The 57671-nt window shown below is 51.1% G+C and carries 47 protein-coding genes and 1 other annotated feature (1 of these 48 cut by a window edge); of the genes, 32 read left to right on the top strand and 15 right to left on the bottom strand.

Going from position 1 to position 57671, the window contains the following annotated elements; all coding sequences use genetic code 11:
* Positions 1-97: 97 nt before the first annotated feature.
* From AC2CGQ_RS11815 to AC2CGQ_RS11765, 11 genes are all read left to right on the top strand, one after another.
* Positions 98-1231: a polysaccharide export protein gene (locus AC2CGQ_RS11815; RefSeq protein ID WP_025302165.1), complete on the top strand. Its 1134-nt coding sequence runs from the start codon at positions 98-100 to the stop codon at positions 1229-1231.
* Positions 1232-1246: 15 nt separating this feature from the next.
* A complete protein-coding gene (locus AC2CGQ_RS11810) occupies positions 1247-1681 on the top strand; it encodes an arsenate reductase/protein-tyrosine-phosphatase family protein (protein WP_044032106.1) in 435 nt (144 codons plus the stop codon).
* A 12-nt stretch (positions 1682-1693) separates the two neighbouring features.
* Positions 1694-3868 (top strand): tyrosine-protein kinase Wzc, encoded by a 2175-nt coding sequence (wzc, locus tag AC2CGQ_RS11805; RefSeq protein WP_033633703.1) that lies wholly within the window; start codon positions 1694-1696, stop codon positions 3866-3868.
* 226 nt (positions 3869-4094) lie between these two features.
* Positions 4095-5207, top strand: coding sequence for a glycosyltransferase family 4 protein (locus tag AC2CGQ_RS11800; RefSeq protein ID WP_228392563.1), 1113 nt, complete (start codon positions 4095-4097; stop codon positions 5205-5207).
* 1 nt (position 5208) lies between these two features.
* Entirely contained in the window at positions 5209-6537 is a 1329-nt protein-coding gene (locus AC2CGQ_RS11795; protein WP_060559043.1) for a hypothetical protein, read from the top strand.
* A gap of 5 nt (positions 6538-6542) precedes the next feature.
* Complete coding sequence (locus tag AC2CGQ_RS11790; RefSeq protein WP_074469399.1) at positions 6543-7604, top strand: glycosyltransferase family 4 protein; 1062 nt, start codon at positions 6543-6545, stop codon at positions 7602-7604.
* On the top strand, positions 7604-8689 hold the full coding sequence (locus AC2CGQ_RS11785; RefSeq protein ID WP_033633511.1) for a glycosyltransferase: 1086 nt from the start codon (positions 7604-7606) through the stop codon (positions 8687-8689). The genes AC2CGQ_RS11790 and AC2CGQ_RS11785 overlap by 1 nt, the downstream gene beginning before the upstream one ends.
* Positions 8690-8794: 105 nt before the next feature.
* Positions 8795-10228 (top strand): undecaprenyl-phosphate galactose phosphotransferase WbaP, encoded by a 1434-nt coding sequence (gene wbaP / locus AC2CGQ_RS11780; protein WP_033633510.1) that lies wholly within the window; start codon positions 8795-8797, stop codon positions 10226-10228.
* A gap of 32 nt (positions 10229-10260) precedes the next feature.
* Positions 10261-11391 carry a glycosyltransferase family 4 protein gene (locus AC2CGQ_RS11775; protein WP_060559049.1) on the top strand — a complete coding sequence of 377 codons (1131 nt, stop codon included), beginning with the start codon at positions 10261-10263 and terminating at the stop codon, positions 11389-11391.
* A 1-nt stretch (position 11392) separates the two neighbouring features.
* Entirely contained in the window at positions 11393-11977 is a 585-nt protein-coding gene (locus AC2CGQ_RS11770; RefSeq protein ID WP_033633509.1) for a phosphoribosyltransferase, read from the top strand.
* Positions 11974-12576: a haloacid dehalogenase-like hydrolase gene (locus tag AC2CGQ_RS11765; protein ID WP_060559056.1), complete on the top strand. Its 603-nt coding sequence runs from the start codon at positions 11974-11976 to the stop codon at positions 12574-12576. The genes AC2CGQ_RS11770 and AC2CGQ_RS11765 overlap by 4 nt, the downstream gene beginning before the upstream one ends.
* A gap of 120 nt (positions 12577-12696) precedes the next feature.
* Here AC2CGQ_RS11765 and AC2CGQ_RS11760 read toward each other — a convergent pair whose 3' ends face one another.
* Entirely contained in the window at positions 12697-13998 is a 1302-nt protein-coding gene (locus AC2CGQ_RS11760) for a cellulase family glycosylhydrolase (RefSeq protein WP_079007606.1), read from the bottom strand.
* 365 nt (positions 13999-14363) lie between these two features.
* On the opposite strand from AC2CGQ_RS11760, the gene AC2CGQ_RS11755 reads away from it, so the two are divergent.
* The 16 genes from AC2CGQ_RS11755 (at position 14364) to gndA (ending at position 40879) form a co-directional block, all read left to right on the top strand.
* The gene (locus tag AC2CGQ_RS11755) at positions 14364-17372 is read left to right on the top strand and encodes a beta strand repeat-containing protein (protein ID WP_099981710.1); all 3009 of its coding nucleotides are present in this window, start codon (positions 14364-14366) and stop codon (positions 17370-17372) included.
* Positions 17373-17763: 391 nt separating this feature from the next.
* Complete coding sequence (locus tag AC2CGQ_RS11750; protein WP_484593676.1) at positions 17764-19536, top strand: type I secretion system permease/ATPase; 1773 nt, start codon at positions 17764-17766, stop codon at positions 19534-19536.
* 52 nt (positions 19537-19588) lie between these two features.
* Positions 19589-20920 (top strand): HlyD family type I secretion periplasmic adaptor subunit, encoded by a 1332-nt coding sequence (locus tag AC2CGQ_RS11745; protein ID WP_004938859.1) that lies wholly within the window; start codon positions 19589-19591, stop codon positions 20918-20920.
* 2 nt (positions 20921-20922) lie between these two features.
* Positions 20923-22299, top strand: coding sequence for a TolC family outer membrane protein (locus AC2CGQ_RS11740; RefSeq protein ID WP_033633507.1), 1377 nt, complete (start codon positions 20923-20925; stop codon positions 22297-22299).
* A gap of 274 nt (positions 22300-22573) precedes the next feature.
* The gene (locus tag AC2CGQ_RS11735) at positions 22574-23998 is read left to right on the top strand and encodes a mannose-1-phosphate guanylyltransferase/mannose-6-phosphate isomerase (protein WP_139792490.1); all 1425 of its coding nucleotides are present in this window, start codon (positions 22574-22576) and stop codon (positions 23996-23998) included.
* 12 nt (positions 23999-24010) lie between these two features.
* Positions 24011-25384, top strand: a complete 1374-nt coding sequence (gene cpsG / locus AC2CGQ_RS11730) for a phosphomannomutase CpsG (RefSeq protein WP_033633505.1) — start codon at positions 24011-24013, stop codon at positions 25382-25384.
* Between the two features lie 143 nt (positions 25385-25527).
* Positions 25528-26544 carry a UDP-glucose 4-epimerase GalE gene (gene galE, locus AC2CGQ_RS11725; protein WP_015377241.1) on the top strand — a complete coding sequence of 339 codons (1017 nt, stop codon included), beginning with the start codon at positions 25528-25530 and terminating at the stop codon, positions 26542-26544.
* 609 nt (positions 26545-27153) lie between these two features.
* A complete protein-coding gene (locus AC2CGQ_RS11720) occupies positions 27154-28566 on the top strand; it encodes a mannose-1-phosphate guanylyltransferase/mannose-6-phosphate isomerase (RefSeq protein ID WP_015377242.1) in 1413 nt (470 codons plus the stop codon).
* Between the two features lie 14 nt (positions 28567-28580).
* Complete coding sequence (gene cpsG / locus AC2CGQ_RS11715; RefSeq protein ID WP_166444989.1) at positions 28581-29954, top strand: phosphomannomutase CpsG; 1374 nt, start codon at positions 28581-28583, stop codon at positions 29952-29954.
* Positions 29955-29965: 11 nt separating this feature from the next.
* The gene (locus tag AC2CGQ_RS11710; RefSeq protein ID WP_033633692.1) at positions 29966-30751 is read left to right on the top strand and encodes an ABC transporter permease; all 786 of its coding nucleotides are present in this window, start codon (positions 29966-29968) and stop codon (positions 30749-30751) included.
* Entirely contained in the window at positions 30751-31968 is a 1218-nt protein-coding gene (locus AC2CGQ_RS11705; RefSeq protein ID WP_015377245.1) for an ABC transporter ATP-binding protein, read from the top strand. The genes AC2CGQ_RS11710 and AC2CGQ_RS11705 overlap by 1 nt, the downstream gene beginning before the upstream one ends.
* Entirely contained in the window at positions 31965-33302 is a 1338-nt protein-coding gene (locus AC2CGQ_RS11700; RefSeq protein ID WP_085336421.1) for a class I SAM-dependent methyltransferase, read from the top strand. The genes AC2CGQ_RS11705 and AC2CGQ_RS11700 overlap by 4 nt, the downstream gene beginning before the upstream one ends.
* Entirely contained in the window at positions 33302-36943 is a 3642-nt protein-coding gene (locus AC2CGQ_RS11695; protein WP_015377247.1) for a glycosyltransferase, read from the top strand. Before AC2CGQ_RS11700 ends, AC2CGQ_RS11695 begins: the two co-directional genes overlap by 1 nt.
* Before the next feature lie 104 nt (positions 36944-37047).
* Positions 37048-38193 carry a glycosyltransferase family 4 protein gene (locus AC2CGQ_RS11690; protein ID WP_071826104.1) on the top strand — a complete coding sequence of 382 codons (1146 nt, stop codon included), beginning with the start codon at positions 37048-37050 and terminating at the stop codon, positions 38191-38193.
* Positions 38186-39316, top strand: a complete 1131-nt coding sequence (locus AC2CGQ_RS11685) for a glycosyltransferase family 4 protein (protein WP_021504313.1) — start codon at positions 38186-38188, stop codon at positions 39314-39316. Before AC2CGQ_RS11690 ends, AC2CGQ_RS11685 begins: the two co-directional genes overlap by 8 nt.
* Before the next feature lie 156 nt (positions 39317-39472).
* Complete coding sequence (gene gndA / locus AC2CGQ_RS11680) at positions 39473-40879, top strand: NADP-dependent phosphogluconate dehydrogenase (protein WP_004938815.1); 1407 nt, start codon at positions 39473-39475, stop codon at positions 40877-40879.
* A 74-nt stretch (positions 40880-40953) separates the two neighbouring features.
* Here the strand turns inward: gndA and hisIE are convergent, their stop codons facing one another.
* The 9 genes from hisIE to hisL form a co-directional block, all read right to left on the bottom strand.
* Complete coding sequence (gene hisIE, locus AC2CGQ_RS11675) at positions 40954-41574, bottom strand: bifunctional phosphoribosyl-AMP cyclohydrolase/phosphoribosyl-ATP diphosphatase HisIE (protein WP_166444990.1); 621 nt, start codon at positions 41572-41574, stop codon at positions 40954-40956.
* Positions 41568-42344, bottom strand: coding sequence for an imidazole glycerol phosphate synthase subunit HisF (hisF, locus tag AC2CGQ_RS11670; RefSeq protein WP_033633500.1), 777 nt, complete (start codon positions 42342-42344; stop codon positions 41568-41570). The genes hisIE and hisF overlap by 7 nt, the downstream gene beginning before the upstream one ends.
* Complete coding sequence (gene hisA / locus AC2CGQ_RS11665; protein WP_060559073.1) at positions 42326-43063, bottom strand: 1-(5-phosphoribosyl)-5-[(5-phosphoribosylamino)methylideneamino]imidazole-4-carboxamide isomerase; 738 nt, start codon at positions 43061-43063, stop codon at positions 42326-42328. The genes hisF and hisA overlap by 19 nt, the downstream gene beginning before the upstream one ends.
* A 5-nt stretch (positions 43064-43068) precedes the next feature.
* Positions 43069-43659, bottom strand: coding sequence for an imidazole glycerol phosphate synthase subunit HisH (gene hisH / locus AC2CGQ_RS11660; RefSeq protein WP_004938803.1), 591 nt, complete (start codon positions 43657-43659; stop codon positions 43069-43071).
* Positions 43659-44726 (bottom strand): bifunctional histidinol-phosphatase/imidazoleglycerol-phosphate dehydratase HisB, encoded by a 1068-nt coding sequence (hisB, locus tag AC2CGQ_RS11655; RefSeq protein ID WP_015377254.1) that lies wholly within the window; start codon positions 44724-44726, stop codon positions 43659-43661. The genes hisH and hisB overlap by 1 nt, the downstream gene beginning before the upstream one ends.
* On the bottom strand, positions 44723-45811 hold the full coding sequence (hisC, locus tag AC2CGQ_RS11650) for a histidinol-phosphate transaminase (protein WP_015377255.1): 1089 nt from the start codon (positions 45809-45811) through the stop codon (positions 44723-44725). The genes hisB and hisC overlap by 4 nt, the downstream gene beginning before the upstream one ends.
* Positions 45808-47115, bottom strand: a complete 1308-nt coding sequence (gene hisD / locus AC2CGQ_RS11645; RefSeq protein ID WP_004938796.1) for a histidinol dehydrogenase — start codon at positions 47113-47115, stop codon at positions 45808-45810. The genes hisC and hisD overlap by 4 nt, the downstream gene beginning before the upstream one ends.
* A gap of 4 nt (positions 47116-47119) precedes the next feature.
* Positions 47120-48019, bottom strand: coding sequence for an ATP phosphoribosyltransferase (hisG, locus tag AC2CGQ_RS11640; protein ID WP_015377256.1), 900 nt, complete (start codon positions 48017-48019; stop codon positions 47120-47122).
* Positions 48020-48090: 71 nt separating this feature from the next.
* Positions 48091-48217, bottom strand: a sequence feature (His leader region).
* Positions 48193-48240 (bottom strand): his operon leader peptide, encoded by a 48-nt coding sequence (gene hisL, locus AC2CGQ_RS11635; protein WP_100396937.1) that lies wholly within the window; start codon positions 48238-48240, stop codon positions 48193-48195. It overlaps the preceding feature by 25 nt.
* Positions 48241-48469: 229 nt before the next feature.
* Between hisL and AC2CGQ_RS11630 the strand changes: the two genes are divergently transcribed.
* Positions 48470-49294, top strand: coding sequence for an SDR family oxidoreductase (locus tag AC2CGQ_RS11630; RefSeq protein ID WP_015377257.1), 825 nt, complete (start codon positions 48470-48472; stop codon positions 49292-49294).
* 6 nt (positions 49295-49300) lie between these two features.
* On the opposite strand, the gene AC2CGQ_RS11625 is transcribed toward AC2CGQ_RS11630, so the two are convergent.
* Positions 49301-50215: a LysR family transcriptional regulator gene (locus AC2CGQ_RS11625; protein WP_049187404.1), complete on the bottom strand. Its 915-nt coding sequence runs from the start codon at positions 50213-50215 to the stop codon at positions 49301-49303.
* 248 nt (positions 50216-50463) lie between these two features.
* On the opposite strand from AC2CGQ_RS11625, the gene speB reads away from it, so the two are divergent.
* The 3 genes from speB (at position 50464) to AC2CGQ_RS11610 (ending at position 53779) form a co-directional block, all read left to right on the top strand.
* Complete coding sequence (gene speB, locus AC2CGQ_RS11620) at positions 50464-51396, top strand: agmatinase (protein WP_015377259.1); 933 nt, start codon at positions 50464-50466, stop codon at positions 51394-51396.
* A gap of 77 nt (positions 51397-51473) precedes the next feature.
* Positions 51474-52859, top strand: coding sequence for a sodium:solute symporter family protein (locus AC2CGQ_RS11615; RefSeq protein WP_044031580.1), 1386 nt, complete (start codon positions 51474-51476; stop codon positions 52857-52859).
* 110 nt (positions 52860-52969) lie between these two features.
* Complete coding sequence (locus AC2CGQ_RS11610) at positions 52970-53779, top strand: nitrilase family protein (protein ID WP_076740415.1); 810 nt, start codon at positions 52970-52972, stop codon at positions 53777-53779.
* A 74-nt stretch (positions 53780-53853) separates the two neighbouring features.
* Here AC2CGQ_RS11610 and AC2CGQ_RS11605 read toward each other — a convergent pair whose 3' ends face one another.
* Together AC2CGQ_RS11605 and AC2CGQ_RS11600 are read right to left on the bottom strand one after the other, a co-directional pair.
* Positions 53854-54837 (bottom strand): magnesium and cobalt transport protein CorA, encoded by a 984-nt coding sequence (locus AC2CGQ_RS11605; protein ID WP_015377262.1) that lies wholly within the window; start codon positions 54835-54837, stop codon positions 53854-53856.
* A 19-nt stretch (positions 54838-54856) separates the two neighbouring features.
* Positions 54857-55276 carry a GNAT family N-acetyltransferase gene (locus tag AC2CGQ_RS11600; RefSeq protein WP_172574596.1) on the bottom strand — a complete coding sequence of 140 codons (420 nt, stop codon included), beginning with the start codon at positions 55274-55276 and terminating at the stop codon, positions 54857-54859.
* Between the two features lie 131 nt (positions 55277-55407).
* Here AC2CGQ_RS11600 and AC2CGQ_RS11595 point away from each other — a divergent pair, with 131 nt between their 5' ends.
* Positions 55408-56508: a PQQ-dependent sugar dehydrogenase gene (locus tag AC2CGQ_RS11595; protein ID WP_075684361.1), complete on the top strand. Its 1101-nt coding sequence runs from the start codon at positions 55408-55410 to the stop codon at positions 56506-56508.
* A 13-nt stretch (positions 56509-56521) separates the two neighbouring features.
* Here AC2CGQ_RS11595 and AC2CGQ_RS11590 read toward each other — a convergent pair whose 3' ends face one another.
* A complete protein-coding gene (locus tag AC2CGQ_RS11590; RefSeq protein WP_099982695.1) occupies positions 56522-57142 on the bottom strand; it encodes a glutathione S-transferase family protein in 621 nt (206 codons plus the stop codon).
* An 89-nt stretch (positions 57143-57231) separates the two neighbouring features.
* Positions 57232-57671: the 3' portion of an HAD family hydrolase gene (locus AC2CGQ_RS11585; protein WP_004938759.1), read on the bottom strand. 217 nt of this gene lie beyond the right edge of the window; only the last 440 of its 657 coding nucleotides appear in the window; the start codon falls outside the window, past its right edge; its stop codon occupies positions 57232-57234.

Below are 57671 nucleotides of genomic sequence, written 5' to 3'. Positions count from 1 at the left end.
ATCGACAAATTCTTTTCCGAGTACAACGGCCTGTGCCAGGGTTGGCCGGGAGGGCTCAGTACAGCAAACTTTTTACTTTGATAGTGATGATAATTCGATGGCAAATAAACAGTGGAAACTGATACCGCTCTTGGTATCGATCAGTGTAATCAGCGGTTGTACAATCGTGCCTGGTTCTCACCTTTCAACTAGTGGGAAAGAGGTTGTAAAACAGCAAGATAGTGATTTCGATATCGACAATCTGGTTAATGTCTATCCAATGACGCCTGGTTTGGTTGAGAAAATGAGACCTAAACCCGTTGTCGCGCAACCAAACTCGTCCTTAGAGCGTGAATTGCAAAATTACGAATACCGGATTGGTATCGGCGACGTGTTAATGGTGACTGTCTGGGATCACCCTGAACTGACTACACCGGCGGGGCAATATCGCAGTGCCAGCGATACGGGTAACTGGGTGAATTCGGACGGTACAATTTTTTATCCGTATATCGGTAAGATAAAAGTTGCCGGTAAAACGATGAGCCAAGTCAGAAATGAGATCGCAGGACGATTGGCGCAATACATCGAAAGCCCACAGGTTGATGTGAGTATCGCCGCTTTCCGCTCTCAAAAAGCGTATGTGACGGGGGAAGTAGCAAAGTCGGGACAGCAACCGATCACGAACGTTCCCCTTACTGTGATGGATGCAATCAATGCGGCTGGCGGGCTTTCAGAAAATGCAGACTGGCGTAATGTCATTCTGACACATAATGGAAAAGAACAGCGAATCTCTTTGCAAGCCTTGATGCAAAGGGGGGATTTGACGCAAAACCACCTACTTTATCCGGGCGACATCCTCTACATTCCCCGTAATGACGATTTAAAAGTTTTCGTTATGGGGGAAGTGAAAAAACAGACTACGTTGAAAATGGATCGCAGCGGTATGACACTAACGGAAGCATTAGGTAATGCTGAAGGAATGGATCAGAACTTTGCCGATGCGACGGGGGTGTTTGTCATTAGACCATTACGTGGTATGGAAGGTAAAAAGCTGGCCAATATCTACCAACTTAATGCGTCTGATGCTACTGCGATGGTAATGGGGACTGAGTTTCACCTTCAGCCATATGACATTGTATACGTAACTACCGTACCGATTGCTCGTTGGAACCGCGTCGTCAGCCAATTGTTACCGACTATCGTTGGTTTCAACAACCTGACCGAAGGTACACAGCGTATTCATAATTGGTAGTTAAGGTAAAAGATGATGTTTGATTCTATTCTGGTCGTTTGCGTCGGCAACATATGCCGTTCTCCTACAGGAGAACGGCTGTTGAAGGAAAAACTGCCACATAAGAAAATTGCCTCTGCCGGGATTTCTGCCTTGGTTGGCAAGCCTGCTGATGCTCAGGCTGCAGAAGTGGCTAGAAAGCATGATTTATCATTGGATAATCACCAAGCACAACAGCTGACAGCTGCATTGTGCCGTGAATATGATCTGATATTAGTCATGGAAAAGGGACATGTTGATGCTGTCTGCAGGCTAGCCCCTGAAGTCAGAGGCAAAACAATGCTATTTGCCCATTGGCTGGGTCAACAAGATATCCCAGATCCTTATCGCAAAAGTTCTGAGGCTTTTGAATTCGTCTATAGCCTACTAGCTGAAGGTGCTCAGAAGTGGGCGCTAGCATTAAATCGCTAAACAGAGATTACAATGATTGATAAAAACCGAACGAGTTCCTTGGCAAGTAAGGAAAATGACGAGATCGATTTTGGACGGCTGTTAGGGACGCTAGTCGATCACAAATGGTTAATTGTTAGCATTACATCATTATTTGCCGTCATCGGCATTATATATAGTCTTTTTGCGACACCTATATACCAGGCTGATGCAACTGTTCAGGTCGAGCAAAACGAAGGTAATATGCTGGTAAGTAACCTGTCCCAAATGTTGCCTAACTCTTTGCCAGCATCATCTACAGAGATTGAACTGATTTCCTCTCGCATGATCGTGGGGAAAACTGTCGAAGATCTCCATTTAGATACTGTCGTCACTCAGAAATATTTTCCGATTTTTGGCCGCGGTTGGGCAAGGCTCATGGGTAATAAACCGGGGCAGGTTGCCTTATCCAGGCTCACTGTAGCTGAGCCTCTAGTCGAGAGTGCTATAGAGCTGGAAGTTATTGATGATCAAAACTACGTCGTTACCGTAGATAAAGATAAAATCTTTCAAGGCAAAGTTGGGCGCTTGGAGAATGCAAGCGGCGTTTCTATGTTGGTTAGCGAAATCTCAGCGAAGCCAGGAACAGTGTTTAATGTCAAAAAGCTCACAACGCTGGCAGCAACGGTACAACTTCTTGACGATCTTACAGTAGAAGACAAAGGTAAGGACACGGGGGTTCTTTCACTCACCCTGATGGGGGATGATCCTGTTCTAATCAAAAGAATTATTGAAAGTATCAGCAATAATTACTTGATCCAAAATGTTGAGCGAAAATCAGAAGAAGCGGCCAAAAGCCTTGCTTTTTTGAAGGAACAATTACCGCAGGTTCGCGATTCTTTAAATACGGCTGAAGACAAATTAAACAGTTTCCGCCAAGCGAACGATTCTGTTGATCTGTCTTTGGAAGCAAAGTCTGTTCTTGATACTATTGTCGGGGTTGAGGCTCAGCTTAATGAGTTGACTTTCAAAGAGTCTGAAATTTCGAAATTATACACAAAAGAGCACCCTGCTTATCGTGCTTTATTGGAAAAAAGAGCAACCCTGCAAAAGGAAAAAGATAAGTTAAACCAGCGAGTCAGTAAGATGCCGCAAACACAGCAGGAGATCTTGCGCTTAACTCGTGATGTTGATGCTGGTAAAGAAATTTACATGCAGTTGCTCAACCGTCAACAAGAGCTTTCGATAACGAAAGCGAGCACCGTGGGTAATGTCAGAATCATTGATACCGCTGTCACTCAACCGAAACCGGTTAAGCCGAAGAAGACGTTAATCGTTATCATCTTTACGTTGCTTGGCGGGATCGCTTCCGTTGCCGTAGTACTGCTGAAAAGCGTTCTGCATCGAGGTATTGAAAGCCCAGAACAGCTGGAAGACCAAGGCATCAACGTTTATGCAAGTATTCCGTTGTCTGAGTGGCAACAGAAAAAAGACATAGAGACGTTGATGCGCGGCAATAAAAAAACCAACACGCGTTCAAAAACGTTGTTGGCCGTTGGGAACCCTGCGGATTTGGCGATCGAGGCAGTACGAAGCTTAAGAACCAGTTTGCATTTCGCTATGCTCGAAGCTAAAAATAATGTTCTGATGGTCTGTGGTGCAAGCCCAAATATTGGTAAAACTTTCGTCAGCATCAACTTGGCCGCGGTCATTGCTCAGGCTGGGCAACGTGTTTTAGTCATTGATGCTGATATGCGTAAGGGCTATTCACACTCATTGTTGAATACCGATTGGCATAATGGTTTATCTGATATCTTATCTGCTCAGACCACGATGGCTAACAGTGTCCGCAAAACAGAAATTGAAAACCTGGATTTTATTCCGCGTGGACAGATACCGCCAAATCCTTCAGAGTTGCTCATGGGGGCACGCTTCAATGAGCTGATTGATTGGGCGAGTAAGAATTATGATATCGTGATGATTGATACGCCACCTATTCTAGCAGTTACTGATGCCGCTATTATAGGGCACAGGGCGGGGACTAGTCTGATGATCGCACGTTTCGCATCTAACACGGTCAAAGAAATAGAGGTGAGTATTCGTCGCTTTAATCAAAATGGCATCGATGTTAAAGGCGTTATTCTGAATGCTGTTGAGAAACGGGCCAGCAGCTACTATGGTGATTATGGCTACTATCAATATGAGTATCGTTCAAACGATAAAGCATAGTTGTTAGCAACACATCAGTGCCATACCGGGAAACCGGTATGGCATATGTTCATATATTTGCTATTTGTAATAAGAAAAATGGATGTAATCGGCAAATATATGCATTTATAAATACATTCGATTTGTTTTTTTAAATTTGTCTTCATTTTGAATGATTTTTGATTACCATTCAGACGACAGTCAAATGTTTATATAGAATATTTAAGGTGTATAAGAAATGAAGATAATGATGATCAATACACTTTATCATCCTTATAAGGTTGGAGGCGCAGAGGTATCTGTGCAGTTATTAGCTGAAAAACTCGCTAATATGGGGCATACAGTAAGTGTTGTTACATTGCATAACAAATCCGAACGAGAATGTAAAACCATTAATAATGTAATGGTCACTTATTTGCCTCTCAGTAATGTCTATTGGCCATATGGCGGAGAGAATGTGTCGCCATGGAAGAAAATAGTATGGCATGCAAAAGATCAGTACAATTTCTCAATGAAGCATGCGGTGAAAGAGGAAATAAAAAACTTTCTTCCAGACGTTGTGCATACTAATAACCTGGGCGGTTTTTCAATTTCTGCGTGGGATGCGGTGAAAGAGTGTAAGGTGAAACTGGTTCATACCGCGAGAGATTACTATCTCTTTCATCCTAACTCGACCTTGTTCAAACATGGCAAGGTGATGAGTACGTCAGAATTGAGTGTGAGGTTTTTCTCATTTTTTAAAAAGTGGAAGAGCAAAGCCGTTTTCAGTTTTGTTGGAATCAGTCGTTATATTTCTGATTTGCATACTACAAACGGATTTTTTAATGAAGATAGATGTTCGGTTATCTATAATCCGATAGAACCGCTTCGCTTTGAAGATAGAGAAAGTTCAACTTTTAGAGTCGGATTTATAGGTCGCCTTACTAGCGATAAAGGATTCGATGAATACTGTCGCCTTGCAGATGAATATAAGAATAGGGCAGATGTCAAGTTTTATGCGGCAGGTAGGTTTAATGGCGATGAAGGTAATGCCATGAAAATTTTGGCGGAAAAGTCAAATGTTGAACTGCTTGGTTTTATTGCGGTAGAAGAATTTATGGCAAATGTTGATGCAGTTATACTGCCAACAAAATGGAATGAACCATTTGGGCGTTCAGTTGCGGAGTGTGCGCTTTCTGGGAAGATTGTCTATACTAATTTCATGGGGGGAATTTCAGAAATAGCTGCCATGAGTAGTAATGTTAGGCCGCTAAACTCTTTCAAAGTTGAAGATACACGCACGCACAAAGAACGCAGCGTCGTGGAGAGTTTTGATATTGATAATATCGCGAAACGATATGTAGAGGTTTACAATAACTAAAATGAACACATCAACCTCAAAGATATTTATATTTTTTATTCTGACGTACCTGGCATTAGCTTCATTAAATGGGCTGGTTACAATTTTTGCTTATAATACTACTCGTTTGATCTTACTCTATAAAGATTTCTTCTCGATAGTATTTCCGTTGTTGATGATTTTCTTTTTTGTTGCAAATGGATATAAGGCAGGTAGGCAGTTCACCACATTGATGCTAACGCTTTTAGCGATTTGTTTTTTTATCCTTTCATATATTTTGGCGACCTTACTCTTTTCAAAATTTGATATGACAAGGATTGCTATACAGTTTCGAGTTGAACTCTTCGCAATTTCGGCAATATTGATCGCAGCGTTAGCGAGTATGTTTAGCACTGAAGAGAAAAAAAACATAGTATCTGTTTTTATTAAGTTTTATATTATTTTTTGTTCGATTAATGCGTTAGCCACTATTGCTGAGTTCTTCTCGGCAGAGCTTATTTTCCAGGTTCTGGGGTTCAATCCTGGCCCGATGTTAACCGCGTTTGGTAAAGACAATGGCCTTGTTTTACGCACTACAGATGGTTATTTAAGAGCTCTGGGTTTATTGACAACACCTTTCAGCCTCAGTGAATATCTTTTCTTTGGCCTCGCTCTTGCCTCATTTGTTTCAGTCAAGCGAAGAGCGCTATTTACATTCTTAATGATCGCAGGCATTCTTTGCTCTACATCAAAAACAGCTTTCGTGATGATGGTAATTTATGTTCTTTATATGATTATTAATAGACTTGTCTCGAATCAGAGAGCGTTGAGATTCATTACTTGGATTACTGTTGTTGTTTCCATTGTTTTTTTCCTTTCCGTTACTAACACATTTATATATGAAGTGTTTTCTTCAAAGGAAAATACATACGCCGAAAACAGTATTTTCTTGCGTATTCTTTATATTGAGCAAGTGTTAGATTCAGCCTACTCTATTTACTTTGGCTCTGGTTATGCTGTGAACGGTAGTGGTATGGTTGGGGTTGAAGATAATACAACGGCGATTCCGCTAGACAGTTTGTACATTTACCTTCTCTCAAATTATGGATTTGTTGGCGTACTGGTATTTGTTTTCGGTGCTTTTTTACTGTTGGTTAGTTTGTATAAGAAGACATCTACCGTATTACCACACGGTGTCTATTTGTACTGGTTGATATCGTTGCTAACAAACTTTGCCTATAATAATCCATTTACCAACTATCCTGGTTATATATTCCCGATAATAATAACTGCGCTTTTAGTTTCACTTAAACCGGAAGAATACTCCGATGAGGAGGGCAGTGCTAATCCAGTTTATACAAAAGTGAGTTAACGATTGTGATCTATGTTAATGGCCGTTTTTTAACGCAAGAGGTGACAGGCGTTCAACGCTTTGCTATTCAAATCTTACTTAATTTGATTAAGATCCGAGATGATATTGTTGTGCTTTGCCCTAAAACTACGCCAGATAATGAGATTACTAAGGCGTTTAATATAAAGAGAATCGGGCGCCTATCCGGACAGTTATGGGAGCAAACAGAGTTATTTCTCTTTATGGTGCGAAATGGAAATGTGCTTTTAAGTTTTTGTAATACCGCTCCAATAGGGTTCTTTAACAATATCATTGTTCATCATGATATAACTTATCGAGTTTATCCCAAAAGTTACTCACTAGGTTTTAGATTTTTTTATAGAATTTTTTCACCGTGGCTTTTAAAAAGAGGGAAAAAAATCATTACTGTCAGTGATTTTTCTCGAAATGAAATAGAGCGGGCCTACGGAATTGAGAATATTGATGTTGTCAATAATGCAGCTACTGAGGTTTTCTTTCCACGCAAAATTACTGAGCCAGACAATCCATATATTCTATGTGTATCTTCTCCAAGCGTTCATAAGAATTTTAAACTGATAATTGATAGTTTTGAAAAAATAAATAATAGTTTAGGTTTGGAGTTAAAAATTGTCGGTGCATCGAATAGAAATTTTTCAACAGTTACCTATTCTGCAGTGAGTAATAATTCATATATAAAGTACTATGGCCGAGTTACTGATGAGGAACTGGCAGTGCTTTATTCAGGAGCCTTTGCTTTCGTTTTCCCATCCCTCTATGAAGGTTTCGGAATTCCATTGCTTGAGGCTCAATCTTGCGGTTGTCCTGTTATTGCATCTAATACAGCATCAATGCCGGAAGTGTTGAACGACAGTGCGCTTTATTTTTCACCAACTTGTTCTGAAAGTTTAATTTCACAGATAGAGAAACTATACCATGATGGTGGTTTAAGGGATTCACTGATTAAACGAGGTTTTGAAAACGCTAAGCGATTTAATTGGTTGGCGTCGGCTAATAAAATAAATAATATACTTGAAGGCTACGCAAAAGATAAGCCCTGGAGTGATTAGTGAAAATATTGCATGTCGCCGAAACAATAAAGGGTGGTGTTGCGACAATCATGCGACAACTGGTTATGGAACAGCAAGATACTGAAGATGAGGTATTATGCATTGTTCCGAGACAACAGTTATCTGAACTGGTTGGTGTTAGAGAACATGTGCTTTCTCCATTCAATAGAACTGGAAGAAATACCATGTCATTATTTTTGCTTCTGTTTTGTTTTCTGCGAGTTGTTTTAAATAAAAAACCGGATGTAATTCATTTACACAGTAGTTTTGCTGGCTTTTTATGCCGTTTGGCTTTGCCTATAATATTTGTTTTTTATCACCCCAAAGTGATTTACTGTCCGCATGCCTTTGCTTTCTTAATGGATATTCCTGTTTATAAAAAGCGAGTCTACGCATTTATTGAGCGCATGCTAGAGAAAGTGACGGATAAAACTATTTGTGTCAGTGAATATGAATATAGGGAAGCCATAAAATGGGGGCTTAATCCAGAGCGTTTAGTCATTATCTATAATGGTGTTCAAGATCCTTTGATAGTAACGCAAAAAAGCCCTTATAAATACGCGAATAAAAAGAATATTCTCTTTGTTGGACGGACGGATCACCAGAAAGGTTTTGATCACGTTCTAAATATAACCAATTTGCTTTCTCAGAATGAGGATATACATATCACTGTGATCGGAGACTATGTTATAGAGTATAAGAGTCTTCCTGTATATGGTGAAAAAATAACGTACATAGGCTGGTTGAAGTATGAAGATATTGCACCTTATTTTTTCCATGCAACAGTCTTACTGATGCCAAGTCGTTGGGAGGCCTTCGGCCTTGTTGCCGTAGAGGCGCAAAGTTACGGTTTACCCGTTCTGGCTTTTGAACGAGGTTCACTGCCAGAAATTATTATAAATGGTGTCACAGGTTTTTTAGTTGATTATGGGGATATAAAAGGTTTTTCTACCGTTATTTGCGATAAAAATTTGGATTTTTGGAAAACGATGAGCGAAAGAAGTTATGATAATTACAGTAAAAACTTCAAAAGCTGTTTTATGACACAGAAAGTAAGTTCACTTTATCGTGAAGTTATAAAATAAATATCTAGCTTATCTAATTCATATGAAATTAATTTGACTCGCTGTTCGGTAATTACCTGTCTCTATAACGTGTTGAATTTTATAAAATAGTATTCGGGATGCATAATGAAAAAAACAAATGTTTTTTTTGGCGATTTTACGACAAAACTAATGCTAGCATTGTCAGATATTTTCTTTTTTAACATATCGGTCTATCTTTCGTATTTCATTCTTTACAAATTATTTGATGGGTTAAATAATTATATACCTCAGGATGAGTTTTTTATTCGTTCTGTTGCGCAGTTTGTTATATCTGTAGTGTGTGTTCTGTGGTTCTGGACAAGGCTTAGACACTACACATATAGAAAGCCATTTTGGTTTGAGCTCAAGGAAGTTCTCAGAACGCTAGTTATTTTTGCTGTTCTTGATTTAGCTCTAGTTGCATTTTCTAAGTGGAACTTTTCTCGTTCAGTTTGGGTGTTATCATGGATGTTGATAATTATTTTAGTGCCGTTGGGGAGAGCATTAACAAAAAAAATCCTTAACAAGATGGGGTTGTGGAAAAAACAAACCATAATCATTGGCTCGGGAAGAAATGCCTTTGAAGCCTATGCAGCATTGCAAAGTGAAGAAGTTCTTGGATTTGAAGTTGTTGCCTTTGTGTGTACGGATAAACCATGCGAAGATAATTATTTTGGCATCCCGGTCATTAATTCGGAAGAAGAGCTGTGGCGTTGTGTCAATGTTGAGAGTACGCAATTTATCGTCGCACTTGAATTTGAACAACATGCGCTACGTGATTGGTGGTTGAAAGATCTGGCTAAGCATAATTGTCGGTCGGTTTCTGTTATCCCAACTCTTCGTGGTGTTCCTCTTTATGGCACCGATATGTCATTTATTTTTAGTCATGAAGTAATGATTCTGCGGGTAAGCAATAATTTAGCCAAGCGTTCATCACGCTTCATTAAGCGCACATTTGATATTATTGGCTCATCTCTTATTTTGGTTGCACTTTCTCCCGTGTTGATTTTCTTGACTTACAAAGTTTCAAGAGATGGTGGTCGTCCTATTTATGGGCATGAGAGAGTGGGGCACAATGGAAAGAAATTTAAATGCTTAAAGTTCAGATCGATGGTTCTAAATTCTCAGGAAGTACTTGCAGATTTATTGGAGCGAGATCCTGAGGCCAGAGAAGAATGGAATAAAGACTTTAAATTGAAAAACGACCCACGTATTACAAAGATTGGCGCTTTTATTAGAAAGACAAGCCTGGATGAGTTACCTCAATTGTGGAATGTACTTCGTGGTGAAATGAGTCTAGTTGGCCCAAGACCGGTTATTGAAAAAGAATTGGAACGTTATGCAGGTGATGTCGATTACTACTTCATGGCGAAGCCAGGAATGACAGGATTGTGGCAGGTCAGTGGCCGTAATGATATTGATTATGACACGCGCGTGTATTTTGATGCATGGTACGTTAAGAATTGGGCGCTTTGGAATGACATTGCGATTCTATTTAAAACTATAGGTGTTGTATTAAAGCGTGATGGCGCATACTAACTTTATAATAGTTTATTTTATGGGAATGGATAATGAGAATCGCACTCGATAGCCGATTTATGCAAAAGGTTAGTCAAGGGACTGGAACGTACACAATAGAATTGGCGAATAACTTGGTTTCGTGCATAAATCGCGATGATAAGTTATTGCTTCTGGCGGACGATCCTGCCATTGTTTTAACTAAGCAGGCTGGGCAACCTTTCTTAAATGATAATCGTGTAGAAATAAAGAAGTTGATATCAGGTTGGACGCCTATGAACCTTCTCGGCGGATTTGCACTTGCTGAATGGCGCAATAAATGCGATCTCTTGCATACAAATTATTTATCACCCTTGGTTACAACCAGAAGTACGAAACATGTTGTGACTGTTCATGATGTCATGTTCCGTACGCACAAACAGTACTTCAATCCTAAGTTGACTAAAGGATTGGAAATTTTCACGCCGCCTAGTTTAAAAAAAGCAGATCATATAATTGCAGTTTCTCATTATACGAAAGATGAGATAATCAAGAACTTCGGTGTTAATGAAAATAAAATTACGGTTGTGCACGAAGCTGCGAGCAAGCAGTTCCACGTGAAAGATAAAGTAAAATCTAATGATGTAATCGCTAGTCTGGGTGTGACTAAGCCATATTTTCTTTTTGTCGGGCGGTTTGCCGCGATTAAGAATATTGATAGTGTTATTGCTGCATTCGAGAGACTTGCCGATGCTGATGTGCAGTTAGTTTTGGTTGGAGGGTTCGATCCGGCATTTCCTAATCCTGCCTTGGAAAATAAAATATTTAATAACCCGGATAAAATAAAAGTCCTTCGAGGTGTCTCGAATGAGGACCTTGTTCATTTGTATAACAACACGCTTTGCCTGGTATTTCCAAGTTTTGCCGAGGGATTTGGTTTGCCTATTCTAGAAGCGATGTCTTGCGGGGCTCCTGTCATCACCTCTACCGCAGGTTCCTGCCCGGAAATAGCTGGTGATGCAGCATTATTGGTTAATCCAAATGACCTTTCTCAGTTAGTTAGTGCTATGGAGAATGTTTTTAATGATGCTCAGTTACGTGCCTCTTTGTCAGAAAAAGGTTTAAGAAGAGCTGATACTTTCAGTTGGCAGCGATGCGCAACGGAGACTTACTCTGTTTATGAAAATATCATAGGAAAGTTTTGATATGAAAGTTATTACGGCTATCGGCAAAGATTTCGATTCGTTATGTGATCGGTTGTCTAAAGAAATAATTAAAGAATTTTCCCCTGATGTTATTATTGGTGTTGCCACTGGTGGACGCTATGTCGCTGAGGAAATTGGGAAAAAAATTAATGTTCCGCTTGTTATAATAAAAAGGCAGCGAAATTCTACTAAGAAGAAGTCCAAGTTCAGAATGGCTTCTTTTTTGCCTTTCCTCCCAAGGCCGATAAATGACTTATTGAGAATAGCGGAAATAAAATTCAACGAACGTAAGTTCAGAAAATCCGGAAGAATATTGTCAGTAGGAGCTGTGGCGCATATCTCCGGCGACTTGGAACACCTGCGAAAAGGTAAGAGAATTCTAATTGTTGATGATGCCGTTGATAGTGGTGGTACGTTTATTGATTGCATCAATTTTCTCCAACCGTATCTTTCATCGGATTCGGTCGTTAAAACTGCTGCGTTAAATGTCACATTTGACGAGCCTGCTTTTATTCCAGATTTTTATCTTTATAAGGGCTATCTTATTCGTTATCCCTGGGCTAGTGATGTTAGGAGAAAAGGTTGAAATCCGTATATGATCTTGATGGCACACTTGTGCCATTTAACACTTTTAAAGTATGGGTTGTTCTGTCTTTTTTCATCTCTATTTTTTTCCTTAGATGGTATTTTTTATTCTCTATTATTAAATTCGCCATATGCAGGAAAATTGGGAGAATGGATCGCGTTGGATTTAAGGTGGCTTTATTAGCGATTCAGCAACGCACCAAGTTTTGGCCCTATGTCGGTAAGAAGTACGGAAAATGGTTGGCCCGCCATTCTCTCCGAAAGGATTTGCTCGTTCTAGGTGATAATTCGACTAAGTGCTTGGCAACTGCAGCGCCGGATATTTATGTGTCCTCTTTCTCTCAGGAAGTTAATGATTTTGATGTCACTATATGTGCACATTTTTGCCACTCAGGTGAATTTGTCGAAACATTAAATGTAGTGAAGCTTAAATTCGTTCGGGAGCAATTTTCTGAGGAACCAGATCTTTTCTTTACTGATCATTATGATGATATCCCGTTAGCTATGGCTGCTAAGTTTACCTATATTGTTTCTCCATCAATAAAGTCCGAGAGATTATTTTCCGACATGCTCAATGCAGGGCGTTATACGATAGTATAACGGTACTATTTTAAAAATGATAAAAGCGAGACTGTGTTTATCGTCTCGCTTTTTTTTCGGCTTTAAACCACCTCCAAAGGAGTCCAAAGGAGGTTATTTTTCATTTGGTTTGATGCGGATTTACTCGTTGCCGAATGTTATCACTGGCGTGTCTGCGCTAACCGCTGGTTGACTTTTTTGCGTTGGGTCTTCAATAACGAGAGCCGTAATTTTCTGCGAAGATGGTTTACTACTCGTCATGAGCGACATTATTCTTCCCGTTGTGGAATTCCTTCCCTCCTGCGTATCATTCTTTTTCCAACTAACCCTGGCTTCTTTTTTTCCATTGCTAAAGATTAAATTCACTTTACCATCGGTTGTCACATTGTAATTTTTTACCGAGTAATTTTTTATTAAATCGGCAATTTTCTCGTATGACTCCATGCTTGGCTTTTTACTCCCATTTTTCCTGAGCAATCCAAATCTATGCTCTATATTTTGGTTGTTATCACCATCATCGCTTAAGTCATACCACCAAACTCCTTTTATATATCCCCTGGCTTTTGCAAGAAGAGTATATTTGACAACATATTGGGCTACATAGTCCTCGCTGTACCCAAATTTCCCCGCATTGGTTGGTACGCCAATTTCAGTGATGTAAATAGGGACCTCTTTGCCTACGAGCCTCTTCAATTCTTCTTGATACCCATCGATTTTTTCAATGTTTCCTTCCGGGGTAGTCAGCGATTTATCACTGGATTTAAAGCTATACGGATGTATTGATATCCCATCTATATAATTGAGCATGCCCAGCTTTATCAAGTCATCGGACCATTTTAATCCATCGTTTCCTAAAGGATCGAAGGAGCCTGCAAGCACGATAGCTCCGGGGTCTGCCCTCTTTATCGCTATAGAGGCCTGCTTGATGAGTTTGTAGTAGACCTGAGCTGGAGGAGGGGCTGGTGATTTATTATGCGTGCCGGTGCCAACACTCCACTCATTCCAGATCTCATAATACTTGACCTTTCCTTTAAATCTTTTTGCTGTCCAGTATGCATAATTTGCATAAGCTGCGATAGATTCATCGTTGCTGGCATATCCACTTTTATCATAGAGATCATTGCCATAGGCTAGAACGGCAATGGGGTTCATACCATAGTTTTTATTTGCAACTAAGAGAGACTTATCTACACGTATAAGTTTATCTACAGGTTGATAGGTGCCTTTCTGTTGTTCAACTAACCCCCAAAGGTAATCATCACGAAAGGAATTAAAACCATAGTTACTTATCAAGTTCAAATAATGATCTTGCTCTTCTGGATACCAGCGTAGGTGTGTGTTAATGCCAATCTCGAAGGCATAACCGATTTTCAGAGGCAGGGTAGCAAGAAGTGTGCCGAGTATAAATTTGAGAGAGAAGGGGGGCAGTTTCATGAACGTCATCGTCTTATCTCGCTGAGGTCAGTGTGAAAATAATAGATTGGTTTTACAGGTATTTTTACGCTTTCAAGCGCGAAAGTAACTAAGGTTATTCCTAATGTTAGCTAAGCAATCACTCGTTAACTAAATGCAGGAAAGATTAGTATCAATCGGCGCTATTAGGATTATTTTTATATTTTCTTTCTCATCTTGACATCATTGAATTTAGATACTTTCTTTGTATGTATCTACTGCTTTAACCATAGGAGTATTGAAACTGACGACTCATTGATTTTCATGCATTTTTGTTTTGCTTGTTCTTGCTTTGTTCTTCAGCGGCAAATTGCTGTCTGTAACGTTTTTTGAATGGCTTCTCTAGGAGAATACACATGTCATCTCTTGTCTCACAGCAGACTGGTGCTGCGCTTTACTATGCTGTTCTTGGTAAAGCAGCATCCGCGGCGACGTTCGATAGTGCCGGGCAACTTCTTGAAAATGGTGGAACTTCAGCGCAATATGTCGCTCAGATTCTCTCTTCCAGTGCAGGTCAGGCGTTATATAGCGGGAAGAGTACTAGCGATATTGTGAGTGCGATATATACCAACGTTTATGGCTCAGCACCTAGCGCCGGTGTTTTAGCTGCTTTGCTTGCTGGAGGGCAGCCCGCGGCAAATATCGTTGGCGGTTTAGTCAGTGATCTCTTAAATTACAATGGCTTTGATTCAACCATACTTTCTCAACAAACTGCATTTGATAATAAAATCGATGCCGTATTGTATCCTTCGGCGAATACTGCAGCCGCGGCCGGTAATGGCGCTTCTGATGTATTAGCGATCTACTATGTTCTTGGGTCCGTGCAATCAGCTGCGGGTGTCAACTATTGGGGGGCGGCAATTAATGATGGTTCCAGAACATTCTCCGTCGCCGCTCAGAGTTTTGTTAATGAGCGCAGTTATATTAACACTTTGAGTAATCAGGATTTTATTACCAAGCTCTTTACTCAAGGTTTTAAACGGCCGCCAGATAGCACCGAGTTAAATACTTACTTGACGGAACTGCAAGGCGGAGCAACGCGTGGTGATGTTATTGTTGATTTCATCAACTCGTTGCGTGGCAGTGTCAGCAGCTCTGATGCCGCCGCTAAACAGGCGTTTACACTGGCAACAACTGCTTACACTGCTGGCAGCTTACCTGGCTTGAATTACCAGGAACAGGCTGCTGCTGTGTTCCTGGCCGTGCCGGAGCGCGGCATTGACGCCGTAGGTTTGGATAGCTGGAGCAAGTATCTGGCATCTGGCGCGGCATATACTAAGTTTATTACCAGTGCATTAGCTTCTGATGAATTCCAGCGGAAAGGCGCACAGCTGACTGGTGATAACTTTATCCAACATGTTTACACCGCTGTTCACGGTACTGCAGCTACGCCGGCTCAGCTGGCGCTTTACAGTGCTTTGGGGACTGATAAATCGGTTATTACCCAAGCCATCATTAATGACCTGCGGACTTCAACGGCTACTGACGCGGTTACTGTCACTCAGCAGCACGCATTTGAGTTTGATATCGGTACCAGCCTGTTGTACAAAACCGCGGCTAGCCTGACGACTACAGCCGCCGGTGGTAACGCTACGGGTACTGTGAACACCGGTATTTCTCATCAAATCAGCAACGCCGAAACAGCGGTACTGACGAATGTCCAACTGAACGCCAATGCCGCCAGCACCGTGAACCTGAAGTTCGCCGACCATCTGGCGAATCTGACTATCAACGGCACCAGCGCAGCAACGGTCAACCTGTCTGACAACGGCGTTAATCCAGGCGTAGATATCACCGTCAATAACGGCAACGTCATCCTGAATGCCAGTTCGGGTGCGGATGACGTAGTCGTCACATCGACGGCAAACATTGCGGCCGGCACGGCGCAGTTTAACCTTGGTGCCGGCAACGATAGCCTGCACTGGGCAGGGAACGGCGTTTCCGGCGGAGCTAACACTGTCGCCAACACCGTCAAGGCTGACGGCGGCACGGGGACGGACTCCATTTCCGCCAACTTCATCACCAAAACCGTGGTGACCAACCAAAACGCCTTGGGCGTTCGCACCAGTACTGTGACCAGCAACGCCAATAACTTCTCGAATTTCGAGAAGATCGACCTGACCGGCTATATCGGCAAGTCTGTTGGTACGCTGATTACGACTCCGCTGATCGGTTCACCGACCACCACCAGCGTCACAACACCGACCCACACCTTTGACTTTGGCCTGACCAACGGTACATCCACGGTTGAAGGCACCACGGGCGGCACGGTTACGCAGAACGCAGCTGCCACCAATCTGGGCACGCAAGGATTTGTGATCTCCGGTTTGGCTAACGTCAACGTCATCAACGCCGCCGGCGGCAACGCCGCGCAGCTGGAAGTGAAAGGGGACGCGACCTCCGCCAGTACGCTGAACTTCACCTTCGTGCAGAACGCTACCGATCACTTCAATATCAATTTCGATGCGGTGAGTTCCGCCAACGTGAATGCTGGCGCCATCACTCTGAACAGCAGCAGCAGCCTGATTGGCGGTACTCCGTTGAGCACGGTGAACGTGGCTTCAGGCGGTACAGGTAGCTTTGACAACATTCTGTCATTGGCCGGCACCAATGCGCAGGTTCAGACCATCAACGTGACCGGTGATCACGCGCTGGATCTGACCCTGGGCAGCGGTTTCAGCAACGTGCGTGATATCAATGCGTCCACCAATACCGCTGGGCTGAATCTCGACTCCAGCCATGGCGGTACCGGTGACGGTATCATCATTCAGTTGCTGAACATTCTGCCGCTGAGCGTCATTACCACCAACCTGTTGGCGCCGGTGCTGTCGGCGTTGGGCCTGAACGGCTACCAATTGACCGTAGAAGGTTCCAGTGCTGCCGATACCCTGGGCGTGATTGGCAACACCACGCTGACCGGTGGCGCAGGTGCCAACATCTATGACATCAAGGCGAGTAACACGCAGGCGGGTGTGACCATCAAGGACTTTAGCAGCCTCAAAGACAAGATTGTCGATGTTAACCATGGCGGTCTGACTATCTCCAATGACGCCAGCGGCACGGCGGTTGCGGACTACGGCACTCGTTCCGCAGACACATTGGATGCGCTGTTGGGGACGCTGGTGGGCGGTTTGACCAACGGCGTTATCGGCCTGCTGGGCGGCATTCTCGGTCTGGACAGCAGCAACTCGCTGACGTCGAAAGTGGGTGTGGCATCCGTAGTATTCAGCGGTGGCGGTAATACTGCCAGCTCTTATGTGATTATCGACAACAACGATAACCATGCGCTGGATCTCAACGATACCGTGGTATACCTGACCGGGCAGAACCACCAGCAATTGGTGGATACTCTGCACTACGCGTAAGTAGGGGTTCCAGTGGGAAATAATTCCCATTGAAACTGTTAGCCAATAAATAATACGGGGTGTGTGAACACCCCGTATTCTTTGAATTTTGTGAACCACGTCATTATCTCTGGTTTATTCCCTTTCGTACTAAACTCGCTTTGCCCTGCCTACTATTTACCCTTCTGTTTTCATTTGTTTTTTTCTGTGGTTCGTGAGGCGATTTTTTTTGCTTACGGCCTTGCTGATATCCGCTTTCTCTACCTATAGTTAGAAAAAGTATCTGCAGTCTCGAGCATGTCTGGGGTGGGGGTTCTTTAGGATTTATTTTATTTTTTCCCTTTTTAGGATTTTCCTTATAAGAGTCCAATGCGGATTTTGACTGACAGTGCACATGATGTAAGGGCAGAAAGTGAATCAATTTATACCGCGCAATGAAATTGCGGATGTTATACGGACTCGCAGTAAGGTTTTTTGGACCGTTGGCATATTTACCGCATTTATTAATCTATTAATGCTAGTTCCTTCTATCTATATGCTCCAGGTTTACGACCGGGTGCTTCCTTCTCGTAATGAAATCACGCTGTTGATGCTGACGCTGATCATGCTGGGCATGTTCGGCATGATGTCGCTGTTGGAATACGTGCGCAGCATGGTGGTGATCCGTATCGGCAGTCAGCTGGATATGCGTCTCAACACGCGAGTCTACACTGCGGCCTACGAGGCGAATCTGAAAAACGGTTCGTCTGACGCCGGCCAGATGCTGAGCGACTTGACCAATCTGCGCCAATTCCTTACCGGCAGCGCGCTGTTCGCCTTCTTTGATGCGCCGTGGTTTCCGATCTATCTGTTGGTGATATTCCTCTTTAACCCTTGGTTGGGGCTTTTCGCCCTGGTCGGTGCGCTGTTGCTGATCGCATTGGCGGTGATCAACGAAATGGTGTCGAAAAAGCCGCTGGCGGAGGCCAGCAAGCTGTCGATTATGTCCGGTACGCTGGCCAGCACCAATCTGCGAAATGCCGAAGTGATCGAGGCTTTGGGGATGTTGCCTAACCTGAAACGCCGGTGGTTCGGTCTGCACCAGCGGTTTTTGAACAGTCAGCGCATCGCCAGCGAACGCGCATCGCGGGTCACATCGGTCACCAAGTTTGTGCGCATGTCGCTGCAATCGCTGGTGCTGGGGCTGGGGGGCTGGCTGGCGATCGATGGGCACATTACGCCCGGTATGATGATCGCCGGCTCCATTCTGATGGGGCGAACGCTGGCGCCGATTGAGCAGGTTATTAACGTCTGGAAGAGCTACAGCGCGGCGAAGCTTTCTTATGGCCGGTTGGTCAAGCTGCTGGAAACGCACCCGCAACGTGGTACCGGTATGTCCTTGCCGCGTCCGGAAGGGGTACTCGCAGTAGAAGGCGTCACCGCCACGCCGCCGGGCTCCAAAGGCGATGCGGTATTGCATAACGTGACTTTTGCCATCCAGCCCGGTGACGTGCTGGGGATCATTGGCCCGAGCGCGTCGGGGAAATCGACGCTGGCGCGTTTGCTGGTCGGCATTTGGCCGGTCAGTGAAGGGATTGTTCGGTTGGATAATGCTGACATCTATCAGTGGAACAAGGATGAATTGGGGCCGTATATCGGCTATCTGCCGCAGGACATTGAGCTGTTTGCCGGGACTATCGCCGAGAATATCGCTCGCTTTAACGATATCGACTCAGAGAAAGTCATTGAAGCCGCTAAGCTGGCCGGTGTGCACGAACTGATCCTGCGTTTCCCTAACGGCTACGATTCGGTGCTCGGCAACGGCGGCGCTGGGTTGTCCGGTGGACAGAAACAGCGTATCGGCCTGGCGCGCGCCTTGTACGGCGATCCTTCGCTGGTGGTATTGGATGAGCCTAACTCCAATCTGGATGATGCGGGCGAGAAAGCGTTGAACCAGGCGATTATGTTCCTCAAGCAACGTAATAAAACGGTGGTTCTGATTACCCATCGCACCAATTTGCTGTCGATGACCAGCAAGTTGTTGCTGTTGGTGAATGGCAACGTCAACGCGTTCGGCCCGACTCAACAAGTGCTTCAGGCGTTGGCCAATGCGCAAAAAGCCCAGACGCAACAGCCTCAGCAAGCGGTGAGGGCGGTAAATTCTGAGCCGGATGAAGGCAACATCCCAAAAACGCAAATTAATTAAGCCGTGAATTGCCTGATGGCTTTATTGCCATCCGCAGTTTAAAGGAGTTGGTATGTCGACGCATATTGGCGAGCCGCAAGACTCGTATATTGAAGAGATCCCGCAGGACGAACGGCGGTTTACCCGGATGGGCTGGCTGGTAGTGGGAATTGGTCTGTTCGGATTTCTGGCCTGGGCAGCGTTCGCCCCTCTGGATAAAGGGGTGGCATCACCGGGATCGGTAACCGTTTCCGGCAACCGCAAAACGGTGCAGGCCCCGGCCAGCGGCATCATCAAGAACATCGCGGTGAAAGACGGCGACAAGGTGAAAGCCGGTGAGGTTCTGGTGCAATTGAGCCAGGTGCAGGCACAGGCTCAGGTTGATTCGCTGCGCGATCAGTACTACACCACGCTGGCCACTGAAGGGCGTTTACTGGCTGAACGCGATGGTCTGAGCAAGGTCACTTTTTCCCCTGTTTTCACCCAGGTTAAGGATCAGCCGCGCGTGGCCGAAATCATCGCGTTGCAAACGCAGCTGTTCGCCTCTCGCCGCCAGGGGCTGCAAAGTGAAATTGACGGTTATAAGCAGTCGATGGATGGGATCCGCTTCCAGTTGAAAGGCCTGCAGGATTCGCGCGCCAACAAGCAGATCCAACTTTCCAGCCTGCGTGAGCAGATGAACAGCATGAAGCAACTGGCGGCGGACGGTTATTTGCCGCGCAACCGTTATCTGGAGGTCCAGCGCCAGTTCGCTGAGGTGAACAGCAGCATCGATGAAACCATCGGGCGGATTGGTCAATTGCAAAAGCAGCTGCAGGAATCTCAGCAGCGTATCGATCAGCGCTTCGCCGACTATCAGCGCGAGGTCAGGACGCAACTGGCGCAAACCCAAATGGACGCCAGCGAGTTCCGCAACAAGCTGCAAATGGCCGACTTCGATCTGGGCAACACCGCCATCACCTCACCGGTGGATGGCACCGTGGTCGGATTGAATATTTTCACTCAGGGGGGCGTCGTGGGAGCGGGTGACCACCTGATGGACGTTGTACCCAGCCAGGCGACGCTGGTGGTGGATTCTCGCCTGAAAGTCGATTTGATCGACAAGGTGTACAACGGGTTGCCGGTGGATCTGATGTTTACCGCCTTCAACCAAAACAAAACCCCGAAAATTCCGGGGACGGTCACGCTGGTTTCCGCCGACCGCCTGGTCGACAAAGCCAATGGAGAACCTTACTACCAGATGCAGGTCACGGTCTCGCCGGAGGGCATGAAGATGCTCAGTGGCGAGGACATCAAGCCGGGGATGCCGGTCGAGGTGTTCGTGAAAACGGGCTCACGCTCGCTGCTGAGTTATCTGTTTAAACCTATTTTGGATCGCGCTCATACTTCATTAACCGAGGAATAATTTTGATTCAATCAAAACGACAGGCTGCCGGTCTGGTTATCGGCACCCTTTTGTTTGCGATATCTGCGCCGGTTTATTCGATAGGGATTTTAGACGCATATTCGCTGGCATTAGAGAAGGACCCGACTTTCCGGGCGGCTATAAAAGAGAAAGAGGCGGGAGATGAAAACGAAAACATCGGCAGGGCGGGGCTGCTGCCGAAGGTATCGCTGAACTATCAGAATTCGCCGCGCAACTGGCAGACGCAAAAGTACCCGCAGAGCGACTTTTTCGGCAATGTTTCGGAGGTCACCCGGCGGCAGCAATATCGCAGTTATTCCAGTTCGATCACGCTGACGCAGCCGCTATTCGACTATGAAGCGTACGCGCGCTACAAAGCCGGTGTGGCACAGACGATGATGTCGGACGAGCGCTATCGCGGCAAGTTGCTGGATCTCGCTGTTAGGGTGATTAACGCCTATGTCGAAGTCGCCTATTCCAAGGATCAAATCGCGTTGGCCGAAGCGCAAAAGGCGGCTTACAAGGAACAGCTGACCTTGAACGATCGCCTGATGAGCGCGGGTGAAGGCACCATTACCGACGTATCGGAAACCCAGGCGCGCTACAGCCTGGCCGAAGCGCAGGTAATTGAAGCGCGCGACGCGCTGGACGCCGCACAGCGCGAGCTGGAAGTGATTATCGGTATGCCGCTGAACCAACTGGATGAATTGCAGGTTTTGCGGCCGGGCAAGTTCAAGGTGGCACCGCTGATCCCGTCCAGGTTCGAAGATTGGCAGAAGATCGCGCTGGAGAACAACCCGGTGCTGGCCGCGTCGCGTCATGGCGTGGATGCCGCCAAGTATGATGTCGAAAGGAATCGTGCGGGCTTTATGCCTCAGGTTCAGCTGTATGCTTCGCATTCGGAAAACGACTCCAGCAGCGATAATACGGTTAACCAGAAATACCGTACCGACAGCATCGGCGTGCAGGTCAGCATGCCTATTTATTCCGGCGGCGGCGTTTCGGCGTCGACCCGGCAGGCGGCGGCGCGCTATGGCCAGGCGATGTATGAAATGGATGCACAGACGGGCACCACGCTCAACGATCTGCGCAAGCAATACAATTTGTGCATCAGCAGCCGCGCCAAGGTAGCGGCCTATGAATTGGCGGTACAATCGGCTACTACACAGGTGACGGCGACTCGGCAGAGCGTGCTGGCCGGGCAACGCGTCAACGTCGATGTGCTCAACGCCGAACAGCAGCTCTATAGCGCCCAACGCGATCTGGCCTCCGCCAAGTACGCCTACATCAAATCATGGATCACCTTGCTGAGCGACTCCGGTACGTTGGATGAAAAAGACGTTATGCGGGTCGCGCAGTATTTTGCTCGCAGTCGTTAGCAACATATTCACTATGAGCATTAATCTGAAAGAGCAGCGCTATGCTGCTCTTTTTTCGTTAATACGTTATGTTATCGGCAGGTTGTTCCTCCTGTGTTTTTACTCGTCGGGTTTATTTCTGAACATCATTCCTGTAAAGGGCTGTAGGTTAGAGGAATTGATACTTTTAGCAAAAACGCGGCGATGGGTTGATGATCGTATGAATTTTAGAATGATGACGTCAGTGACGTGTAGCGTCTTCGTTTAGGAAAGATGGCGGAGTAAAGGGTAGATAATGTCCAAATTAATCCCTGTGGTTATGGCCGGCGGTGCTGGGAGCCGTCTGTGGCCGATGTCGCGAGAATCGTTCCCTAAACAGTTTCTTTCTATTGATGACAGTGGGATGAGCCTGCTGCAACAGACGTTACAGCGCTTGTCGGGGCTGGGCGGTATTGAAATTGCCGCTCCTTTGGTCATTTGCAATGAGGAACATCGTTTTTTGGTTGCCGAGCAATTGCGTGAAATCGGACAATTAGCGACCAATATCATTTTAGAGCCCGTAGGGCGCAATACTGCGCCGGCAGTGGCGTTAGCCGCTCATCTTGCAGCGGAAGAAGACGAAGACAGCATGCTCTTGGTGCTGGCTGCAGATCATCTGATCACGAAGGTCGATAATTTTCACGCGGCGATCCAGACGGCTATCTCGTTTGCAGGCAATAACCATCTGGTCACGTTTGGCATTATTCCGGAACATCCGGAAACCGGGTACGGCTACATCAAACGCGGCAGTCACCTGTCCAATGATTGTTTCAAGGTTGATGCATTCGTGGAAAAACCACGTTTGGAGAAAGCGGTCGAATACCTCGCCAGCGGAGATTATAGTTGGAACAGCGGTATGTTCATGTTCAAGACCGCCAAGTTCTTACAGGAATTGCGGCAGTTCAGCCCCGACATCTTTAGCACAACCCAGCAGTCTGTGGATAAGAGCCAACGCGACATGAATTTTATCCGGGTTGAGCAAGACATCTTCAAACACTGTCCAAGTGATTCCATCGACTATGCGGTGATGGAAAAAACGCGTGATGCCGTAGTGATTCCCATTGATGCCGGCTGGAGCGACGTCGGCTCTTGGTCTTCATTGTGGAACGTTTCCGAGAAAGATCCGTTGGGCAATGTCAATGTGGGTGACGTTATTTCGATCGACTCCAGTGACAATTACATCTCTTCGGAGTCTGCGTTGGTGGCAACCATTGGGTTGGAAAACCTGATCGTGGTCAACACCACTGACGCCTTGCTGATCGCTCATAAGGATAAAGTACAGGATGTAAAGAAAGTGGTTGATGAGCTTAAAAAGCGCAATCTTCATCATTTTCGCCAACATTCCACCGCCTACCGGCCCTGGGGCAAGATTTGCGACATCGACAGCGGCACGCACTTCCAGGTGAAGAAAATCATTGTGCGGCCAGGGGAGGGGTTGTCGGTGCAACGCCATCTCCACCGTGCCGAACATTGGATCGTTGTGAGTGGGACAGCAAGAGTTAACGTTGATGATCAAGAGTTCTTCTTGTCGGAAAATCAGTCTACCTTCATTCCTGCGGGCAGTGTCCATACGCTAGAAAACCCGGGAAAAATCGATTTGGAAATGATCGAGGTCAGGTCGGGGCGCTATCTGGAAGAAGATGATATTGAGCGTTTGCAAGATCGCTATGGCAGAGTCTAACAGGGTTTGGTAATGCAAAAATTGACGTGTTTTAAAGCTTATGACATCCGGGGAAAGCTGGGCGAAGAGCTGAATGAGGACATCGCGTATCGTATTGGGCGTGCCTATGGCGAGTTTTTGAAGCCCAAACGGATCGTGTTGGGCTGCGATGTGCGGTTGACCAGTGAAAGCCTGAAACTGGCGCTGGCGAAAGGTTTACAGGATTCTGGCACTGATGTGATAGACATCGGTTTAACCGGTACCGAAGAAATCTATTTCGCCACAACCTATTTAAAAACCGATGGTGGCGTGGAAGTGACCGCCAGCCATAATCCTATCGATTACAATGGCATGAAGTTAGTGCGCGAAGGCTCTCGCCCAATCAGCGGCGATACCGGGCTACGAGCGATTCAAGAACTGGCGGAGAAAAATCACTTTCAGGCGCCGGCAGCAACGCGCGGTAGCTATGTCCGCCAGGACGTATTGGGGGCTTATGTAGAGCACATACTGTCTTACGTCGACGTGAAAAACTTCAAGCCGTTGAAGCTGGTGCTCAACTCGGGCAACGGTGCGGCAGGGCATGTGATTGATGCCATCGAGGCGCAACTCAAGGCGCGGGGCGTGCCGTTGGAGTTTATCAAGGTGCATCACCAGCCGGACGGGGCTTTCCCTAACGGTATTCCCAACCCTTTGCTGCCTGAATGTCGCGCGGATACCGCCGATGCGGTGCGTGAGCATGGCGCTGATATGGGGATCGCGTTCGACGGCGATTTCGATCGCTGCTTCCTGTTCGATGAAAAAGGCGATTTCATTGAGGGTTATTACATCGTCGGCTTGCTGGCGGAAGCCTTCCTGCAGAAACAGCCGGGAGCGAAGATCATCCACGACCCGCGTCTGAGTTGGAATACTGTCGATGTGGTCACCGATGCGGGTGGCGTGCCCGTGATGTCGAAAACCGGCCATGCTTTCATTAAGGAACGCATGCGTGCGGAAGACGCCATTTATGGCGGTGAGATGAGCGCCCACCACTATTTCCGTGATTTTGCTTATTGTGACAGCGGCATGATCCCGTGGCTGTTGGTTGCCGAACTGGTCAGTGTGAAAGGACAAACTTTGGGGCAACTGGTACAGGATCGCATTGCCGCCTACCCGTCTTCCGGTGAGATCAATATCAAACTGACACAGCCGGCCGTGTCCATTGAAAGCGTCAAGCAATACTATTTGGCGCAAGCGGATGAGGTAGACTATACCGATGGCATCAGCATGTCGTTCGCAAACTGGCGTTTCAACCTGCGTTCCTCCAATACGGAACCTGTGGTGCGTCTTAATGTCGAATCGCGCGCCGATGTTGCGCTGATGCAAGCGAAGACCGACGAGATTTTGGCGTTGCTCGGTGCACAAATTTAACGATTAATACATTGAATAGTCTAGGATGAGAGCGGTTTTACCGCTCTCTCTTCATGGTGCGCCCAGAAGGTTGTATGATGCGCCCGGTATCGATAAGGGCGTTTTTGTCGAATCAAGAATGTTGCGAAGTATAAGGGGGGGATATGGCAATTTTAGTTACCGGTGGTGCTGGTTACATCGGATCACACACCGTGCTATCGCTCCTGGAGCGTGGCGAGGACGTCGTGGTGTTGGATAATTTGTCCAACTCATCTGCGGAGTCATTGCAGCGGGTGGAGAAACTGTCGGGGAAAGCCGCAGAGTTCCATCAGGGAGACGTTCAGGATGCCGAATGCCTGCAGCGCATCTTTGGCGCTCATGAGATCACTGCCGTGATCCATTTCGCCGGTCTTAAGGCGGTAGGGGAGTCAACGCGCAAGCCGCTGGAGTATTATCAGAATAACGTTACCGGCACGCTGGTGTTGTTGGATGCTATGCGTCGTGCCGGCGTGCACGACTTTATCTTTAGCTCTTCTGCCACTGTCTATGGTGCCAATTCGCCGGTACCTTATGTAGAGACGACACCGATCGGCGGGACAACCAGCCCTTATGGGACATCAAAGTTGATGGTGGAGCAGATCCTGCAAGATTTCGCTAAAGCAGAGCCTCAGTTCTCGATTATCGCCTTGCGTTATTTTAATCCGGTAGGTGCTCACGAGTCCGGTTTGATTGGTGAAGATCCCAATGGCATTCCCAATAACCTGCTGCCGTACATCTCACAAGTGGCTATCGGCAAGCTGGAGAAGCTGGGTATTTTCGGTGGGGATTATCCGACAAACGATGGAACGGGAGAACGCGATTACATCCATGTCATGGACCTGGCCGAAGGCCACCTGAAGGCGATGGATCATCTGCCAAAGATCAATGGATTTAAGGCCTACAACCTTGGGGCTGGCGTAGGGCATTCGGTGCTGGCGATGGTTCAGGCGTTTGAGAAAGCGTCAGGCGTCACGATCCCTTATCAGATCTTGCCACGTCGTGATGGCGACCTGCCTGCTTTCTGGGCCAATGCCGATCTGGCTTATCAGGAGCTGGGATGGAAAGTCAGCCGAGGCATTGATGATATGATGCGCGATACTTGGAATTGGCAGCGCACTAATCCACAAGGTTACCAAAAGTAATACCTTACAGATAAGCTCCCTCTCTTTGTTAGATCATGATTGCGGTTTGCGATCGCAATCATGCATCCCACCAGGATACACATTCTTTAAATATTATAACGTATTTAACAATGCGATCGCGATTGTTACACGGGTTAAGCCCTTTTCGGGTGCTGAGTGAGCGTTCATCTCAGATAAGCCTGAAAAAGCGGATAATCTACAGGTGTTTTGATGGTTAAGGTGGTAGCATACGCAGCAAAAATATTTATTATATCCGTCCCCTATACCTGACAGGGGGGGACACGAGTATGGCTTTTTGTGCCATATGCGAGGTACAACAGTGTGGCGAGTTTTGGCCATGGATAAAATTCAAAAGCAAGATCAGTCGGTTGGTAGCTGTTGAGCCAAGGGCGGTAGCGTGATTTTTGCAGGCCTTCGTCACCGTGAGAGGTTGAGTAATCTCCTGTATTATCACTGCCAGCGAAATGCCCTTCGTTGCTGTTTGGCCTTCATCTAAGCACTGCATAAGGCAATAGTAAGCGCGATGATTGAACGTTATGTATTGGTGTGACCTAACTTAACATATTGTATTTAAAGCTTTATATATTTTTAGCGTCATAAGGACAAAAAATGTTATTACCTGTAATTATGGCAGGCGGTACTGGTAGCCGTTTATGGCCGATGTCACGAGAACTCCACCCTAAGCAGTTTTTGCGCTTGCACAGCGTAAATTCAATGCTTCAGGAAACGTTGAAACGACTCGATGGCGTGGAGATCGGTGAGCCTGTTGTAATCTGCAACGAAGACCACCGTTTTATGGTGGCTGAACAGCTGCGTCAAATTGATATGTTGTCACACAACATTATCCTGGAGCCCATTGGCAGAAATACTGCGCCAGCGATTGCTCTGGCTGCATTGAATGCTACCGCAGCAGGTAACGATCCCATCATGCTGGTATTGGCAGCAGACCATATCATCAAGGATGTGAATGTTTTCCACCAGGCGATCGAAGCAGCATTGCCTTACGCAGCGGAAAAAAGCCTGGTTACGTTTGGTATTGTGCCGACAGGTCCAGAAACTGGTTATGGTTACATCCAGCGTGGAGAGTGCTGCGATGATAAAGCGGTGGCCGCTAACGTAAAACGTTTTGTTGAGAAACCTGATCTCGCAACCGCTCAGGCTTATGTCGACTCCGGTGAATATTTTTGGAACAGTGGTATGTTCATGTTCCGTGCCAAGCGTTACCTGGAGGAACTGGAGGCATTCCGTCCCGATATCCTGGCTGCCTGTCGCCGCTCGCTGGATGATACCGAATGTGACAAAAACTTTATCAATGTCAATCGCGACGCCTTTGCGAGTTGCCCAGACGAGTCGGTCGATTATGCGGTAATGGAAAAAACACAAGATGCGGTCATGATCCCGCTGGATGCCGGTTGGAGTGATGTCGGCTCATGGTCTGCATTATGGGAAGTCAGCCAGAAAGATGGGGCTGGTAATGCATTGACCGGCGACACTTTCCTGCATAATACCCGTGATTGCTATATCAATACTGATGAAAAATTAGTTGCGGCTGTTGGCGTAGATAATCTGGTTATTGTTAACACTAAAGATGCCGTTCTCGTGGTTGATAAGTCGAAAGTTCAGGACGTTAAAAAAGTTGTTGAGTATCTGAAAAAACATAAGCGGAGTGAATATCGAAGACACCGCGAGGTTTATCGACCATGGGGTATTTGCGATATTTTGGTTGCTGAAAAGCGTTTTAATGTCAATCGTATCACCGTTAATCCCGGGGAAGCATTTTCTCTGCAAATGCACCATCACCGCACGGAACACTGGGTGGTTCTTTCTGGTACGGCTAAAGTAACAACGGGGGATAAAACGTTCTTACTTACAGAAAATCAGTCGACATTCATTCCAATTGGGGTTGTCCACCGTTTAGAAAATCCCGGAAATATTCCTTTGGAGCTGATTGAGATTCAGTCAGGCTCTTATTTAGGTGATGATGACATTATCCGTATTAAAGATCATTACGGTCGTTGCTAATTTTTGAGGTTTTAATGAGTGCCTTAACTTGTTTTAAAGCGTATGATATCCGTGGTCAACTAGGTGAAGAGCTGAATGAGGATATTGCCTATCGTATCGGCCGAGCTTATGGCGAATACCTGAAACCTCAGCGCGTTATCGTAGGTGGCGATGTACGGCTGACCAGCGAGTCTCTTAAAGTGGCTCTCGCCAACGGATTGCAGGATGCTGGTGTTGACGTATATGACATTGGTATGAGTGGCACTGAAGAAGTCTATTTTGCCACTTTCCATTTGAATATGGATGGCGGCATTGAAGTTACTGCTAGCCACAATCCAATGAATTATAATGGTATGAAACTGGTTAAAGCAAATGCTCAGCCGATTAGTGGTGATACCGGTTTATTTGCGATTAAAAAATTAGCGGAAGAAAATACGTTTCCTGCGGTAGTGAAGGATAAACGTGGTAGTTATCAACAAGTATCCATTCTCACCGATTATGTAGATCATTTGCTGAAGTATATTGATGCAACAGCATTGAAGCCAATGAAGTTGGTCATTAACTCTGGAAATGGTGCTGCAGGCCATGTTATCGACGAAATAGAGCGACGTTTCCAGCAAGAAAATATTCCCGTTACCTTTGTAAAGGTTCATCATCAACCTGATGGGAATTTCCCTAACGGTATCCCTAACCCGTTATTACCTGAATGTCGGGATGACACAGCAAAAGCCGTGCTTGAGCATCAGGCGGATATGGGAATTGCTTTTGACGGTGATTTCGACCGTTGTTTCCTGTTTGATGAGAAGGGCGCTTTCATCGAGGGCTACTATATCGTTGGCCTATTGGCAGAAGCTTTCCTGCAAGCCAACCCTGGCTCCAAGATTATTCATGATCCTCGTCTGTCATGGAATACCATCGATATCGTTACCCAAGCTGGTGGCATCCCTGTTATGTCCAAAACGGGGCATGCCTTTATCAAGGAGCGCATGCGCAAAGAAGATGCTATCTATGGTGGCGAGATGAGTGCGCACCATTACTTCCGTGATTTCGCTTATTGTGACAGCGGTATGATTCCATGGCTATTGGTAGCGGGTTTACTTTCAGTTAAAGGCAGTGTGTTGAGTCAGCTAGTGAAGGATCGTATGGAAGCGTATCCAGCATCTGGTGAGATTAATCGCAAATTGCCTGATGCTAAAGCTGCCATTGAGCGTGTTTTAGGCGTTTACAAAGATGATGCCGTGGCTTTTGACATGACAGATGGTATCAGCCTTGAATTCAATGAATGGCGTTTTAATCTGCGGACATCGAATACTGAACCTGTTGTACGTTTGAATGTTGAGTCAAAAGGGGATGTTGAATTGATGCAGAAAAAAACTAAAGAGATTCTGGCGCTCTTAGGCGGAGAATAACGATGAAAGAAATGTTATTAGCCATCTATGGTTACCGGGGTTTTATTTGGAGCAGTATTAAGCGGGACTTTCAGTCCCGTTACCAAACCAGCATGTTGGGAGCTTTATGGCTGGTATTGCAGCCGTTAGCGATGATTTTGGTATATACACTGGTATTCTCAGAAGTGATGAAGGCACGGATGCCTGATAATTCAGGTCCTTTTGCCTATAGTATTTATCTTTGCTCTGGGGTGCTGACGTGGGGATTATTTACTGAAATTCTTGATAAAAGCCAAAGTGTCTTCATTACTAATGCTAACTTAATAAAAAAGCTCAGTTTCCCAAAGATTTGCTTGCCGGTCATTGTGACCGCGTCTGCGATTTTAAACTTCGCCATTATATTTAGCCTGTTTTTAATTTTTCTTGTTTTTACCGGAAACTTTCCCGGGGTTTTATTCTTCTCCGTCTTACCCGTTTTGGCTCTGCAAGTTCTGTTCACCGTCGGTCTGGGTATGACATTGGGCGTGATGAACGTTTTCTTCCGGGACGTTGGGCAGTTTGTTGGCGTATTATTGCAATTCTGGTTCTGGTTCACACCCATCGTTTATGTATTAAATTCGCTGCCTGAATGGGCCAGAACATCGCTGATGTACAATCCAATGGCCCGAGTTATGCAAGCATACCAGTCAATATTTGCATACCAACAGCAACCTAACTGGTACTCATTATGGCCAGTATTGGTTCTGGCCATAATTTTCTGTGCGTTTGGTATGAGATTATTCAGGAAACACGCTGCAGATATGGTGGACGAGTTATAATGAGTTACATAAAAGTACATAATGTTGGCAAGGCATACAAACAGTATGCCTCTAAGACAGGGCGTCTGCTTGAGTGGATTTCGCCATTTAATACCGTCAAACATAAACTAAAATGGATCCTGCAGAACATCAGTTTTCATGTTGAGCCTGGTGAGGCGTTAGGCATTATTGGTATTAACGGCGCCGGTAAAAGTACATTACTGAAATTGATTACTGGCACAGCGAAACCAACCTGCGGCGAAATTGCTCTCGACGGTCGAGTTGCGGCATTATTGGAGCTCGGCATGGGCTTTCACTCGGATTTTACCGGGCGCCAAAACGTTTATATGTCAGGGCAACTGCTGGGTATGTCCGTCGAAAAAATTACGGAACTTATGCCGGAAATCGAGGCGTTCGCTGAGATCGGTGATTATATCGATCAACCGGTTCGTGTTTACTCAAGCGGTATGCAAGTTCGATTGGCATTTAGCGTTGCAACAGCGATTCGCCCGGATATTTTGATTGTTGATGAGGCCTTATCTGTTGGTGATGCTTATTTTCAGCATAAGAGTTTCGAGCGGATACGTGAGTTTCGCAAGCTAGGAACCACCCTCTTGCTCGTGTCACATGACAAACAAGCGATCCAAAGCATATGTGATAGAGCTATTTTGCTTAACAAAGGCAGAGTAGAAATGGAGGGTGAGCCTGAAGCAGTAATGGATTACTATAATGCCCTACTCGCTGATAAGCAAAATGTGTCGATTCGTCAGGTTGAAAATAATGGAAAATTGCAGACGCTCTCTGGCTCAGGCGAGGCAACTATTACCGATATTAGTCTTCTTAGTACCGAAGGTGAAAGTATTGAGGTGGTAGCGGTAGGGCAACCTGTCAACCTTCAGGTGAAGGTGCATGTCAATGAGGCTGTTCCTGAACTTGTCGTGGGATATTTGATTAAAGACCGATTGGGACAGCCGGTTTTTGGTACCAATACTCATCACCTGAAACAGCCATTATTCGATTTGAAAGAGAATGAATCGAGAACCTTTTCATTTGCGTTCTCTGCCAATTTGGGGGTTGGGTCTTACTCGGTTGCCGTAGCGTTACATACGGCAGGAACTCATGTTGGAAAAAATTACGAATGGCGCGATCTGGCGGTTGTTTTCAACGTTGTTAATTCAAACGAGAAAGATTTTATTGGAGTAGCTTGGTTGCCCCCTAAGTTGGAGATTTTTGAATGAGTGGTAATTTTTATCGCGTTTTTGAGGAAAAACATCGGGGGAGCGTGCAAGATATCAAACAACGCTTATCTGTATATCTTCCTTTTATTATGGCGTTGGCAAAAATTTACCCTTCAGCTGAAGTTGTCGATGTTGGCTGTGGGCGTGGAGAATGGCTCGAGATCTTACGAGATAATGCTATTCCTGCCATGGGGGTTGATCTCGATGATGGTATGCTCGAGCGTGCTTTGCAGGTTGGGCTGAACGTGAAGAAAATGGACTGCCTGGATTTCCTCCAGCAGCAGGAAGACGGCAGTCTACTGGCCATCACCGGTTTTCATATCGCAGAACATCTGCCCTTCGAGTTTTTACAGTCTTTGGTGAAAGAGGCGTTGCGGGTGCTTAAACCCGGTGGTTTGCTGATTCTTGAGACGCCAAACCCCGAAAATGTAAGCGTTGGAACCTGTTCTTTTTATATGGATCCGACGCACAACCATCCGCTGCCTCCAGCGTTGCTCGAATTCATTCCGAACTATTACGGTTTTCTGAGAACTAAAATACTGCGTTTGCAGGAAAAAGCGGCACTGAGAGACGAAGAGACATCGGTATATTTGGTCGATGTGTTGAAAGGTGTCAGCCCAGACTATAGCATGATTGCCCAAAAAGAGGGTGAGGCATCGATTGTCGGTGAATTGGACGCCTATTTTGATAAAGAATATGGGGTTACTCTCGACGGCTTAAGCGATCGCTATGACCTACGCTTGAATAACGAGTTTAAGCGAATGAACACGGCGTTGCGTGCGCAGACAGTGAAGTTCCACGAAGTGAGTAACCAATTGGAGCGTTTTCAGCACCAATTGGACAAGTCACATCAAGAGCTGATGGCTGTACATGCTAATAATCAAAGCCTACAGCAGCAGCTCATTGACGTGCATGCTAACAATCAGAGTCTGCAACAACAGCTTTTTGATGCGCATACCAGCAATTCCTGGCGTGTGACCTCCCCATTGCGTTGGGTTTCATATCAATTTAAAGCGGTGCGTGAGCAAGGCGTTAAAACTCGAGCTCGCAAAGCAGTCAAAAAGGTTTTGAGAAAGGGAATAAATACGGCTCTGGCTTTATTCCATGAACATCCTAAATTCAAAGCATTCATTCTTTCCAGCGCTAGAAAGCTGGGTGCTTACCGATTTCTGCAATCTGTTTTCAGACGGGTTTTAATTTCCGCGCCTGACTATCACGCCGATCTTATGGCGAATGAACGTCATGTTGTGTATAAGGAAAATATGACGAGCAGAGCTATCGATATATATGAGCAGCTAAAGAGAATAAATAATAAGAAACACGGGGATTCATAATGCGTATTGTTATTGACCTGCAAGGAGCACAAACGGAAAGCCGTTTTCGGGGTATTGGCCGTTATACTCTTTCGATTGCAAAGGCAATCATCCGTAATAACAGTCAACACGAAATTTTTATTGCTTTGTCTGCGCTGTTTCCCGAAACCATCGCTGAACTTAAAGCGCAATTTGCTCGCTTAGTGCCGGCCGAAAATATCGTTATCTGGTATGCGCCTGGCCCTGTCAGAGCGATGGATAGAAACAATGCTTGGCGCAGTGAGTGTGCAGAATATGTGCGTGAAGCCTTCTTACATAATCTTAAACCTGATGTCGTTTTTATAACCAGTTTGTTCGAAGGGCATGTAGATAATGCGGTGACGTCGATCGCTAAATTAACGCCAAAAACTAAAGTGGCGGTGTTGCATCACGATCTAATCCCTTTGGTACAAGCGGATGTTTACCTGCAAGATGACGTTTATAAAGATTATTATTTAAAGAAAATCAATTGGTTGAAGAACGCGGATCTGCTGCTGACCAACTCGGACTATACTTCTTCGGAGGTGATTGAGTGGTTGGATATTCCCGAAAGCAAAGTATGCACGATTTCGGCGGCGACCGAAGAACATTTTGATATCAGCGAGATTTCCGCTAATAATTTTTCTGAATTAAAAGAGAAATATGGCATTACCCGTGATGTCGTACTTTATGCTCCTGGCGGTTTTGACTCCCGTAAAAACTTCAAGAGGTTAATTGAGGCTTACAGCAAATTAACGCCTGAATTGCGTGAAAAAAATCAACTGGTTATCGTTAGTAAGCTATCGGACAGCGATCGCAGTTATCTGCATTCCATCGCGCGTAATCAACAACTGCGTGATGACGAGATGGTTCTGACTGGATATGTATCGGAACAGGATCTGGTCGTGTTTTATCAGTTGGCCAAGTTGTTTGTCTTTGCTTCGTTGCATGAAGGCTTTGGATTACCGATTCTGGAGGCCATGACGTGCGGTGCGGCGACAATCGGTTCTAACGTCACCAGTATCCCGGAAGTGATCGGTTATGCCGATGCGCTGTTTGATCCCTATTCTGTTGAGTCAATAAGCGACAAGCTTCAACAGGCTTTAAGCGATGACGTTTTCCTCGCTCAATTAAAGAAACACGCTTTGGAGCAATCCGCCAAGTTTTCGTGGGATAAGGCGGGAACTATCGCCTTGTCTCGTTTTGAGCGGTTAGTTGCTGAGGCCGGAGATGTGGAGTTTGAATCGGTAACGTCATCGCAATTGATCTCCGCCGTTTCCTCGATCAAATGTCGTGAAGAGCCTTCGGATAACGATCTGCGGTCAACCGCTGAGGCGATGGATAGAAATGCCAAAAGACTCGAGTTGCAAGGCATTGCGCTAGAGTCTCTCTCTTGGCGCGTTGAAGGACCTTTTGACAGCTCCTATAGCCTGGCTTTGGTAAATCGAGAATTCGCGCGAGCACTCAGTCGCGACAATGTTGACGTTCTGCTGCATTCAACGGAAGGGCCTGGCGACTTTGCTCCAAATGAAACCTTCCTGAGTGATGAAAGTAATGCGGATTTGAAGGCATTCCATTCGCGTTTGCAGCAGCGGAGTGAGCAGCAAGTTAATGTATTGAGCCGCAATATCTATCCGCCACGTGTCAGCAACATGGCTGCGGATGTGAAGCTTTTGCATTGCTATGCATGGGAAGAAAGTGGCTTTCCACAAGGTTGGATCAATAATTTCAACCGTGAATTGGATGCGATCCTTTGCACTTCAGAACATGTGCGCAAAGTATTGATTGATAATGGTACTAAAGTTCCCGTTTTTAATGTCGGGAATGGTTGCGAGCACTGGGAGCGGATTCAGTCAGCCAATCCTCCGCAACTGAATGCCAAGGCATTCAAATTCCTGCATGTTTCTTCGTGCTTCCCGCGGAAGGGGGTTCAGGCGATGCTGGCGGCCTATGGCGCCGCTTTTACCGGAGAGGATGATGTTTCCCTGGTCATCAAAACTTTCCCTAACCCGCACAATGAAATTCAGGCATGGCTAACGCAAGCTCAGAAGCGGCACGTCAATTATCCCCATGTCATTATTATCGAACAAGATATGCCGGAACAAGAGCTGAAAGCGCTCTATGAACAGTGTGATGTCTTGGTGGCGGCAAGCTGTGCTGAAGGATTTGGTTTGCCGATTGCGGAGGCGATGTTGAGCGGTTTACCCGCTATCACCACTGGTTGGAGCGGGCAGCTTGATTTTTGCACGCAGGAAAATTCATGGCTGGTTGATTATCGTTTTGAACGCGCGAAGACCCATTTTGGCCTGTTTTCTTCATCATGGGTGCATGCCGATATTGATAAACTGGCCGAGGCGATGGCGCAGGCGGCGGCGACTGACAAAAAGCAACTATCGGCAATGGCAGCAAAAGGGCGTGAACTGATACTTAGTCAGTTTACCTGGAGCTCGGTTGCGCAGCGATCAAAGGCTGCGGTAGGCGAATTGCGTAAGCATTTTGACGTCGCTCAAGTGGAACCCCGCATTGGCTGGCTCTCGACGTGGAATACCAAATGCGGCATCGCCACCTATTCCCAACATTTGGTAGCTGACATGCCCAGCGACCAAATTGTGATTTTTGCACCGACAGCAAATGATCTGGTACACGCGGACGAAGGTAACGTTCTGAGGAGTTGGGTTGTTGGAAAAGAAGACAATTACCTTGATGCTTTAGATACTCAAATTGAAACCCTGAATCTGAACACCTTGGTCATCCAGTTTAACTATGGATTCTTTAACCACCGCGAGTTATCGGCCTTTATCAAAAGGCATCACCAGGCGGGACGGGTTATCGTTATGGCCATGCATTCGACGGTTGATCCGATCGAAAAAGAGCCGTATTGGAATTTCCGTTTATCAGAAATGACTGACGCGTTGAAAATGTGTGACCGTTTGCTGGTTCATTCTATTGCTGATATCAACCGCCTGAAGTTGCTTGGATTAGTCAATAATGTAACTCTGTTCCCACATGGCGTGATTAACTATCCCGCTCTGGCATCGACTGCTCATCGCAATCTGCCGCCTTTGGTTGCCAGCTATGGTTTTTGCCTGCCGCATAAAGGGTTGAAGGAACTTATCGAAGCCGTGGCCTATTTGAAAAAAGCGGGGAACCCTATTCGACTAAGGTTGGTCAATGCGGAATATCCCGTCAGTGAATCCACCGCTTTGGTTCGTGAGCTTAAAGAGACTGCGGCTAATTTGAAGGTTGAAGATCTGGTAGAGATGCATAACGATTTTCTTGATGATAAAGAAAGCTTACGTCTGCTCTCTGACGCCGATCTGCTGGTTTTCGCGTATCAAAATACCGGCGAATCGGCCAGTGGTGCCGTTCGCTACGGCATGGCGACGCATAAACCTGTGGCAGTGACGCCGCTCGCTATTTTTGATGATCTTGGTGACGCCGTCTTCAAATTGAAGGGAACCTCCGTAGTGGATGTTGCTGAAGGTATTGCAGATATTATTTCTGAGATTGTTAAAAACTCTTCGAGTGCAGTTGAAACGCAACGACGTGCTGATGCGTGGTGCGAGCAGCATGATTATCATGCCGTTGCCAGACGGCTAGAAAACATGTGTGCGGGCTTGTTAAGAGCAAAACATTTCAAATAACCTCCTCTAGCTATAGCCTTATTCAATGCAGTAGGTGTGATTTCTACTACTGCATTGAATCTACTATGTTGAAAGCATAGATATTCTATGGAATGTGACTTTAGATGAAAATAATTCTTTCCGTTGAGCCTATCAAGTTCCCGTTGACTGGCATAGGGCGTTATACCTATGAGTTGGCAAAAGGCTTGCAAAGCCACAACGAAATTGAAGAACTAAATTTTTTCTCCGGTACCCGTTTTTTATCTAACATACCTACGGCAAAAAATACATCTGATAGTAGTCACTGGTTGAAAAAAATTGTGCAGAGCAATTCATTGGCTATTGAGACCTACAGATTGCTTATGCCACAACTAAAAAAGAAGGCGCTGCGTGGCTACGAACGTTGCCTTTTTCATGGACCTAATTATTTCCTCCCTCCTTTTGACGGCCCTGCAGTGGCAACGTTTCATGATCTTTCTCCTTTTAAATGGGAGCACTGTTTCGATCCTAAAAGGAATCGTTATACCAAGAAAGAAATGATGAAAGCATTGTCGAGGGCGAATGGTCTCATCACGGTCTCGAACTATATTCGTAAAGAGATTCATGAATATTTCGATTATCCAATTGAGAAAATCCACACGGTTCATCTGGCAAGCTCGCCTGATTTTTACCCTCGTCAGGTAGAACACGTATCTGGAGTTTTAAAAAAATTTGATTTAAGCTATAAAGCCTTCACCTTATTCGTTGGTACCATTGAGCCGAGAAAGAATATTCTTTCCCTTATTCATGCTTATAGAAAACTGCCTGACGGATTGCGTGCCCGTTATCCATTAGTCCTCTCCGGCTATAAGGGATGGCGCAATGATGACATTATGCAGGAAATAGAGCGAGGACAGCGTGAGGGATGGCTTAAGTATCTGGGATTTGCGGCTGCAGAAGAATTGCCATTATTGTACTCTGCAGCCAGGCTGTTTGTTTTCCCATCACACTATGAAGGCTTTGGGCTTCCGGTATTGGAAGCGATGAGCTCGGGAACTCCGGTGATTTGTTCCAACAGTTCATCTTTGCCGGAAATCGCAGGTGATGCGGCATTAACTCACTCTCCTGAGGATGTCAGCTTATTAACGCAGCTTATTATCAGAGGGCTGACAGATGAAGCGTGGAGAAAGGATGCAATTGCATTAGGTTTGTCACATGCAGCAACGTTTTCCTGGAAAAATTGCACTAGCCAAACTTTAAACGTTTATCAAAAATTGACTAATAATGATTAAAGTACTCCATTTTTATAAAACCTATTATCCTGACTCATTTGGCGGCATTGAGCAAGTGATATACCAACTCGCTGAAGGTGGTGTAGAGAAGGGTATATCGACGGATGTTTTGTCCGTAACGCCTGCAGATAAGGATAGTTGCGAAACTATTTCACAGCATACAGCTCATAAAGTCAGACAAGATTTCAGCATTGCATCTAACCCATTTTCATTTCGCGTCATAAAGAAATTTAAAGAGCTCAGCGAGCAAGCGGATATCATCCACTATCATTTCCCATGGCCATACATGGATCTTGTACACTTCCTCTCGGGAGTGAATAAGCCGACAGTGGTTAGTTATCACTCTGATATTATCAGGCAAAAAAACCTTCTTAGGTTATATAAGCCACTGATGCACCTGTTCTTGCGTAAAATAGATTGCATCGTAGCAACATCACCGAACTATGTGGCCACCAGTGACGTATTGGAAACGTTCAAAAATAAAGTCTCTGTGATTCCGATAGGTCTGGATAAAGAGACATATCCGGTGCCAGAACCGAGCCGCTTGGAAAAATGGCAGCGTCAGCTCGGCCAACCATTTTTCTTATTTATTGGCACGTTACGCTATTATAAAGGATTACATATACTGCTAGAGGCGGCTATCGGTGCAAACTATCCTATCGTGATCGTAGGGGCCGGGCCGATCGAAAGTGAATTACGTGAGCAGGCTCAGAACTTGGGACTGAAAAACGTTCATTTTCTTGGCGCATTGCCGGATGAGGATAAATCGGCACTACTGACGCTGAGCTATGGTATTGTATTTCCGTCACATTTACGCTCGGAAGCGTTTGGCATTTCGCTACTGGAAGGTGCCATGTACCGAAAACCCATGATTTCAAGTGAAATAGGGACAGGGACTACCTTTATCAACGTCAATGATCAGACGGGACTGGTGATCCCTCCATCGGATCCTTCGGCATTGAGAAAGGCAATGGATAAGCTTTGGGAGAACCCCAAGTTGGCGGAGACATTCGGTAATAAGGCGTATGAACGCTACGAAGAGATGTTCACCTCCAAACAAATGGTCGAGGCATACGCGAAAATCTACGAATCCCTGCTGGGAAGGCATAATAAGCCCGATTGAATGGTCTGGCAGGTTACTGAAAATTTAGACGAGTTATGTGACCTATCGCACCAATCACTACCCACCCGGCTCAATCCTGAGTTAACATGTGTGCCACATCACAAAACCTGCTGGCCGACGTTGCCGGCAGGGTCATCCTCAGACAGGAGTTCCTAAATGTCCAAGCAACAAATCGGCGTTGTCGGCATGGCGGTAATGGGCCGCAACCTCGCGCTGAACATCGAGAGCCGTGGTTACACCGTTTCCATTTTCAACCGTTCTGGCGACAAAACTGACGAAGTGATCGCTGAGAACCCGGGCAAGAATCTGGCGCCGTATTACACCGTTGAAGAGTTTGTCGAATCACTGGAAAAACCGCGCCGCATCCTGCTGATGGTGAAAGCGGGCGAAGCAACGGATAAAACCATTGCCTCGCTGACTCCGCACCTGGACAAGGGCGACATCTTGATCGACGGCGGCAACACCTACTATCAGGACACCATCCGTCGTAACCGCGAACTGTCCGACCAGGGCTTCAACTTCATCGGCACCGGCGTTTCCGGCGGTGAAGAGGGCGCGCTGAAAGGGCCTTCCATCATGCCTGGCGGCCAGAAAGAAGCTTACGAGCTGGTGGCGCCGATCCTGGAGAAAATCGCTGCGGTTGCGGAAGGCGAGCCTTGCGTGACCTACATTGGCGCAGACGGCGCCGGCCACTATGTGAAGATGGTGCATAACGGCATCGAATACGGCGACATGCAGCTGATTGCCGAAGCCTATTCTCTGCTGAAACAGGCGCTGAATCTGAGCAACGAGCAGCTGGCCGAAACCTTCGCCGAGTGGAACAAGGGTGAGCTGAACAGCTACCTGATCGACATCACCAAAGACATCTTCACCAAGAAAGACGAAGAGGGTAAATACCTGGTCGATGTGATCCTGGACGAAGCCGCCAACAAAGGCACCGGCAAATGGACCAGCCAGAGCTCGCTGGATCTGGGCGAACCGCTGTCGCTGATCACCGAATCGGTATTCGCACGCTACCTGTCCTCGCTGAAAGATCAGCGCGTTGCCGCGTCTAAAGTGCTGACCGGCCCGAAAGTGGCGCCGTTCACCGGCGACAAAGCCGAGTTCATCGAGAAAGTGCGTCGCGCTCTGTATCTGGGCAAAATCGTGTCCTACGCGCAGGGCTTCTCTCAGCTGAAAGCCGCGTCTAAAGAAAACAACTGGGATCTGCACTACGGCGAAATCGCCAAGATCTTCCGCGCCGGTTGCATCATCCGCGCTCAGTTCCTGCAGAAGATCACCGACGCTTACGCGGCGGATGCCGATATCGCCAACCTGCTGCTGGCGCCATACTTCAAGCAAATCGCCGACGAATACCAGCAGGCGCTGCGTGACGTAGTGGCCTACGCCGTGCAGAACGGTATCCCTACGCCAACCTTCTCCGCTGCGATCGCTTACTACGACAGCTACCGTTCCGCGGTGCTGCCGGCGAACCTGATCCAGGCGCAGCGCGACTACTTCGGTGCGCACACCTATAAACGCATCGACAAGGAAGGCGTGTTCCATACCGAATGGATGGAATAAGCCCGCTCGTTGAGCGATAAAAAAAGCCGCCGAGGTTAACGCCCGGCGGCTTTTTTATTGCGTGCGAGTTAACGTCATGCTTTTTTCTGATGCCGCTCGCGCAGCCGGCCGATCACCGCGCTCAGATCCAAATCCTGGTCCTGCAGCAGCACCAGCAGGTGATAGATCAGGTCCGAAGCTTCGTTGGTCAGCTCTTCGCGATCGTTGACCGTGGCGGCCAGCGCGGTTTCCACGCCTTCCTCCCCGACCTTCTGCGCGATGCGCTTGGTGCCGCTGGCGTACAGGCTGGCGGTGTATGAGCTGTCCGGGCTGGCATGCTTGCGCTCCGCCAACAGCTGTTCCAACTGATAGAGAAACGTCCAGTCGCTGGCGGCCGGGTGGAAGCAGCTGCTGTTGCCGAGGTGGCAGGTCGGGCCGACCGGGTTGGCCAATATCAGCAACGTATCGTTATCGCAGTCCGGCGTGATGCTGACCACCTTAAGGAAGTGGCCGGAGCTTTCACCCTTGGTCCACAGGCGCTGCTTGGTGCGCGAGAAGAAGGTGACGTTGCCGCTTTGCTCGGTGGTGGTCAGCGCTTCCGGCGTCATGTAACCCAGCATCAGCACTTCGCCGGAAACGGCGTGCTGCACGATGACCGGCATCAGGCCGTCGGTTTTTTCCCAGTCCAGCTGGTTTCTCTGTTGTTCTGTCAGCACACGCGAATCTCCACGCCTTGTTCGACCAGGAACCTTTTCAGTTCGCCGATATTGATGATTTGTTTGTGGAACACCGACGCCGCCAGCGCGCCGTCGACGTCCGCATCGCGGAACGCCTCCAGGAAGTGCTCCATGGTGCCCGCGCCGCCGGAGGCGATCAGCGGCACTTTGCAGACCTCGCGCACCCGACGCAGCTGCTGCAGGTCGTAACCGTTGCGCACGCCGTCCTGATTCATCATGTTCAGCACGATCTCACCGGCGCCGCGGCGCTGCACTTCCTGCACCCAGTCGAGGGTTTCCCACTGGGTGATGCGGGTGCGGCTCTCGTCGCCGGTATATTGGTTGACGTGATACTTGCCGGTTTCACTGTCGAACCAGGTGTCGATGCCCACCACGATGCACTGCACGCCAAAGCGTTCAGCCAGGCGGCTAATCAGCTCAGGATCGGCCAGCGCCGGCGAGTTGATCGAAATCTTGTCGGCGCCGAAAGACAGGATCTGGCTGGCGTCCTCGGCGCTTTTAATGCCGCCGGCGACGCAGAACGGAATATCAATCACCTCCGCCACGCGCGACACCCAGCTTTTGTCCACCACCCGGCCATCGCTCGAGGCGGTGATATCGTAAAACACCAGCTCGTCCGCGCCTTCTTGCGCATAGCGCTGCGCCAGCGGCACGATGTCGCCGATGATTTCGTGGTTGCGGAACTGCACGCCTTTCACCACTTGCCCGTCTTTAACATCCAGGCACGGGATTATCCGTTTTGCCAGCATGCGATCGCCTCCTCAACGCTAAATTTACCTTCCAGCAGGGCGCGCCCCACGATCACGCCGGCAACGCCGCTGCCGCGCAGCTGGGCGATGTCGTCCAGATTGCCGATGCCGCCCGAGGCCTGGAAGGCCACCTGCGGATAACGGCGGCTGATCTCCTGATACAGCGCCACGTTGGAACCGGCCAGCGTGCCGTCGCGCGAAATATCGGTGCACAGCACGTGTTTGAGCCCGTAGGGCAGGAACTGCTCCACCACCTGTTCCAGCGTGGCGTCGGAATCTTCCTGCCAGCCGCTGATGGCCACGCGTTTTACGCCCTGTGCATCGATGCGCACGTCCAGCGCCAGCACCAGCGCGTCGGCGCCGTAGCGCTCGAACCAGCGTTGCACCAACTGCGGCTGTTTCACCGCGGTGGAGCCGATCACCACGCGCGTGGCGCCGGCCTCCAGCAGGGCGCTGACGTCTTGTTCGTTGCGGATGCCGCCGCCGACCTGCACCGGCACGTCAACCCCCGCCAGCAGCTTGCGCAGCAGCGGGATCTGGCGCGCCGCCGGATCCTTGGCGCCGGTCAAATCGACCAGGTGCAGCACCTGGGCGCCCTGTTGTTGATAGTCCTGCAGACGCAGCAGCGGATCGTTGCCGTAGTCGCGCTGCTGGCCGTAATCGCCCTGATGCAAACGCACCACGTTGCCGTCGATCAAATCCAAAGCCGGAATAATCATGCTGCCTACATCTCCAGAAAGTTTTTCAACAGTTGCGCGCCGGCTGCTCCAGAACGTTCTGGATGAAACTGCACGCCGAAGAAGTTGTCTTTTTGCACGGCGGCGGTGAAGGGCTCGCCGTAGTTCGCCTGGGCGATGGTGCTGGGGCATATCGGCATCGCATAGCTGTGTACGAAATAGAAGTAGGCGCCGTCATCGATGCCGCGGAACAGATGGTGGCCCGCCTGCGCGGACACCTGGTTCCAGCCCATGTGCGGCAGCGGCAGGCCGAAGTCGGTCATCTGCTTGACCGGCGTATCGATGAGGCCGAGCGTGGTCACGCCGCCGTTCTCTTCGCTGCTGGCCGCCAGCAGCTGCATGCCGAGGCAAATGCCCAGCACCGGCTGCGTGCAGGCCCTGATCAGTTCGATCAAATCGCGCTCGCGCAGCTGATCCATCGCCGCCTGCGCAGTGCCGACGCCCGGCAGGAACAGCTTGTCGGCGCGCAGCACGATCTCCGGATCGCGGCTCACCTCCGGCTGATAACCCAGGCGCCGCACCGCGTAGGTGACGGAGGCCAGGTTGGCGCAGCCGGTATCCAAAATCACCACGTTCATCACAGCACTCCTTTCGAACTCGGCAGGGTATTGCCCTCGACGCGGATCGCCTGGCGCAGCGTGCGGCCAAACACTTTGAACAGGCTCTCGACCCGGTGGTGGTCGTTTTTGCCCTTGGTCTTCAGGTGCAGCGTGCAGCCCATGGTGTAAGAGAGCGAACGGAAGAAGTGCTCGACCATTTCGGTGCTGAGATCGCCGACGCGCTGATAGTTGAACTCGGCCTTGTACTCCAGGTGCGGGCGGCCGGAGATATCCAGCGCGCAGCGCGCCAGGCATTCGTCCATCGGCAGCACGAAGCCGAAGCGGGCGATGCCGCGCTTGTCGCCGAGCGCCTTGTTCAGGGCTTCACCCAACGCCAGGCCGGTGTCCTCTACCGTATGGTGATCGTCGATATACAGGTCGCCTTTGACGTCGATCTCCATGCGGAAGCCGCCGTGGGTGGCGATCTGATCCAGCATGTGATCGAAGAAGCCGACGCCGGTTTTGATCTTGCTGCCGCCTTCGCGATCCAGCCAGACGTTGACGTCGATCTGCGTCTCTTTGGTCACGCGATTAACCCGCGCGTGACGGTCACGCAGGGTCAACTGGCGCACGATCTCTTTCCAGCCCAGCACGCCGCGCTGGTAACGCAGCCCCTGGATGCCCATGTTTTCCGCCAGCTGCACATCGGTCGGCCGATCGCCGATCACGTAGCTGTGCGCGGTATCGAGCACGCCGGGTTCAAGGTAGCCTTTCACCAGCGCGGTTTTCGGCTTGCGGCAGTCGCAGTTGTCCGCCGGCAGGTGCGGGCAGATCAGCACATCGGCGAACTGAATGCCCTGCGAACTGAGGATCTGCATCATCAGGTTGTGCGGCGGATCGAAGGTCTCCTGCGGGAAACTGGCGGTGCCGAGCCCATCCTGATTGGTGATCATCACCAGCTGATATCCCGCCTGTTGCAGCGCCAGCAGGGAAGGGATCACGTCTGGCTCGAGCGCCAGCTTGTCCAGGCGGTCAACCTGGAAATCTTCCGGTGGCTCGGCGATCAGCGTGCCGTCACGATCGATAAAGAGGATTTTTTGGCTCACATTGGCTCCTGGCGAGTCTGGTTGGCGCCGGGCAGGGCGGACAAGGCGTCCACCACGCGTTGACATTCGTCGCGGGTGCCTATGGTGATGCGCAGGCAGCCGGACAACCCGGGCTGTTTGTTTTGGTCTCGTAAGATAATGCCCTGATCCCACAAGCTTTTAAACACATTACTTGAGGCGGTGAAGCGAGCCAGCAGGTAATTGCTGTCGCTGGCGAAAACCTGCTCGACGCAGGCGCATTTCTCCAGCTGTTGCTGCAGCCAGCTGCGGGTGGCTGCGATGTCGGTGACGCGCTGGCGCATGGTGCGGATACCTTCTTCGCTCAGCGCCTGCGCGGCGATATCCGCCACCGGCGTCGAGAGCGGGTAAGGGGCGATCACCTTCAGCAGCAGGGCAATCAGATCTTCATTGGCGAGCGTAAAGCCGCAGCGCAGGCCGGCCAGCGCAAAGGCCTTCGACAGCGTACGCAAAATAGCCAGGTGCGGGTAGTCGCTCAGCCAACCGGCTACCGAAGCCTGCGGGCAAAACTCGATATAGGCTTCGTCCACCGCGACGATCGCCTTGCCTTTGGCCAGCTCCAGCAGGCTGCGCAGAGAGTCCGGGTCGATCAGGTTGCCGGTCGGGTTGTTCGGGCTGCAGACGTAGATCAGCTTCACGTTGTCCAGGCTGTCCGCGATGGCCGGCAGATCCAGTTGCCAGTCCTCTTTGGCGGCCACGGTGCGGCGCTCCACGCCAAAGGTTTCGGCGCTGACGGCGTACATGCCGTAGGTCGGCGGGCAGAACAGAATAGCGTCTTTGCCCGGCTCGCAGAAGGCGCGGATCAGCAGCTCGATGCCTTCATCGGCACCGCGGCTGACCAGCACCTGCTCTTTCTTCACCCCGGCATAGGCGGCGTAGCGTTCGATCACCTGCGCCGGCTGGCACTCCGGATAGCGGTTGAAGGTTTGCGCGGTCAGCTGGAATTCCGGGGCGATCGGGTATTCGTTGGCGTTCAGCCATACGTCGCCCTTGCCGCCGAGGCGGCGCGCCGATTGATAAGGGGTCAGCTCGCGAACGTTGGCGCGCGCCAGTTTTTCGATGCTCATGCTTGCTCCTTCAGGGCGGCGACGCGCAGGGTCACGGCGTTCTTGTGGGCGATCAGCTGCTCGGCGGCAGCCAGCGTCTCGATGGTGGCGGCCAGGTTGCTGAAGCCCTGCGGCGTCAGCTCCTGCACCGTCATGCGTTTTTGAAAGTCGGCCAGCCCAAGGCTGGAGCAGGTGGCGGTGTAGCCGTAGGTCGGCAGCACGTGGTTGGTGCCGGAGGCGTAATCGCCAGCGGACTCCGGCGACCAGTCGCCGAGGAACACCGAGCCGGCGCTGGTGATGCCGTCCACCAGTTCGCGCGCATTGCGGGTCTGAATAATCAGGTGCTCCGGGCCGTAGCGGTTGCTGATCGCCACGCACTCAGCCAGATCGCGCGCTACGATCAGGCGGCTGCTCGCCAGCGCCTGACGGGCGGTCTCGGCGCGCGGCAGCTCGGCCAGCTGGCTTTCCACCGCTTCGGCCACCGCCTGCGCCATTGCCGCGTCCGGCGTCAGCAGGATCACCTGCGAATCCGGGCCGTGTTCGGCCTGCGACAGCAGATCGGAAGCGACGAACGCCGGAGTGGCGCCGGCGTCGGCGATCACCAGCACCTCCGAAGGGCCGGCCGGCATGTCGATGGCCGCGCCATCAAGGCGCTGACTGACCTGCCGCTTGGCTTCGGTCACGAAGGCGTTGCCCGGCCCGAAGATCTTCGCCACGCGCGGCACGCTCTCGGTGCCGAACGCCAGGGCGGCGATCGCCTGCGCGCCCCCGACCTGAAACACTTCCTGCACGCCGCACAGCTGCGCCGCATACAGGATCTCATCGGCGATCGGCGGCGGCGAGCACAGCACCACCCGGCGGCAGCCGGCGATGCGTGCCGGCGTCGCCAGCATCAGCACGGTGGAGAACAGCGGCGCCGATCCGCCGGGAATATACAGGCCGACCGAGTCGATGGGGCGGGTCACCTGTTGGCAGCGCACGCCCGGCTGCGTTTCGACGTCCACCGGCGGCAGCCGCTGCGCGTTGTGGAAGGTTTCCACGTTGGCGACGGCCACCGCCATCGCCTGTTTGATGTCGTCGCCCAACCGCGCGGCGGCGGCGGCGATCTGCTCGGCGCTGACGCGCAGCGCCGAGACTTCCGCCTTGTCGAAACGGGCGCTATAGTCGCGCAGCGCCCGATCGCCGTTGGCCTTCACGTTGTCGAGGATCTCGCTCACCGTGCGGGTGATGCTGTCAGAGGCGGCGATGGCCGGGCGCATCAGCAGCTCGGCCTGGCGTTCGGCGCTGCTGGTCGCCCAATCGATCGGCGTGTTGAAGGTCGACATGGCGTTACTCCATCATCTTTTCAATCGGCAGCACCAGAATCGAGCTGGCGCCGAGCGCTTTCAGTTTTTCCATGGTTTCCCAGAACAGGGTTTCGCTGCTCACCATGTGCATCGCCACGCGGTTCTGCGCGCCGGCCAGCGGCAGAATGGTCGGGCGCTCGGCGCCCGGCAACAGCGCGACGATCTCGTCCAGTTTCTCGCTCGGCGCGTGCAGCATGATGTATTTGGATTCACGCGCCTGGATCACGCCCTGAATGCGGGTCATCAGGCGATCGATCAGCTGCTGTTTGGCTTCCGGCATTTCGCCGTCGCGCTGGATCAGGCAAGCCTTGGAGCGGTAGATCACTTCGACTTCACGCAGGCCGTTGGCCTCCAGCGTGGCGCCGGTTGAGACCAGATCGCAGATGGCGTCGGCCAGACCGGCGCGCGGCGCCACTTCCACCGAGCCGTTCAGCAGGCAAGATTTGAAGCGCACGCCCTGCTTGTCGAGGTATTGCTTCAGCAGGTGCGGGTAAGAGGTGGCGATGCGGGCGTCCTGCAGGCTTTGCGGGCCGGCGTATTCGGCGTCGAGCGGGGTGGCCAGCGACAGGCGGCAGCCGCCGAAATCGAGGCGGCGCAGCGTGAAGTAACGCGGGTCTTCGCCCTGGGCGCGGCGGCTGAGCAGCTCTTCTTCCAGCACGTTTTCGCCGATGATGCCGAGATCGACCACGCCGTCCATCACCAGGCCCGGAATATCGTCGTCGCGCACGCGCAGGATATCGATCGGCATGTTCTCGGCGAAGGCGATCAGACGCTGCTGCTGCAGGTTGATCTTGATGCCGCAGCGCGCCAGCAGTTCCTGGGATTCATCGCTCAGGCGGCCCGACTTCTGCATTGCGATCCGTAAACGTGTCTTGTCCAGCATGGTAACCTCTGTTTAATCTGTAATTTTATGAATTTATTGTAAAAACTATTCTTTCTGTCTGTACGGAGCCAAAAAAAAAACCCTCGGAAGAAATCTTCCGAGGGCTCTCTCTTGCGTTCTGCGCGCCACTGGAAGATTAACAAACCGTCTTCCAGCACTCATCGCCTGAAAGACTAGTCAGGGTGATGGTGATGATGGTGGTTGAACTGAACGCGTGTCATGGTGTTTTTCTCTAATCAAAAGCCGGTAAAAACCGTATGCCAATTAAGCTAAACTATCCGCTGTCCACCGCGCAACCCTTTTTTAACGTCATAAATTTAATTTATTGAAACAGGTTAGGTTATTAGCCACAGACAGCTTTACCTGACCTTAAGCCGGGCAGATTGTATCGCCGTGCGCAGTGGCGTAGCCTTAGGGGTAGGGCGCTGCGATCTTCAAGAGAGGAAGAGGATGAAAAAGGTAGCCATTATTGGTTTGGGTTGGCTGGGCATGCCGTTGGCGCTGTCGCTGATGGGGCGCGGGTATGACGTGGTCGGTAGCAAAACCACGCCGGACGGCGTCGAGGCCGCGCGCATGAGCGGCATCGAATGCTACCAACTGGAACTGACGCCGGAGCTGGTGTGCGATCCGGACGATCTGGAATCGCTGCTGCGCGTGGATGCGTTGGTGGTGACACTGCCCGCTCGCCGCACCGTCGAAGGCAGCGAAAACTATTTCAATGCGGTGCGTATGCTGGTGGACAGCGCGATGGCCTTTGGCGTGCCGCGGGTGATCTTCACCAGTTCCACCTCGGTGTACGGCGAAACCGCAGGCACGCTGCGCGAAGAGTCGCCGTTGCGGCCGGTCTCGCCGTCAGGGCGGGTGTTGGCCGAGCTGGAACGTTGGCTGCATGAATTGCCGAACACCTCGGTGGACATTCTGCGCCTGGCGGGGCTGGTGGGCGCCGATCGTCACCCCGGCCGCTTCCTGGCGGGCAAGCTCGACGTGAAGGGCGGTTCGCAGGGGGTGAATCTGGTGCACCAGGACGACGTCATCGCCGCCATCCAGCTGTTGCTGAAGCTGCCGAAGGGCGGCCACGTGTACAACCTGTGCGCGCCGCGTCATCCGGCCAAGCGCGAATTTTATCCGGCGCTGGCCGAGCAGTTGCATCTGGAGCCGCCGCAGTTCGCCGACGAGGCGGAGCAGGACGAGCGGCTGGTGGACGGCAACCGCATCTGCAACGAGCTGGGTTTTGAATACCAGTATCCCGATCCGGCGCGCATGCCGGTCAGTTAACGTCCGTCAGGCCCCGCGCATGCGGGGCTTTTTTTCGCCGGCGCGCGCCAAATCCTCCAGCAGCGCGTTCAACGCCTCGTTGGGCTGGACGGGGCGGCTGACCAGGCTAAGCGTGGCGCGATAAGAGAGCGCCGTGCCGCCCAACTGCCGCAGCAGTCCCTGTTCCACCCAGCGCGCCGCGTAGTGGGTGGGCAGATAGCCAAGACAGGTACCGCTCAGCACCAGATGGGCGACGCTTTCCATATGGTGAGCCACCGCCGCCAAGTGAGGCGGCGCGATCGGGCACAGCTGCTGCGCCAGCAGGTAGCCGCGCTTGACCCAGCGCGCGTTTTCAATCTGCTCGCGCTCGGGTTCTTCCACCGCGAACAGCGGGTGATCCGTGCTGCAGTAGATCGCCTGTATTTCCTCCAGCCACGGCTGATAACGTAACTCCTCCAGCTGTTGGCCGAAGTAGCCGATGCCCAGATCGAGCTGCTGGTGCAGCAGCCCTTGCTCAATCTCGTTCGGCGAACAGATGCGGCACTGCAATTGCACGTCCTGATGGCGCCGCTGAAAGTGCTTGATGGCCTGGCTGAACGGATTGCCCGGCAGCGAAACCAGATTGTCCACCAGACCGATTTGCAGATCGCCGGTCAGCAGGCCGTTCAGCGACTGGCTGACTCGGGTGAAGTCGCGGGCGGCGTTGAACAGCGAACGGCAGGCGATCAGCATGCGTTCGCCCTTGGGCGTCAGCCGGAAGCCGGAGCGCCCGCGTTGGCACAGGCGAAAACCCAGTCGGGTTTCCAACGAGGCCAGATGGGTGCTGATGGTGGATTGGTTCATCAGCAGCGCTTCCTGCGCGGCGCTGACGCCCTGGGCTTCCGCTACCGCGACGAACACCCGCAGCAGTTTCAGATCGATATCGCTTAGGTTGGTGAGCATTCCCCCTCCGCAGAACGTCGGCCGGTTAACCCATTTTTAACATCGAAGAAATAGGTGCGGCGCTGAAGATATGGCCTTTCTTATGGCATGAAGTTGAAATAAAAATCAATACTTCAATAGGTTAGTTGCATCGCGTTTTCCGATGTTTACATGCAAAAGCGGGAATGGTAGCCGAGGTGGCCACCGGGGTAGCCTGCGAATGTTGCTCAAATGTTTCAATCCATCGCAGATAACGACAAGGAAACGCCATGCTGAACCAACCCCAAAGCGGTAACGATATGCCGCGCTTTGCCGGCCTCCCCACCATGATGCGCCTGCCCGCGGCAGAACAGGCGCGCGGTCTGGACGCCGCCTTTGTCGGCATTCCGCTCGATATCGGCACCTCCAACCGCAGCGGCACTCGCTATGGCCCGCGCCAGATCCGCCAGGAATCGGTGATGATCCGTCCTTACAACATGGGCACCGGCTCTGCGCCGTTTGAACGGCTGCAGGTGGCCGATCTGGGGGATGTCGCCATCAACCCCTACAGCCTGGCGGACAGCGTGCAGCGCATCGAGGCGGCTTACCACGAGATCCTGGCGCACGGCTGCACGCCGTTGACGCTCGGCGGCGATCACACCCTGACGCTGCCGGTGCTGCGCGCCGTCGCCCGTCGTCATGGCCCGGTCGGGCTGATCCACGTCGATGCGCATTCCGATACCAACGAGGAGATGTTCGGCGAACAGCTGGCGCACGGCACCACCTTCCGCCGCGCGTTTGAGGAGGGGCTGCTGGCGCCGGAAAAAGTGGTGCAGATTGGCCTGCGCGGCAGCGGCTATGCGGCGGATGACTTCGACTGGTCACGCCGCCAGGGCTTTCGTGTGGTGCCGGCTGAGGCCTGCTGGCACCGGTCGCTGACGCCGCTGATGGCGGAGATCCGCGAACAGATGGGCGAAGCGCCGGTTTATCTCAGCTTCGATATCGACGGGCTGGATCCGGCCTTCGCACCGGGCACCGGCACGCCGGAGGTCGGCGGGCTGTCGGTCTGGCAAGGGCTGGAGATCGTGCGCGGCTGTCATGGACTGAACCTGGTCGGCGGCGACGTGGTGGAGGTGTCGCCGCCTTACGATCGCTCCGGTAACACCGCGCTGCTGGCGGCCAACCTACTGTTTGAAATGCTGTGCGTGCTGCCGGCCCGCTGAGGCCGGCTTACTGACTCTACCGGCGGAGCGGTTGCGTCGGGGCCCCTGATAACAATAACTACGGAGTGGAGGTACCCATGAATCTCGATCTGCTGGTCGTGGTGTTTTACTTTCTGGTGATAGGCGCGGTGGGGTGGATGGGCATTCGCCGCGCCAATTCCAAAGAGGCGTATCTGGTGGCCGGGCGCAACCTGGGGCCGGGGCTGTATCTGGGCACGCTGTCGGCGGTGGTGCTCGGCGGCGCGTCGACCATCGGCAGCGTCAAGCTCGGCTACACCTACGGCATCTCCGGCGTCTGGCTGTGCGGCGCGCTGGGGCTGGGCATTGTGGTGCTGAGTCTGGTGCTGGCCAAGCCGCTGCTCAAACTGAAGCTGTATACCGTCAGCCAGGTGCTGTCGCGGCGCTATCACCCGGCGGCGCGGGTCACCAGCGGCGCGATCATGCTGGCGTATGACCTGATGGTGGCGGTGACCTCGATCATCGCCATCGGCAGCGTGATGCAGGTGATGTTCGGCCTGTCGTTCAGCGCGTCTATCCTGCTCGGCGGCGGGCTGGTGGTGCTGTATTCGACGCTGGGCGGCATGTGGTCGCTGACGCTGACCGACATCATTCAGTTCATCATCATGACCGTCGGCATGATGCTGGTGCTGATGCCGATGAGCATCGTCAAGGCCGGCGGCTGGGAGGCGTTCACCAGCCTGCTGCCCGCCGGTTACTACCAGCTGTCGTCGATCGGGCTGGACACCATTCTGGTGTTCTTCCTGATCTACTTCTTCGGCATTCTGATCGGCCAGGACATCTGGCAGCGGGTGTTCACCGCCCGCAGCGCCAATGTGGCGCGCTTCGCCGGGCTGGGGGCGGGCGTCTATTGCGTGCTGTACGGCGTGACCGGCGCGCTGATCGGCATGGCCGGCAAGATCGTGCTGCCGTCGCTCAGCAACACCGACGGCGCCTTCGCCGCCATCGCGCAGGCGGTGTTGCCGGTTGGCGTCAGCGGGCTGGTGGCCGCCGCGGCCCTGGCGGCGCTGATGTCCACCGCCAGCGCCTGCCTGTTGGCGTCTTCGACCATCGCGTTGGAGGACGTGCTGCCGGCCATCCGCCGTAAACCTTCCGGCGGGCTGGCCGCCGGGCGCTTCACCACGCTTTTCATGGGCGCGGTCATGCTGGGGCTGGCGTTTGTGGTGCGCGACGTACTGGCGGCGCTGACGCTGGCTTACAACCTGTTGGTGGGCGGCATGCTGATCCCGCTGGTGGGGGCGATCTTCTGGCCGCGCGCCACCAGCGTTGGGGCCATCGCCAGCATGCTGACCGGCAGCCTGTGCGTGGTGGGGCTGATGATCTGGCACGGCATCGACGCCAACAGCCCGATCTACGGCGGTCTGCTGGGCGGCGGCGTCGCCTTCGTGCTGGGCAGCCTGCTGAGCCGCCCGACGCCGCAGCTGCAGGCGCAAACTGAACGCTGAGGCGCGATCCGGGCTTTTATCACGGCGCCTTTACTGATTTACTGAGGAGCAGGGCGCATCGCCGCCCTGTCGGTTTAACGGTGAGGGTGAGGGTAAGGAGAAGGTGAGTCATGGGTAAAATCAGCGTCGCATGCTGCCAGTTAGCGCTGCGGGTAGGGGAAGCAGAGCATAATCGGGCGCAGTCCGCTCAGGCGATCCGTCATGCGGCGCAGCGCGGCGCCAACGTCATCGTGTTGCCGGAGTTGGTGAACAGCGGCTATGTGTTGCGCGATAAGGCGGAGGCGTGGGCGTTGGCCGAGACCGAAGACGGGCCTAGCCTCAGCCTGTGGGGGGCCCTGGCGCGTGAGTTGGATGTGGCGATCGTCGCCGGTTTCTGCGAGCGGCTGCCCGATGGCGGGGTGGCCAACAGCGCGGCATTGATCGATGCGCAGGGGGTCAGGGCGATTTATCGCAAAGCGCACCTGTGGCATGAAGAGAGTTCGATCTTTACCCCCGGCGATCGGCCGCCGCCGGTCGTCGAGACCCGCTTTGGCCGGTTGGCGGTGATGATCTGCTACGATCTTGAATTCCCGGAGTGGGTGCGGCTGCCGGCGCTGGCCGGCGCTCAGCTGCTGTGCGCACCGGTTAACTGGCCGCAGGCGCCGCGTCCGCAGGGCGAACGGCCGGCGGAGATGGTGAAGGCGCAGGCCAACGCCGCCGTCAATCGGCTGTTCATCGCGGTGTGCGATCGCTGCGAAACGGAGCGCGGCGTTGCGTGGATCGGCGGTTCGGTGATCGTCGACGCCGATGGCTACCCGTTGACGCAGAGCCTGACAGGCGAAGGCATGGTGCTGGCATCGATGGATATCAGCACGGCCGATGACAAGCGCATCGGCCGCTACAATCATGTGCATCGCGATCGGCGGCCGATGCTGTATTGAAGTAGCGGGGCAGTCGGCGGATCCGGCTGCCCCGCCGATCGTTTCTCCGGCGGGAAAATCCGCCGTTTTGGCGCTTACAGCCAGCCTGATTTCTTCAGCTTCTGATACAGGAAAATACAGCCGACGGCGGTCGCCCCCAGCGTGGCGTGATAGGCCCACGGGAATTTCAACTCCGGCATGTCGGCGAAGTTCATCCCGTACAGGCTGAAGATCACCGTCGGGATAGCCAAAATCGCCCCCCACCCCGCCAGCCGTTTCACCACTTCGTTTTGTTTGACCGTCACCAGCGCCAGATTGACGTGCATGGCGTTGGTCAGCATTTCGCGCATGTCGTCGATGTTGCTGACCACCTGATGCGCGTGATCCTGCACGTCGCGCACGTAGGCGCGCAGCTCTTTCGGGATCACTTCTTCGTGCAGACGGATCAGCTGGTTGCAGATTTCATCCATCGGCAGCGCGGCGTTGCGCAGCGCCAGCAGGTGGCGGCGCAGAGTATAGACGTTCTCGATCGCCGCCTGATCGAACTCCGACTGAAACATGTTGGCTTCGATGTTCTCGATGGTGCTCTCGAAGCGCGTTACCACGCTGCGGTAGTTATCCACCACGAAGTCCAACACCGAATAGAGGGCGAAGCCCGGCCCGCGGCACATCTGCTTGTGGTTCTCTTCCGCCTTGGCGCGGATCGGCGCGTAGCTGGGCGAGGCGCCGTGGCGCACCGTCACCAGAAAGTTTTTGCCGACGAAGAAGTGGGTTTCGCCGTATTCGATTTCGTCGTGCTCGCCCCACTGCGCGGTTTTCACCACGATGAACAGCGAGTCGCCGTAGGTCTCCAGCTTCGGCCGCTGGTGCGCGCACAGCGCGTCTTCGATCGCCAAATCGTGCAGGCCGAACTCCTCCTGCACCTTGCGCATAAACGCCGGTTCCGGCTGCCGCAACCCCAGCCAGACGAAGGTGTCCGGTTGTTTGACCACCTCGCTGATATCGTCGATGGTCACTTCGCCCAGCCGTTGGCCGGCTTTGTACGCCACACAGTTCACCACCATGCTTTTGCTGTCCATCTGTCCATCTGTCCATCCATCAATCAGTCAGGGTTTTGGTAAGAAAATAGCACTCATGTTCCACCGGATACTCTTTCAGCGTCATTTGCAGCTGATAGCCGAGCTTTTCGTAGAACGGCCGCGCCTGGAAGCTGAAGGTGTCGAGACGGGCGTAGCGGCAGCCGCGCGCCTGCGCCTCGTGCTCGGCGGCGCGCATCAGCCGGCCGCCGAGGCCGCTGCCGCGCTGGGTATCCGCCACCCACAGCCACTCGATGCTCAGCCAGTTGCCCCAGGTTTCGGCGGTCAGCCCGCCGATCACCGTGCCGGCCTCGTCGCGCGCATAGACGCTGAGCGGCTTGCGGTGGCTGGTGTCGATATGCGGCAGGTTGTAAGCGCGCAGGCCTTGCCTGATCGCATCGAGGGTATGTTCGTCAATCGCGTCGGTAACGGTAATGTCCATTTTTCCTCCTGGGTTATGGATTAACTTAAGCACACTGCGGCTAAAAGGCAACCCGTTGAAATGTAATGTAAACACCCATTACGACGGGCTGGGCTACACTAAACGGGTCATTTCATCTTCAGGAGGACGCCATGCCCCGATTGACTCTGCTGGCCGGTTTGCTGCTGTGCAGCGGCCTGCTGCACGCCGCGCCGACGGTCAGCCAATTGCAGGACGGCCTGGAACACCCATGGTCGCTGGCCTTCTTGCCGGCGGAACAAGGCCTGCTTATCACCGAACGGCCCGGCCGGCTGCGGCTGTGGCTGCAGGGCAAGGGCCTATCGCCGCCGATCGCCGGCGTGCCGCAGGTCTACGCCGAGGGGCAGGGCGGCCTGCTGGAGGTGTTGCCGGCCCCCGACTTCGCCGCCAGTCGCCGGGTATATCTCAGCTTCGCCGAACCGGGCGAGGGCGGCAAAGCCGGTACGGCGGTCGGCTATGGCCGCCTGAGCGACGATGGCGCGCGGTTGGAAAACTTTAAGGTGATCTTCCGTCAGCAGCCCAAGCTGTCGGTCGGCAATCACTTTGGCGGCAAGCTGGCGTTCGATCGGCAGGGCTACCTGTTTATCGCGCTGGGCGAAAACAACCAGCGGCCGACGGCGCAGGAGACCGACAAACTGCAGGGCAAGCTGGTGCGGCTGACCGCCGAGGGCGCGGTACCGCCGGACAACCCCTGGGTCGGCCAGGCAGGTAAACGCCCGGAGGTTTGGTCCTACGGCCACCGTAATCCGCAAGGGTTGGTGCTGAATCCGTGGAGCGGCGCGATCTGGGAGCATGAACACGGTCCGCGCGGCGGCGATGAGCTCAATATCCCGCTGCCGGGTAAAAACTACGGCTGGCCGCTGGCCACCTATGGCATCAACTATTCCGGCCAACCGATACCGGAGGCCAAAGGGGAACGGGTGCCCGGCACCGAACAGCCGCTGCACTATTGGCGGGTTTCGCCCGGCCTCAGCGGCATGGCGTTTTATGACGGGCAGCGTTTCCCCGCCTGGCGGCATTCGCTGTTCATCGGCGCACTGGCGCAAAAGGAACTGATTCGCCTGACGCTGGAGGGCGACAAAGTGGTGGCGGAAGAGCGGCTGTTGGGCGATCGCGGCGAACGCATCCGCGAGGTGCGCAGCGGGCCGGATGGCTACCTGTATCTGCTGACGGACGAACGGGACGGCAAGCTGCTGAAGGTCGGGGCGTCGTAACGCCCCGCACGCGTCAGGTGAGTGCGCTCATCACGCAGCGCTGGTAGGCCGGGCGTGCGCGCAGCTGCTGATACCAGCGCTCCATGTTCGGCCGTGGGCGGCGGGCGATCGGCATTTCGAACCAGGCGTAGGCGAAGCTGCCGAGCGGGATATCGCCGAAACCGAACGCGCCGCCGGAGAGGTAAGGCTGGTGCGCCAGCGTCTGTTCGATGACGTCGAAGTGTTTTTCCAGCGTGGCGATCGCCGCTTCGATTTTCGCCATGTCGCGCAACTCTGGCGCAGTGCGGATCAGGCCCCAAAAGACGATGGTGAAGGCCGGAACGATGGTCGAGGTGGTCCAGTCCATCCATTTCTCGGCGGCGGCGCGCGCCTGCAGATCTTGCGGATAGAACGTCGCGTCGCCGAATTTCGCCGCCAGGTAGCGCACGATGGTGTTGGACTCCCACAGCACGAAGTCATCGTCCTGCAGTAACGGCACCAGGCCGTTCGGGTTCAGCGCGCGGTAACTCTCTTCGTTGACCTTGCCAAACGCCCCGCCGGCGTTGATGTGGGTATAGCTCAGCCCCAGTTCGGCGGCGCACCACAGCACCTTCCTGACGTTGTTCGAATTCTCACGACCCCAAATGGTCAGCATGGGATAACTCCGTTAGCGGATTAAAGACCCTTAATACCTACGCCACAATGCGCTTTTTGTCACACCGCAGGGCATTTTTTGTCTGCCGCTCAACGCTCCCAGCGGCACACTTCCCAACCGTGCTCCGCCGCCAGCGCGCTCAGTTCGCTGTCGGGATTGATCACCGTGGCGCTGTCGACGAATTGCAGCATCGCCTTGTCGTTGAGAGAGTCGCTGTAGCCGTGGCTGTGCTCGAACTTCAGGTGCGGGTGCTGCGCCAGCCAGTGCTGCAGGCGGATCACCTTGCCCTGTTGATAGGTCATGGTGCCGTAGGTGTTGCCGGTGAAGCGGCCGTCGCTGATTTCCACGCCGATCGCCAGCGCATCGTCGGCGCCGAGCTGTTCGGCGATCGGCGCCACCAGGTGTTCGCCGGTGGCGGAGATCACCAGGATGCAGTCGCCGCGTTCGCGGTGCCACTGCAGGCGTTCACGGGCGGCGGGATAGACGCGCGGCAGGATGTCGCGCCGGATGTAGCGTTGCACCCAGCCGG

This window comes from Serratia sp. DFXYC6, from assembly GCF_057196085.1.
The sequence above is the reverse complement of the archived record's forward strand: the minus strand, read 5'-3'. Positions and strand labels throughout refer to the sequence as shown.

Bases quoted from the DNA above. Each gene is read 5' to 3' on its own strand.
- AC2CGQ_RS11815 (WP_025302165.1), top strand. From the start codon at position 98: ATGGCAAATAAACAGTGGAAACTGATACCGCTCTTGGTATCGATCAGT.
- AC2CGQ_RS11810 (WP_044032106.1), top strand. From the start codon at position 1,247: ATGTTTGATTCTATTCTGGTCGTTTGCGTCGGCAACATATGCCGTTCT.
- wzc (WP_033633703.1), top strand. From the start codon at position 1,694: ATGATTGATAAAAACCGAACGAGTTCCTTGGCAAGTAAGGAAAATGAC.
- AC2CGQ_RS11800 (WP_228392563.1), top strand. From the start codon at position 4,095: ATGATGATCAATACACTTTATCATCCTTATAAGGTTGGAGGCGCAGAG.
- AC2CGQ_RS11795 (WP_060559043.1), top strand. From the start codon at position 5,209: ATGAACACATCAACCTCAAAGATATTTATATTTTTTATTCTGACGTAC.
- wbaP (WP_033633510.1), top strand. From the start codon at position 8,795: ATGAAAAAAACAAATGTTTTTTTTGGCGATTTTACGACAAAACTAATG.
- AC2CGQ_RS11775 (WP_060559049.1), top strand. From the start codon at position 10,261: ATGAGAATCGCACTCGATAGCCGATTTATGCAAAAGGTTAGTCAAGGG.
- AC2CGQ_RS11770 (WP_033633509.1), top strand. From the start codon at position 11,393: ATGAAAGTTATTACGGCTATCGGCAAAGATTTCGATTCGTTATGTGAT.
- AC2CGQ_RS11760 (WP_079007606.1), bottom strand. From the start codon at position 13,998: ATGACGTTCATGAAACTGCCCCCCTTCTCTCTCAAATTTATACTCGGC.
- AC2CGQ_RS11755 (WP_099981710.1), top strand. From the start codon at position 14,364: ATGTCATCTCTTGTCTCACAGCAGACTGGTGCTGCGCTTTACTATGCT.
- AC2CGQ_RS11745 (WP_004938859.1), top strand. From the start codon at position 19,589: ATGTCGACGCATATTGGCGAGCCGCAAGACTCGTATATTGAAGAGATC.
- AC2CGQ_RS11735 (WP_139792490.1), top strand. From the start codon at position 22,574: ATGTCCAAATTAATCCCTGTGGTTATGGCCGGCGGTGCTGGGAGCCGT.
- cpsG (WP_033633505.1), top strand. From the start codon at position 24,011: ATGCAAAAATTGACGTGTTTTAAAGCTTATGACATCCGGGGAAAGCTG.
- galE (WP_015377241.1), top strand. From the start codon at position 25,528: ATGGCAATTTTAGTTACCGGTGGTGCTGGTTACATCGGATCACACACC.
- AC2CGQ_RS11720 (WP_015377242.1), top strand. From the start codon at position 27,154: ATGTTATTACCTGTAATTATGGCAGGCGGTACTGGTAGCCGTTTATGG.
- cpsG (WP_166444989.1), top strand. From the start codon at position 28,581: ATGAGTGCCTTAACTTGTTTTAAAGCGTATGATATCCGTGGTCAACTA.
- AC2CGQ_RS11710 (WP_033633692.1), top strand. From the start codon at position 29,966: ATGTTATTAGCCATCTATGGTTACCGGGGTTTTATTTGGAGCAGTATT.
- AC2CGQ_RS11705 (WP_015377245.1), top strand. From the start codon at position 30,751: ATGAGTTACATAAAAGTACATAATGTTGGCAAGGCATACAAACAGTAT.
- AC2CGQ_RS11700 (WP_085336421.1), top strand. From the start codon at position 31,965: ATGAGTGGTAATTTTTATCGCGTTTTTGAGGAAAAACATCGGGGGAGC.
- AC2CGQ_RS11695 (WP_015377247.1), top strand. From the start codon at position 33,302: ATGCGTATTGTTATTGACCTGCAAGGAGCACAAACGGAAAGCCGTTTT.
- AC2CGQ_RS11690 (WP_071826104.1), top strand. From the start codon at position 37,048: ATGAAAATAATTCTTTCCGTTGAGCCTATCAAGTTCCCGTTGACTGGC.
- AC2CGQ_RS11685 (WP_021504313.1), top strand. From the start codon at position 38,186: ATGATTAAAGTACTCCATTTTTATAAAACCTATTATCCTGACTCATTT.
- gndA (WP_004938815.1), top strand. From the start codon at position 39,473: ATGTCCAAGCAACAAATCGGCGTTGTCGGCATGGCGGTAATGGGCCGC.
- hisF (WP_033633500.1), bottom strand. From the start codon at position 42,344: ATGCTGGCAAAACGGATAATCCCGTGCCTGGATGTTAAAGACGGGCAA.
- hisA (WP_060559073.1), bottom strand. From the start codon at position 43,063: ATGATTATTCCGGCTTTGGATTTGATCGACGGCAACGTGGTGCGTTTG.
- hisH (WP_004938803.1), bottom strand. From the start codon at position 43,659: ATGAACGTGGTGATTTTGGATACCGGCTGCGCCAACCTGGCCTCCGTC.
- hisC (WP_015377255.1), bottom strand. From the start codon at position 45,811: ATGAGCATCGAAAAACTGGCGCGCGCCAACGTTCGCGAGCTGACCCCT.
- hisD (WP_004938796.1), bottom strand. From the start codon at position 47,115: ATGTCGACCTTCAACACGCCGATCGATTGGGCGACCAGCAGCGCCGAA.
- hisG (WP_015377256.1), bottom strand. From the start codon at position 48,019: ATGCTGGACAAGACACGTTTACGGATCGCAATGCAGAAGTCGGGCCGC.
- AC2CGQ_RS11630 (WP_015377257.1), top strand. From the start codon at position 48,470: ATGAAAAAGGTAGCCATTATTGGTTTGGGTTGGCTGGGCATGCCGTTG.
- AC2CGQ_RS11625 (WP_049187404.1), bottom strand. From the start codon at position 50,215: ATGCTCACCAACCTAAGCGATATCGATCTGAAACTGCTGCGGGTGTTC.
- speB (WP_015377259.1), top strand. From the start codon at position 50,464: ATGCTGAACCAACCCCAAAGCGGTAACGATATGCCGCGCTTTGCCGGC.
- AC2CGQ_RS11615 (WP_044031580.1), top strand. From the start codon at position 51,474: ATGAATCTCGATCTGCTGGTCGTGGTGTTTTACTTTCTGGTGATAGGC.
- AC2CGQ_RS11610 (WP_076740415.1), top strand. From the start codon at position 52,970: ATGGGTAAAATCAGCGTCGCATGCTGCCAGTTAGCGCTGCGGGTAGGG.
- AC2CGQ_RS11605 (WP_015377262.1), bottom strand. From the start codon at position 54,837: ATGGACAGCAAAAGCATGGTGGTGAACTGTGTGGCGTACAAAGCCGGC.
- AC2CGQ_RS11600 (WP_172574596.1), bottom strand. From the start codon at position 55,276: ATGGACATTACCGTTACCGACGCGATTGACGAACATACCCTCGATGCG.
- AC2CGQ_RS11595 (WP_075684361.1), top strand. From the start codon at position 55,408: ATGCCCCGATTGACTCTGCTGGCCGGTTTGCTGCTGTGCAGCGGCCTG.
- AC2CGQ_RS11590 (WP_099982695.1), bottom strand. From the start codon at position 57,142: ATGCTGACCATTTGGGGTCGTGAGAATTCGAACAACGTCAGGAAGGTG.